The sequence below is a fragment of the Robertkochia aurantiaca genome (genome assembly GCF_020166495.1).
Lineage (GTDB): Bacteria > Bacteroidota > Bacteroidia > Flavobacteriales > Flavobacteriaceae > Robertkochia > Robertkochia aurantiaca.
The window spans coordinates 1-57,671 of record NZ_JAINZS010000008.1; the positions used below are offsets into that span (position 1 = coordinate 1).

Here is a 57,671-nt window from a genome sequence, read left to right on the forward strand (position 1 = left end):
GAACCACTAAGAAATGGTCAAGACCAGTAAGTTGGACTAAGGTCATTAGTATATTATCAATGACTCACAAGGAAAGATTAGGCCTACCCTAAAAATAAAGAATGACACACTTAACTGAACACAACCTGATGAAGTTCAATAACTTACAATCTACAATCTACAATCTACAATCTACAATCTACAATCTACAATCTACCACTCACCACTCACCACTCACCACTCCCCACTCACCACTCCCCACTCCCTATCATCCTCTTTCATATCTTTGCCTTATGATCGATTGTATAGTAGTAGGTAGTGGTCTGGCAGGTATTTCCTTTTGCGAAGAACTGCGTAAGAACGGGAAAACCTTTATGGTTTTCGATAATGATTCACAGGTTTCAACCAACATAGCGGGTGGTCTTTATAATCCGGTTATTTTAAAGCGATTCACCCCTGTATGGAAAGCTGAAGAACAGCTTGATACAGCGCTGCCATTCTATGCTGCACTCGAATCTTTGCTCGGGGAGAAATTCGATCATAAGATTCCTGTTTACCGGCGGTTCACTTCCGTTGAAGAGCAGAACAACTGGTTCGTTGCCGGCGATAAACCGGGGTTGTCACCCTTCATAGAGACTTCAGTGCATCATTTTGAACTTCCCGGGGTTGAGGCTCCATTCGGATATGGAAGGGTGCTGCAAACGGGCAGGGTAGATACCGAAGCTTTGCAAAAGGCTTATGTAAGTTATCTGCAGGATACCGGGTGTTTCAGGCAGGAGAGTTTTCAATACGACCGGCTTCAGGTGATGAATGACAGGGTGATCTATGACGGTATCGAAGCCTCGAGGGTAATATTTTGTGAAGGTTTCGGGATGAAGAAGAACCCGTTTTTCGACTACCTCCCTCTCAACGGAACAAAAGGGGAGTTACTAATTATCGAAGCTCCGGAATTAGAGCTCGATTTTGTTCTGAAATCATCGGTCTTTCTGATTCCACTGGGAGAGCGGCGTTATAAGGTTGGAGCCACCTATAAGTGGAAGGATAAAACCAATATTCCCACAGAAGAAAGCCGCATGGAGTTGTTAACCAAGCTTCAGAGCTTTTTTAAGGGGCCTTATGAAGTCATTGACCATGTAGCCGGAATAAGGCCTACAGTGGCAGACAGAAGGCCTCTGGTGGGGCAGCATCCGGAATTCAGCCGGCTTTATTGTCTCAACGGACTGGGGAGCAGGGGAGTGATGATAGCACCTTTTGCTGCAAAACAGTTATATCAATCAATGTATGGTCAGCAGGAGATAGTGCCTGAAATGGATGTCGAAAGATACCGGTCAAAGTATCAATCTACTGTTTCGGGTTGATCTCGTCTTGTTTGATCCCGGAACCTGCATTGGGGTCGTAGCTCATAAAGAAATTGATCCAGATGTTTCTTGCCAGCCTCATGATTACCGGCATAAACACTATAAGAGTACCCACGATGGCAAAGAAAGAGGTTTTCAGGTCGGTTCCGATGATAAGGAATGAAATTACGAAGGCTGCGACAGCAAAAGCCGTTCCCACGCCATAGCTCACATACATGGCCCCATAAAAAAAGGAAGGTTCTATTTTGTACTTAGTACCGCAGTTGCTGCATTTCTCATTCATTTTCAGGGTTTTCTGCGGGTGATACAGCTGTGAGCTCTCATACATGCTTTCCTCCTGGCACTTCGGGCAAGTTCCTGTTAAAATACTGTAGAGTTTGCTTCCTTTTTTTAACATTTGCAAAAATTTTAAACAAAAATACGGCATCCTGACGGATGCTGGGGTAACAAGGGTCACATTCATGCTAAACGTTCACAATTTATCGGTATCATTTGCGGGAGAATATTTGTTCGACGGAATTTCTTTCCGGCTGAACCCTGGAGACAGGGTTGGTCTGATCGGGAAGAACGGTGCCGGGAAATCAACGCTTTTGAAGCTTCTGGCCGGAGACATGAGCAAAGACACCGGGGATATTGCAACCGATAAGGAAGTAAGTATCGGTTTTCTCAGGCAGGATATCGATTTTGATGAAGGAAAAACAGTTCTCGAGGAAGCCTATACTGCCTTTGAAGAAATCAGGCAGATCGAAAGGAGAATGGATGAGATCAACCGGCAGCTGGCTGAAAGAGAAGATTACGAAAGTGAATCATACAACCAGCTGATGATCGACCTGAGCGATCTTACTCACCGGTATGAAATTCTCGGAGGGTACCACTACCAGGGAGCTACCGAAAAGGTGCTTCAGGGACTGGGGTTCAGACGTGATGATTTTGAAAAACGTACCGAAACTTTTTCAGGAGGTTGGCGTATGCGTATTGAGCTGGCAAAACTGCTCTTGCAAAAACACGATGTGCTTCTGCTTGATGAGCCTACCAACCACCTTGATATAGAATCGATCATCTGGCTCGAAGAGTTCCTCCAGCAATTTGCCGGAGCGGTGGTTATTGTATCACACGATAAGATGTTTCTCGACAACGTAACCAACAGAACCATTCAGATCAGTCTTGGAAAGATATATGATTATAACAAGCCTTACAGCGAGTTTCTGGAATTGCGCGAGGAGCTTCGTGATCTGCAGCTCAACGCTCAGAAGAACCAGCAGAAGGAGATCGAGCATACCGAGAAGCTCATTGAAAAGTTCCGTGCCAAGGCCACTAAGGCTTCCATGGCCCAGTCACTGATCAAAAAGCTCGACCGCATGGAGCGTATCGAGGTCGATGAAGAGGATAACGCTGTTATGAACCTGAGCTTTCCCGTGTCGGTCAGACCCGGTAAGGTGGTGCTGGAGGCAGAAGATCTGTCGAAAAGCTATGGAGAAAAGAAGGTTTTGGAGAATGTTGATCTGTTGGTCGAACGAGGCAGTAAGATCGCTTTTGTCGGGCAGAACGGACAGGGGAAAACCACGCTTGCCAAAATGATTGTTGGTGAAATACCTTTCCAGGGTGAACTGAAGCTTGGCCATAATGTTCAGCTTGGATACTTTGCCCAGAACCAGGCCGAGTATCTCGACGGGGAGAAGACCGTACTGGATATCATGATCGATGCCGCAAATGACGGTAACCGGACTAAGGTGCGCGATATGCTTGGTGCATTTCTTTTCAGGGGAGATGAGGTGGAAAAGAAGGTGAAAGTGCTTTCCGGTGGCGAGCGAAACCGCCTGGCACTTTGTAAAATGCTGCTTGAGCCTTTTAATGTTCTGATCATGGATGAGCCTACCAACCACCTGGATATCCGTTCAAAAAATGTGCTGAAGGAAGCTCTTAAGCGTTTTGAGGGAACACTTATCGTGGTTTCCCACGACCGGGATTTCCTGCAGGGTCTCTCTGAAAGCGTGTACGAGTTCAGAAACCATCAGATTAAGGAATACCTGGGTGATATAAACGATTATCTTGAGGAGCGTAAAGCCGACGATTTCAGGGCTATAGAGAAAAAGGATGAAACGGTTAAGGTTTCTAAGAAGGAGGCGGCGCCAAAACCCAAGATGAGCTATGAAGACCAGAAAAAGCTAAAGTCTCTCAAGAACAGGGTGAGCAAGCTGGAATCACAGATAAACGACCTGGAAAGAAAGATCGAAGCGATGGATAAGGAGTTGCTGGCCAAACCCGAAAAGCTTTCAGAAGACCAGGACTTTTTTAACAGCTATGATTCCCTAAAAAAGGATCTTGAAAAGAAATCAGGTGAGTGGTTTGAACTGAATGAACAACTGGAAGCATAGCTAAGTTGTTAAAAATTATGTATTTGGTCGAAAATAATTGTCTTTAGTCGGATTTATTGCGAATTTGGTCCTCAACAACCTCCAATTAGAATCAAATGAACAAAGCAACCCGACTTATGACGATGGGGTTATGTGTTATTGCCTGTACCCTGTCTTTCGCACAAGAACATTTAAAGCCCGAACTAAAAGAATTCTTCCAGCAAACCGGTGGCGAAAACTGGATTAAAAAATGGGATTTTGAAAAGCCTGTCACTGAATTTCACGGTCTCACCTTCAGACAGGGAGAACTTATAGCGTTAGAATTACCTTCGAATAATGTTTCCGGGGCATTTCCAGAAGTTCTTACCAATTTCACCTCTCTGGAAGTTCTAAATCTCAAGGGAAATGAGCTTTTTGGTGTGCTGCCTGATAAACTGGACAAATTGGATAAACTTGAGGTGTTAGATCTGTCGTTTAACCGTTTGGAAGGGGAGCTGCCAGCCTCGTTGACAAAAATTAAAGAACTGAAGGAGCTCAGGCTGTACATGAATCGTTTCAGCGGACGTCTTCCGCAAGAAATAGGGGAATTGAAAAATCTCAGGTCCCTCGTTCTGTTTAATAACGGCTTTGAGGGAAGTATCCCTGAAAGTATCTGTGACATCGCCTCTCTGGAAGAGCTCATACTGGCCAGTAATCGTTTTTCAGGACATCTTCCGCAGGAAATAGGAAAATTGGCAAACCTGAAAAAGCTGAGCGTTTTTGATAATTACCTTGGGGGTTCATTGCCTTCTTCCCTTTTTGAATTAAGTGTGCTGGAAGAACTGGCGATCGGGCAGAATTACTTTAATACCGAAGTTCCGGATGAGATGATTCGTCTGAAAAATCTGAAAGTACTTGTAATAGATGAAATGAGGCTTATAGAAAAACGCACATCGGTCACAAGGGTGCCTGGTCAATACTGAAAGCTGCGGCTGTTAACTTTCTCTTTAACTGATTTTTAGCTGCATTTGCACGTACTGCCTTCATATTTAAGAAAGTTTTAACCTGTTAAAGACAGGCTTATAGATAGATTTGCAGCACATCAACTAAGTCCTGATATGAGAAAGGTCGTTTTAGCCATCCTGGGTGTGCTGCTCATCGTTCTGGGTGTTTTCGTAGCCCAATATTTAATCAACAGTAAAAAGAGGCCACAATCGCAGGTGCGTAGGGTGGTGAAAACCGTTTTTGTAGATACCGTTCAGAACGGGGAAGTCCCCATTGTAATAAATGCTAACGGAAACCTGATGGCCAAGCGCCGAATCGAGCTTTTCTCAGAGGTGCAGGGGGTGTTTCTGAACAGTGCAAAGCTTTTTAAGGAAGGCCAAAGGTACCGCAAAGGCGAACTCTTACTTCGTATCAACGATGAAGAATTTTATGCCTCGGTACAATCTCAAAAAAGCAACCTGGTAAACCTGATCACAGGGATCATGCCCGATCTTCGACTGGACTATCCTGAAGCTTTTCCGGCCTGGCAGGAGTATATCCAGAACTTCGAAATGAACTCTCTTACCAAACCGCTGCCCGAGCCATCTTCACCGCAAGTAAAGAACTTTTTAACCGGTAGAGGGATCTACACAGCGTATTATAATCTTAAAAACCTGGAGAACCGACTTTCCAAACACAACATTAGAGCTCCTTTCAACGGGATCCTTACAGAGGCTCTTGTCAATGAGGGTACTTTGATCAGGAACGGACAAAAGCTGGGTGAGTTCATCGATCCTGAAGTCTATGAACTGGAGGTGGCTGTTAACAAAAGTTATGCTCCTTACCTGAAGGTGGGTGAAGAAGTGCAGCTGAGTGACCTGGAAAATATAAACACATGGACGGGTACCGTGGCACGGGTAAATGGAAAAATAGACCAGGATACCCAAACCATTACCGCATTTATAGAAGTCAGTGATAGTATGCTCAAAGAGGGAATGTATCTGGAAGCACGTATTCATGCACGGGATGCTGATGATGCATATGAAGTTGACCGTTCGCTCCTGGTTGATCAGTCACAACTCTACGCCGTCAGGGATACCATCCTCGAGCTTGTTGATGTGAATCCGGTATATTTTTCAGAAAAACATGCGATCGTTAAAGGGATACCTGACGGAACCAGGGTTCTGAAACGTTCAGTGCCGGGGGCTTATCCGGGCATGGTAGTTAAAGTGGCAGGTGATGAAGCAGACGTTCAAAAATCTGAGGAAACGCCTAAAACCGCGCTGCAATGAGAAAGATACTTTCGTATTTCATCAAGTATGACGTAGCCGTTAACGTCATTATCCTGGCGTTTCTGATCTTCGGTCTGGTAGGTGCATTTTCACTGCGTTCATCTTTCTTTCCCTTAGTTGAATCAAAGATCATTTCTATCAACGTCACATACCCCGGAGCTGCTCCACAGGAGATAGAGGAGGGTATTATTATAAAAATCGAAGATAACCTGAAAGGAATCGAAGGTATTGACCGGGTGACCTCTACCTCGAGGGAGAACGGTGGAAGTATTACCGTGGAGATTCTTAAAGGTTATGATATAGACTTCATGCTCCTAGAGGTCAAGAATGCGGTCGATCAGGTTCCCAGCTTTCCTGCCGGGATGGAGCCTCTGATCGTAGGGAAGCAGGAAGCTATCAGGGAGACCATCACCTTTACCGTTAGTGGCGAAGGGGTAGCGCTTGCTACGCTTAAAAAGATCGCCAGGGATATCGAAAGGGATCTCAGGCGTATGGAAGGGGTCTCAAAGATCGAGATTACCGGTTTTCCGCGGGAAGAGATCGAGATCGCGGTCAGAGAAAATGACCTCCTCGCATACAACCTGACCTTTCAGGAAGTGGCCCAGGCAGTTTCAGAAACCAACCTGCTTATTACAGGGGGGAATATCAAGACCAGCGAAGAAGATTACCTGATCAGGGCGAATAACCGTTCCTATTATGGCGATGAGCTTAATAATGCGGTCGTAAAAGCACTACCTAATGGTACCAATATCAGGCTGAGAGATGTGGCCGAAGTAAGGGACCGTTTTGAGGAAAACCCGAACGCCAGCTACTTTAACGGGAATCTTGCCGTTAACATACGAGTGAGTAATACCAACAGTGAAGACCTTATACCTACCGCTGAAAAGATAAATGCATACATAGAAGACTTTAACCAAAGTTACAATAATGTACGACTGGATGTGGTTTCTGACCGTTCCATTACATTAAAGCAAAGAACCAAGCTGTTGTTCACCAACGCCTGGCAGGGGATACTGCTCGTGCTTTTCTTTCTTTCGCTTTTCCTGAATTCAAGAATGGCTTTCTGGGTAGCTTTTGGTTTGCCGATATCATTCCTGGGACTATTCGTGTTCGCCGGATTTTTTGATGTCACCATTAATGTGCTTTCCCTTTTTGGGATGATCATCGTGATCGGTATCCTGGTTGATGATGGTATCGTGATCGCAGAGAATATCTATCAGCATTATGAACGGGGAGCATCTCCGGTCAGGGCTGCCATCGATGGAACCATGGAGGTATTGCCTCCGATCATCTCGGCAATTATCACAACGATCCTGGCCTTTTCCACCTTTTTGTTCCTTGACAGTCGTATCGGGGAGTTCTTTGCCGAGGTTTCGACGGTGGTGATCATTACCCTGACGATCTCACTTATAGAAGCTCTGATCATTTTGCCGGCACACATTGCACATTCCAAAGCCTTGTTGAAAGAGGATGATCGCCCTAAGAAAGAAGACATGTCACTGGTTCAGAAGTTCTTTGCAAAAATGCGGAACATCAATACCTACGGAGATCGCATGATGGATTATATGCGTGATAAGCTCTATGCGCCGGTATTAAAGTTCAGCTTAAGGCACCAGATCCTGGCTTTCGGAATTTTCTGCCTGGCCTTGTTATTGACCATCGGAGCCATCGGAGGTGGGATCATCGGGGTTACACTCTTTCCAAGTATTGCCAGTGACCGGGTTTCTGTAGATCTGCTGATGCCTGAAGGTACCTCGCCAAAGGTGACCGATTCGATCATCACCATGATCGAGGAAAACGCATGGAAGGTCAATGAAGAATTCACACAAAAACAAACCGGAAACAAATCGGTAATTGAAAATATCGTCAAGCGGGTGGGTCCCGGAACCAATAAAGCCTCCCTTGATATCAATCTTCTTCCCGGGGAAGAGCGGGATTTCGAATCGTTTTTGATATCGAATGCCTTACGGGATACCACCGGAACGGTATACGGGGTGGAACGACTTACTTTCGGGTCTGGAGGAAACTTCGGGGGAAGCCCGATCTCTGTAGCCCTTCTGAGTAATAATACGGAAGAATTAAAAGGGGCCAAAGACTATTTAAAAGCTCAACTGCAGGATGATCCAAGGCTTAAGGATATTGTTGATACCGACCCGGAAGGTATCAAAGAGATACGTATACAGCTGAAAGATAATGCCTATGCCCTTGGGCTTGACCTTCGTAATGTGATGGGTCAGGTAAGGGCCGGTTTCTTCGGCTTCCAGGCTCAGCGCTTTATGCGCGGAGAAGATGAGATCAGGGTTTGGGTGCGATACGACCTGGAAAACAGGGAATCGATCAACGATCTGGATGAGATGCGACTCATTACCCCTTCAGGTACCCGGGTGCCTTTCAATGAAATTGCCAATTACAGCATTCAGCGTGGGGAAGAATCTATTCAGCACCTTGACGGGGTTCGGGAAATTCGGGTGGAATCTGACCTGGTGAATCCGAATGCCTCAACCACCGATATTCTGGCAGACATACAGAGCAATATCATGCCCGAATTACAATCCCGTTATTCAACGGTTACGGCCTCTTATGAAGGTCAGAACAGAGAAGCCGGTAAGCTAAGCAGTTCTGCCGGGAAAGTGTTCCCCGTGGTCATATTTCTGATATATGCGGTTATCGCATTCACATTCAGGAGTTACGGGCAACCCTTCCTGTTGTTACTGATGATCCCATTCAGTTTGATCGGAGTGGGTTGGGGTCACTACCTGCTGGGTTTCCCTATCAATGTACTTTCTATGTTGGGAATCATCGCACTGATCGGAATTATGGTGAACGATGGTTTGGTGCTTATCGGTAAATTTAACAGCTACCTGAAGGAGGGGAGCAGTTATGGCGAAGCCATCCTGATGGCGGGTAAATCGAGGTTCAGAGCGATCTTTCTGACTTCCCTGACAACGATCGCCGGACTGGCGCCGCTGCTTTTCGAAAAGAGCAGGCAGGCACAATTCCTGAAGCCCATGGCTATATCCATTTCGTTTGGAATTGGAATTGCCACTTTCCTGACCCTGTTAATGCTACCTATTTTGCTTACCATGAGCAACAAGTTTAAAATGGGTACTTACTGGCTCAGAAAGGGTGAAATGCCAAAAGCAAGAGAAGTTGAACGCGCTGTAAAAGAATTAAAGGTAGAAAAGGATGGTATCCATTAAAAATACGTTACTATTTGTTGTGATTTTAGGATTTTCGGGCTCCCTGTGGTCTCAGGATCTGCTCTCAAAGCAGGAGGCAATAGGCTACACCCTTGAAAATAACCTGGGGATCGAGATCGCAGCCAACAACACAGAGATCGCCGAGAATAATGCCGATGTACTGAATTCAGGCTATCTGCCCAGTTTGACCGGAAATGCGGGGGCTACCTTCGACCGGAATAATGCCGAGGGTCAGCTGGCCAATGGAGAAGTGCGATCTGCGGAAGGAGTGGAAACCAGGCGTTATAACGCTTCCCTAAACCTTAACTATACCCTTTTTGACGGATTGGGAAGGTTCTATAATTACAAATCTCTAAAGGAAGAACTCAATCTTACCGAGCTGCAGGCCCGTGAGACCATTGAAACCACCGTGCTACAGTTGTTCACGGTCTATTATGAGGTCGCCAGGCTTACCGAGAATGTGGAGAATCTGAGACAGGCCCTGCAGATATCCAAAGACCGGCTGGAGAGGGCGCAGTACCAGTTCGAGTACGGACAGAATACCGGTCTTGACGTGCTGAATGCCGAAGTTGATGTGAATACCGACAGTATTAACCTGATTCAGACAGAACAGACACTCAGAAACACCAAGAGAGACCTGAACCTGATCATGAATCGTGATCTTTCCAACGACTTTCTGGTAGATACCACAGTAACCTTCGTGCCCGGGCTTTTGATGGAGAACATGCTCAACGAGGCTTCTGAAAATAATGTGACACTTTTACAGGCTCAAAGTGGTATGCTTATCAACGAATACGGTATCAAGTCGGTTCGTGGTAATTTTCTTCCTACCATCGGGCTTTCGGGCTCTTACGGATGGAACCGCAGCAATAATAACAACCCGCTGGCATTCGTGCTTGAGAATACCAGCACAGGGGTCTCTGCAGGAGTGAACCTGACCTGGAACCTCTTCGACGGTGGTACAACCATTACCCAGTTCAAAAATGCGAGGATCGCCTATGAGAACCAGGAAATCACCAAAAGACAGGTGGAGCTGGGTGTGGAACGGGATATAAGAAATGCTTATGAGACCTACCGGAATGCCTTGTATATCTACGAAGCACAGAAAAAGAATGTTCAAACGACCCTGAATAATTTCAACCGAACTGAAGAACGCTATAAACTGGGACGTGCGACATCTCTTGAATTCAGACAGGCCCAGATCAACCTGTTGAACGCCATTCTGGAGAAGAACCGTGCCAAATACACGGCGAAAATAGCTGAGCTGGCTGTTTTACAGGTTAGCGGACAGCTGTTGAACATAGAGTTTTAGAAAGATCCATGTATCTATGTTGGAGCACTTTTTTCAATGTCCGTATTGCTGGGAAACCATTTCAATGCTGCTCGACCCTTCAAGGGATCAGACCTATGTGGAAGATTGTGAAGTGTGTTGTAATCCTATTGAATTAAGTGTTCGCTTTGAAGATGGCGAATTGATTGAGTTCGAGGCCCGTGATCTGGAACAATAGGTTATTTTTTTAAGGCATTAATCTCGTTACGCAATTCCAGGATGCTCTGTTGTATCTGGTCAAGGCTGCTGCCTTCGGGGTTTTTATCTATCTCAACACTGATCTTGCTGCTTACCTGCCAGAGTTCCTGAATTTCATGGCTTCCTATGACTACCGGTGGATACTCGGTGTTCAGTGATATCAAGGATACTTGCTGATGGTCTTCATGCTTTTGCACCTTTTTCACCAAAACACTGTCCTGAAGTACGACGACTGCGATAGTGTTGTTGTCCAGCATTTCAAGACTTTCAACCGCTTTACCGATCACCCATTCACCCGGATGCAGGGAGGGAAGCATACTATCGCCTTCCACCTGGAAACCGCGATAAGTGGCGTTGCGGTATTCGGGTAAGGGAATACTGAAAGCAGGCAGTTCTTCATACCAGTCAACATCACCGATATTATGCGGGTATCCCGCTGCAGCCCGTACATTGACCAGTACGATATTATCGTTGTTTTCTGGATCTACCGTTACCACCCTGGGAGAGGTGTTTACCTGCATATCGAGGTATTTCTGGTTGCTCTTGCCATACAGCCATAAGGGATTGATACGATATTTATCTAGCAGATCGGTTACCATGGTGCCCGATAATTTTGTCTTGCCTCTTTCGATATCAGCCGTTGAATTTTTCAATGACAACTCCTCTGCGAAGGCCTGTTGGGTCAAACCCAGTTCTTCCCGTACCTCTCTGAATCGAATTACCTCGGTGGCTAAAGACTGTTTCATAGTATAAAAATATAAAATAATTGGAATATTTCCTTTAGTTTGGAAAAATTCCTATATTAGCATGTGCTTACGAGGTAAATATAGTATTAAAGCCTTAAGAAATTGTAATATTTTGGAAATATTCCGATTTAATGAATGCAAAAACATCACCAATTATGAAAGCAAAGGTTTTATATGATGGAAGTTTTTCAGGGTTTCTGTCTGCTGTTTATGAAGTTTTTTCCAGGGGTTATAAAGAGGTGGCTATTGTTTCTCCCCGGCATTATGAGCCGGATATCTTCTCTGAAGTCATTCAGGTGCACACGCAGCCTTTACATGCAAAAAAGGTTTGGGAGTCTTTACGATTAAAAACGTCAGCAGAAACGAGAGAGATAATATACTTTGCTTTTTTAAGTGAGCTGAAAGGGTCAGAAGACATGATTCTTAATTTTATCATGGCTGTTTATTGCAATGAATCGGTACTGCAGGAGGCAGAGTCGTATCTCGGGCGCTTGCGTCATGCCTCCAATATGGTGAAACGCGAGGCAGACCGTCTTGCTGAAGATTTTCGCTTTAAGATTCTCGAAAGCGGTTTGTATTCAGGTGTCGTCGATTCAAGATTTAATATTTTGCCTTTACTTACTGAATATCTAAGGGAAAAACATGCAGACCATAATTGGTTGTTGTTTGACAAGAGACGCAAATACAGTTTGTGTTTTGAGAGCGATTCAGGCAAGATACAGCGCTATACAGGCGAACCAGAATATTCTTCACTCTTTGTTCTGGGTGACAAAGGTCCGCTAGCGGGAGAACCCGGGCTTATCTATCACAGCCGTCGTCATTCTTCTCTTTCTGCCTGATCAATATTGTCTGAGTCTTAAAAGGTGCGGATATCCGGAAAATATTTGGCGATCTTTTGACGTTACTTATTCAGTGCCGGAATTTAAGAAACTAATCGAACAGTTTTTTTTAAATTCGCTGCTGTAACTTCAGTCAGATGGATCCCAGGAAGATCAGTTTTTTCATTATTTCATGCCTTGTTCTTTTGCTGCTCCTTACAGCCTTCAGCAGGGAAGGATCAGATGAAGCAGGAAATGAGCAGGAAGGATTCTTCTGGGGCAATACGGGTTTTAAGTATCCCACCTTTCGGAGTTTTTTAGACCCGGAACCTGCCGTCGTTACCCCTGTTGCTCAAATCGACAGTATCGTGGGCAATATAGAGAGCATGATCGTCGAGGAGGCGCTGCCTGAAGCTCAGCCGGTAGTGCCTGATTACAGCAAGATCGATACCTCCAAAATCCGGCGCATAGAATACCCCGGTGATCCCGCCACTTTCGTAAGAACGATACGTACCGCATTTACATCTCCTACCTGCCGTATCATTCATTACGGCGATTCGCAACTGGAAGGAGACCGGATTTCAGCCTATGTGAGGAATCGTTTACAAAGATTGTACGGGGGAGAAGGCCCCGGTTTTATACCTATCAAGCAGGTATATGATGAGGTGAAGGCTCATGTGGAATGCAGTGATGAGTGGTTGCGATTTGCAGCCTTTGATCGCAATCAGCCCATGTTCGAACATGGGATGTACGGTGCCTACGCATCTGTTTCGAGATTTACCCTACCTGCAGATTCCCTCAGAACACTGTATCCTGACAGTATCCCTTTGACTACTGCAGAGTTCACCGTTAGTTTTTCAGATCGGTCTTACAGGAAACTCAGGGATTTCAAGATAGTTGACCTGCATTACGGCAATGTACAGTCACCGGTTTCCATGAATGTGTTCCATCAGGATTCACTGATCATGACAGATACGCTAGAACCGGGCGTCGAGTATCGCAACCTTCGCTTGCAGTTCGAAACGGCTCCCACGGCCTTACGATTTGAATTCACCTCTGAAATCAGTCCCGACTTTTATGGTCTGACCCTGGATGGCAAAAAAGGTATTTTACTGGACAATGTAGCCATGCGGGGCGCTTCAGGAACCATCTTCGCCAAGATGGACGGTCAGAATTACCGTTCGATGATGGGGCATTTGCAACCCAGAATGTTCATATTTCAATACGGCGGAAATGCCGTTCCTTATCTGAAAGACAGCGCAGCCGTTCGACGGTACTCCAAATACATCATGTCTAATCTTAATTGGGTACGAAAGAAGGCTCCGGAGGCCCCTGTTATTTTTATTGGTCCTTCAGACATGTCTACCAGGGTTGACGGCAGGCTGCAGTCTTATGATCTCCTGCCATATGTTAATGAACAGATCAGGGAAAGATGTCTGGAGAACGGAATTGCCTTTTGGAGCATGTATGATGCCATGGGCGGTTCCAATTCGATGCCACACTGGGTAGATCAGAAACTGGCGGCCAGTGATTATACGCATTTCTCACCCAAGGGAACCCGGGTGATCTCTGAATTGTTTTTTACATCCTTGTACCTTGATCTAACCCAGTATGCCCATGAGTAGACCCCTGATCTTTTCCCTGCTCATTTTTATCTGCTGCCCGGTGATTCAGGCGCAGCATTTTGTGCTCGACAGTGTTATCGACAGCCACCCCTATATGATCAATATGGAGGCGAACCGATTCATAGGTGCTGAGGAAAGTGCAGAGTTTAAGAATTTCCTCATCAAAATGGACAGCATCTTTGAAGGTAAGCGGGAGAAGCTGCATATCTTTCATATCGGGGGCTCACATATTCAGGCAGATTTCTATTCAAATAAATTGCGTACCTATCTTCAGAACATGAATGAGGTAAGTACGGCACAACGGGGTTTTGTATTTCCATACCACCTGGCAGATACGAATAACCCTCTTAACTACAGGGTGGAAGCTGATGATGATTCCTGGAAAGGATACCGCTGCTCCCAGGGCCGGGATAGTGTGGCCTGGGGTCTTGCTGGCGTTACAGCTGTATTTGAGGGGAACATCGATACCATCAATATTCGATCTAATTATAAGAATTATAACAGTACCCCTTATTGCTTTGATGGCTTACGGGTCTTTTATAACTCCTGGAATGAGAACTTCGATCTGAATATCGATGAAGAATGGCTGGTGAGTGATACTCTTAACCCGGAAGCGAATTACCGGGAATATCGATTTAAATATCCCATGGATGAAGTGGATCTGGTGGTTTCCAAAAGACCCGGGGTAAATGATAAGGAACCGTTCCTGCTGATGGGTCTCGAATTTATCAATGACCGTTCAGGTATAGAATATACCAGCATAGGAGCTAATGGTGCCAAGTTCGATTCTTATGAACGCTGCGCTCTTTTTGAAAAGCAATTGTCACTTTACAAGCCCGATCTATTTATCATTTCTATCGGTACGAACGATGCCTATACCCGTTATTTTGACGGAGAAAAATACAGGGCTCAGTACGAAGATTTTATCCGGATGATTAAAAATATCAATCCTGAGTGTGCTATCCTGTTAACGGTGCCTAATGATGCATATTTCAGGCAGCGATACCCCAATCCGCATACCGGGACCCAGGAACGTATTATACTGGAGATCGCCGCAAAACATAAACTGCCTGTCTGGGATCTTTACAGGGTAATGGGAGGGCAGGGTTCTTCACAGCATTGGTATGAGGCCGGATTGATGGTCAAAGACCGGGTACATTTTTCCCTGACCGGGTATAGCGTCAAGGCAGATCTCCTGTTACAGGCATTTTTACAGGCCTGGGAGGAGACAACTCAAAGACCCGAAAAGAGCTTATTAACCTATTTTAAATCTATTGGTGAATAGAATAGCAGACATCTTTACCTTTTCTGAAGATTTTCCCCTGATCTTTACCCAGGTCAATTTCTGGATCTTTTTCGCAGTGGTCTACCTGTTTTTCGCTTTACTCTGCAGTAAACGTAAGCCGCGTAATCTGTATCTTTTTCTTGTATCGTTGTTCTTCTATTACAAGACCAGCGGCATGTTTGTAGGCTTATTGATCTTTTCTACCATTGTAGATTTCTTTATCGGTCAGGCGTTGTATAAAAGCCATAGAAGCCGGTGGCGGCTTTTCCTGGTAACTTTGAGCGTGATCATCAACCTCTTCACTCTCAGTTATTTCAAATACGCCTATTTCTTCACCGATTCTTTTAACTACCTGTTCAATACAGACTGGCAGGTAGTGAACTGGTTGGCAGAATGGAGCAACAACTTCACCTCTGTCAATTACTTCACAGCCGATAAGATCATTCTTCCGGTCGGGATCTCCTTTTTTACTTTTCAGACCATTAGCTACAGCGTTGATATATATCGGAATAAGGTGAAACCACTGGATTCTATTTTGGATTTTGGGTTTTATGTAAGTTTCTTTCCCCAGCTTGTGGCCGGTCCGATCGTAAGAGCAGAAAGCTTTGTTCCACAGATCAATGCGCCCACTAAAATTTCGGTAAGTGATTTTAACCGGGGAACTTTTATGATACTCAAGGGGTTGGTGAAGAAGATGATATTCGCAGATTTTATTGCCATGCATTTTCTCGACAAGGTGTTTGACGCTCCGGAAATGTTTTCAGGTTTTGCCAATATCATGGCCATGATCGGTTATTCCCTGCAGATCTACGGTGACTTTTCGGGCTACACCGATATTGCAATCGGCCTTGCGCTTTTGATGGGTTTCCAACTACCGAAAAACTTTAATAGCCCGTACAAGGCTGAGAACTGCGGGAACTTCTGGAAGAGGTGGCATATTTCACTTTCGACCTGGCTCAGGGATTATCTCTATATTCCTCTGGGCGGTAACAGAAAGGGGAGTAAGGCATCCTATATCATCCTGGTGATCATCCTTGCGGGTGTGATGGTCGCATTCAATCATCCCGGTGTTTACATATTGATTCCCGCTGTACTTACCATCGCTGCAATATCGGCTCATTACTTCCCGGAGGTGGAAAGGCAGATCAACACCAATATCAATCTTATGTTGACCATGCTGATTGGTGGGCTCTGGCACGGGGCTTCCTGGAAATTCGTGATCTGGGGAGGTTTGAACGGCCTGGGGATAGTGGTGTATAAATTCTGGCGCAAAGTGAGTCCGTGGGAAGACAAAAGCGGTATGATCGTACACGCCTGGAAGATCCTGGTCACTTTCGTCTTTATCACCTTCACGCGCATATACTTCCGTGGCGAAAGCATGGATCATATCTCAAGGTGGTATCATCAGGTAGCTAACAACATGGACTGGTCAAATGCCTGGAATGTACTGGTTGCTTACCAGGCGGTATTCTGGGTGATGCTTGCAGGTTATATAACTCACTGGCTTCCGCAAGACTTTAAAGACCGTATGGAAGGCTGGTATGGAAAAAGTCCCATGCCCGTTAAAATGGCAGTGGTTGTGGTAGTTGGTGTGGTGTGTTACCAGGCATTTTCTACCGATTTCCAGCCGTTTATCTATTTTCAGTTCTGACAGGCATGACCTTCCACAGGAAAAAGGGCCGACAGATCTTCTGATTTTCAGTTTTCTTCCAAAATGAAATCAACGGCCATTTCTGCATGCAATTCAGTAGTGGGCAGCAAGGGAAGACTGCTTTGTTCATTATCGATGAGCAATGGTAGTTCAGTACACCCCAGTATGATGCCGTCTGCCCCGCGTTCCCTGAGTCTTTCGATCTGCTCGCTGTAAAAACTTCGCGCCTTATCGGTGAACTTACCCTGTGTAAGCTCTTTCCCAACGAAGTAATGCGATTTGTCTATGGTAGCCTCATGTTCAGGAATCAGGGTTTGTAAGCCGAACTCCTTTTCAAGAATTTCGGGGATATAACCGCCGGTCATGGTGGGCTTGTTACCCAATAAGCCAAGGGTTTTCATCGACCGCTTTTGTGCCTCTTTCCCGGTGGCCCTCGCGATGTGCAGGATAGGAATAGTGATCCTGGGTTGCACATAATCATACACCTTATGAGGGGTGTTGGCGCAGATCAGGATACCTTCTGCTCCTGCATTTTCCAGTTTTTGTGCGACTTCGAGGTATTTCCGGTTGATAACATCCCAGTCCTGTTCCCTCATAATGTCGATCCTGATGCTGTACAGGATCATTTCAGGGTTTGTTTGTGCTCCCAGCCTTTCAGCTACTTTTTCATTGATCAGGCGGTAGTACGCTTCGGTTGAATACCAGGATGTTCCTCCTATTAGTCCTAAGATCTTCATGATTTTTACTTTTCAATAGTGATGCTTTACATATCGTAGTTGTAAAGCTTTTTGATGTGCCTTTTTACATACAGGAAACGGGCCAGCCCGATAATAAGCAGTACAGGGCCTACAATGGTCAGGAAGTATCCTATCCATTTTATCTCTTCAAGCAGCTCCAGTTTGATGATGGCAAAACCGGAACTCAGGAATACAATGAAAGATCTGAAATACGCCAGAAAGGTTCGTTCGTTGGCTAATCTTGTGCGGTCCAGAGCCAGAATGTCTCTTAATATCAGTTTTTTGTTCTCCACGATGATGCTCTTTTCCTTAAAGATACATCATTTCGCTGACCACCTAAGCAACCTGGGTTACATGGTGTTTCTTTCAGTGAGGAGATAATTCTCTCTGTTTACCAGTCGAAAAGAAACAGTGGTGGAAGCATCAACAGCATGGCGGCCAGAAACAGGACGGCAAGATAAGGCCATGCCCATTTAAACCATTTGTCATAGGGGATGCCGGCGATACTGAGAACTCCCATAGTCACCCCGCTGGTGGGTACGATCATATTGGTTAAACCGTCACCCATCTGGAAGGCGAGCACCGCTACCTGCCGGCTTACACCCAGCAGATCGCTGAGTGGCGCCATGATCGGCATGGTCAGGGCGGCCTGTCCGGAGCCTGAGGGGATGAAAAAGTTCAGGCAGCATTGAAATACTAACATCATTTCTGCCGACACCCATCCTGGGGCATTTCCAGCCACCACAGCTACTCCGTGAAGCATGGTGTCGATGATTTTTCCGTCCTGGGCGATGATCAGTAGCCCTTTTGAGAGTCCGATCACGATCGCTGCTGTCATCATTTCCCTGGCACCTGAGACAAAATGTTTCACCGCATGGTCGACCGGCATTTTAAAAATGATTGCGCTCACCGCCGCCAGTGCCAGAAATAGCCCCGCGATCTCCTCTATATACCAGCCCAGCGAATTCACGCCGTAGATCAATGTGATAATAGCTGCAGCAAAGACTGCCAGGATAAGTTTACGCGAACGATTCAGGGGTGGCAGTTCGGGGCTGTCTTTCTGCTCTTCATCCCACTTGCCTGAAAGAGAAAATACCGGTGACCGGCTCGGCTGTTTTTCGATCTTTCGGGCGTATCGCTGAAGGCATATGGCCGCTATGAGGGTCAATACCACCCAGACCACGAACCGATAGCCCATTCCACTGAAAAGAGGTACTTCGGCTATGCCCTGAGCGATACCTACCGTAAACGGATTGGTCACGGCTCCGGCAAATCCCACTCCAGTACCTATCACAGGCACCGCGGCCCCCAAAACAGCATCATATCCCAGGGCACGGGATAAGGGGATGGTGATCAAGACAAAAACCAGGATCTCTTCGCTCATGCCAAAGGTTGCTCCGGCGAGCGAGAACAAGATCGTTACTATGGGAATGATGAATTTCTTAAATACGGGTCTCTTTTGACTCAGGCTGATCATGTTGCCGATACCGGCATTCAGCGAACCGGTTGCGTTAATGATAGAAAAAGCACCGCCAACCACAAAGATGAACGCGATGACAAGGGCGGCAGAGGTCAATCCCCTGACCGGAGCCATTAATAAGGCTCCAATACCCTGTGGTTGTGAGGGAACACTTTCATAGGAGCCGGCAATCACCACCTCCGTATTATTGACGATCTGCCGGTCAAATTCTCCGGAAGGAATGATCCAGGTTAGAATAACGAATAAGACACTTATAGCAAGAATGATGCTGATGGTGTCCGGAAATTTTCGGGTTCGGCTCATGATCTGAAAGGATTGATTAAAGACTGATTTTCGTTCCGGGCAATAACACCTTTACCTTCAGGTCATCACCACCAAGTAATCCGTTCTGGGATGATACTTTTCCCTGATTTTTTATATAGATCACCTGAGACTCTCCGGTTACCCTTATGCTGTCATTTTTCACTATGACCGCGGTTGATTCGTCTATGCCCAGGGCGGTTTGTTCCGGATGTTCCATCGCAACACTTAACAAGCGGTTCATGCGCATTCGCCTGATAAAATGCTGATCGACAATGATACGGTCAGTCAGTCCCAATCCGTTTTCAATGATAATATTCTCAGATTCGATGCTCTGAAAATCCCCGGTATATTCAGGGTGTTTGTATTGATCACCGGTGATCATTTTCTCGCTCATAACGGCTGCACCCGCGCTGGTGCCGGCTATGACGCTGCCTTTCTGATAGGCATTTTTTATGGCCTGTTCTATCTGACTGTCTTCAACAATTTCCATAAACCGGTTTTGGTCGCCACCGGTGATATAGATCAAAGCAGCATTTTCTAAAGAATCGAGTTGCTGAGTTGGCATATGTTCTTTTGTGAACTGATATCCTTTGATCTTGTCGGGTGTTATACCCAGGTCGGTGAATTGCTTTCTTCCGTACCAGATGGCCGAATCAGGTTCGGCGCTGGACATTGGCAATATAACAGCGTAATGATTGGCCGACTCCATGGAACTGAGGCTGATCATTTCCCTGACCAGTTCAGGTGGTCGTTTCCCTCCTCCGATAATAAACAGGCTACCTTTTGGTTTAACCGAAGCAACAGGGTTTTGACTATCGCTTTCATGTGCCTTTTCATGAGTGTTCTTTTGGCAGGAGATGAAACTCAGCAGGATCAGAGTGGTTAAGAGACATTTCAAATGTGTGTTCATAATAATAGTTTTAGGCGTGTGCTTCTATTCGGGTTGGTTCCAGATATATACCTTTTTTTCATCGGCTGTGACATAACCCCGGTACATACCTTCTGAATTGTAAGGCATGGTTATTTTACCTTGACTGTCAATGGCGATAAGTCCGCCGTCACCGCCAAGGTCTGCCTGCTTATCAATGGCTTTTTGGGCGGCCTCCTCAAAAGTAAGCCCTCCGTATTCCATCAGGTGGGAAACGGTGGCTGCCACTACGGCACGAATGAAATACTCTCCCGTTCCTGTGCACGAAACGGCGCAGGTCTTGTTATCGGCATAGGTTCCGCATCCTATGAGTGCCGTGTCTCCGATTCGTCCGTCTATTTTGTTGGTCATTCCACCGGTTGAAGTTGCGGCTGCCACCAACCCGTTTTGGTCGATCGCCACGGCACCTACGGTTCCCTTTTTGAAATTGCTGTGATCCAGAAATGTTTGATCGGCTGCATATTTTTTAGCCAGTTCCCATTGTTGTGCCCTGAAGGGTGTGTCGAACCAGTCGTTTTCGACCAGTGGGAGGTTATAATCCTTTGCCATTTGATCAACACCTTCACCATCAAGCATCACAATGTCATTCCTTTCCATCAGGATCTTAGCCATGTCGACCGGATTCTTGATATGCTTACTGTTAGAAAGAGCGCCGGCACGATGTTCTTTACCTTCCATCACCGAAGCTTCCAGGTAATGTTTGCCGCTTCGAGAATAAACAGCACCCTTACCTGCATTAAAATTAGCGCTGTCTTCAAGGCTTCTTACTGCTGCACAAACTGCCTCGATGGCTGAACCGCCGTTTCTTAGAACGGTTTCGCCAGCCTCAAGACTGGCATGTAGGTCTTTTACGATGGCAGATCTTTCGGCTTTTGACAGTTCCTCTTTATCGATCACTCCCGCACCACCATGTATGGCCAGGGAAAACGTGTTTTTTTTACTCATTTTCTTTATAAAATGTACTGTTTGAATAGGTAATTGAAAAGTATGTTCCTGTAAGGATGGTATCTGTATGAGATCGGTTTATCCTGAAGGGCAGTATCAACAATTGAAGATGGGTTGCAAGCCTAAAAGAGTGAAGGGCTTGCAGGCCGGGATGTGAAATAAATGCGGTTGATACTTCATATATGTGGCTAAAAGTAGAAAAAAAATTGAAATTTAAAAGAGGGAGTGTTCCGGGGGAAAAGGTGAGAGAACTTAATATAGAGAATATTCGCGCAGATCACGCAGAAAAGCCCTTGTAAAATAAAAGTAATTAATTGTTTATTTTCAGCTTTTATTATAAGCGGGAAGCCCTTTGTTCATTAAAGCTTCAGAAGAAATCCGGACTGATTTTCAGACGAAATCTGATTATAAACATTATTTTTTTGTCTACTAATACAGTAGTTTTTAGTAATTTGCGCCGTTTTTAAATACGACCACAACCTACTTATTATTAATGAACAAATTCAGCTATTGCTGAAGGAGGAGGATTATTTATGAAAGATTGTTATGGGTTCATTTTTGACAAGTTGCCCCTGGCTTGCCTCTTACTGAAACCCGACAATGGTTCTTTTATCATTGTAGATGCCAACAGGGCTTACTATAAACAACTGAATGTTGAGGCCGAGCTCATAGGTCGCCCGGTTTCTGAAGTTTTTCGTGAAAACTTTGAAGATACTTCTGTTTTATGTGAATCGTTCGATCGCATTCTTAAGACAGGGTATGCAGACATATTTCCGCTTAGTCATAAGCGAGAAGCAGTAACGCCAAAGGAAGGAGAAGTTCTTTTCCAGGTTCGCAATATCCCTATACATGAACCGGAGAGCGGGTCAATTGAGTTCATATTTCACATCCTGCTCGATAGAACCATTGAGTTGCAGGAAGAGGCCCGGCTCATGGAATTGCAACAGGAGTTAAATCAGATGAAGGATGCGTCCCGCTATTTCATTTCCGAAAACAGCGACGGATTGTTTTCACTTGATATGGAAGGAAAGTTTGTCACTGTAAACCGAGGTATAGCTGAAATGGCTCAGATGGACAGGGAGGCACTCTTGGGTTATCCGTTTCTTCCCTTTTGTGCCCCGTATCATAAAAAAAGGATACTGAATCACTTCAGGGGAGCCTTGAAAGGATTAGATGAATCATTTGAGGCAGATTTTATAGATGCATCCAATGAGTTGAAAACACTTGAAGTAACACTTGTTCCCATGCGACTTGATAATCAGATTGCCGGGGTATATGGGATCGCCAAGGATATCACCGATCAAAAACGTATTCAGTTTCTAGTTGAAAAGCAGAGGGAGCAACTCGAGAAGAGCGAAAAGAAGTTTAAGGCTCTCGTTCAAAAAGGGAATGACCTTATCGGGATTCTCGATCAGGATGCGAACTATCTTTTCGTGAGTGACAGTTCTACTGCAGTTTTAGGTATTTGCCCGGAAGAATTTATAGGTAAGAACGCTTTTGACTTCATCCATCCGGATGATCTCACCAGGGTGCGCTCGAAGTTCGGGCAGTTGTTCGAAAGCGGGCAGGTTACGGTTCGTGCCTACCGTTTCAAGGACCATACGGGTTCCTGGCGATGGCTGGAAACAACTGCCACCAATATGAGTGACGACCCGGCGGTAGGGGGTATCGTTGTAAATTCAAAAGATATCACTCAGTCTCATGTCTTGATGGAGCGAATAAAGGAACACTCACATATTCTGGAGGAGATATCCTGGGAACACTCCCACGTGGTCAGAACACCCCTTGCCCGGATGAAAGCAGTCGTTGGCTATTTCAACGAGAATAATAACGATTTGACAAAGGATGATTTCATCGGTGTTTTAGAAGAATCCCTTGAAGAGATAGATCAGGCCATCATTAAAATGGTTGAAAAACTGGAACAAAATGAAAGATAATAGCAGGAGAATTCCATGTCTGGTGGTTGATGATGACCGAATCTTTTTAAAGATACACCAGCATCTGGCCACAAAATGTTTTGGCGGGGAAGTAACCGGTTTTTTAAATGCACGGGAGGCTATCACTTTCTTAAATGAGCCGGGCAATCAGAGGCGACCCTTTTTGATATTACTTGACCTGAATATGCCTGAAATGGATGGATGGGAATTTTTGGAATACCTGAGAATTTCAAAAAGCGACACAGAGATACGGGTGGCGATCGTCACTTCCTCGACTTCGGCCCAGGACAGGCTCAGGGCGAAAAAATACCCGTTCGTGGTAGACTTTATCATCAAACCGATGAAAGAGAAGTCGCTGCAAAAGCTCAGCGACAGGCTGCATGCGCAATTTAATGGCCGTTCACGGTCTGCTTAGATCTATTTTTCACGGGGAAGACTTCTGGGAACCCAGATTTCATAGATCGGGTCTCCCTTGCTGCTCATCCCTGAATGATGCCAGTTCCCGTCGATGATCTCGTATTTAAATTCAAGACTTGCGCCAACCCTTGAATTATCTCTGGAGAAAAATTCGATATTTTCTGTATAAGTGTTATTTTCTGTAGTATAGGTGCCGCCTCCGGTACCCATGAACTCCTTTGTTTCGGTATTATAAGCGATCCATTGAAATCTGGTGTCTGAAAGAATTTTCATGGTCTTTCTTGGTTGATCGACCTCTCTCATTACGATCTCACCGTCCCTTTTCCTGCCGCTGATCAGCCATGCACCGGCAAGATCACTGCCCGAAGCATCATCAATTCTTTTTAGTTCCATGTTGGCCTCAGGTATCTTCATGATATTTTCTGAAAGCTCTATGGTAAAGCTTATCGAATCACCCACCCTTTGGGGTTGGGAACTGTCGAATTCCACCACTTCGGTCATTGTATTGTTTTCAAGCCACCAGCCACCACCGTTAGTGCCGATGAATTCTCCGCCCTCGGCCTTATAATATGCCGCCGACTGATAGCCTTCGGTAAAGATGACCACCATACGAACCTGTTCATTGTCGGGATTGGTGATAATTGTTTCCCATGCACCCAAAATGCTTTGAGCGTAGAGTGAATTGCCGATAATCAGAACCAGTGTAATGTAGCTTATAAGTCTCATTATGATGAATTTATAGCTTAAATGTACTTAAATTAACCATGATTCTGCCTTATGTCAGATACTTTCTATGCTACAAATATCTGTTTACATGGGAAATAAAAAATCCCGATCAACTTTGTTGACCGGGATGATGTGCACATGAGAGGAGTACCTCGCTTCGCTCGGTCGTCCTTAAAGGGGGCGCTTTACTTATCATCCCGGGACTGCTTACGCAGCCCCCGGCATTTTTTGTTTATTCCCTTATGCCAGTAAACTGCCGACGGTACTAAACAAAAAATCCCGATCAACTTTGTTGACCGGGATGATGTGCACATGAGAGGAGTCGAACCTCCACGCCCGAAGGCACTGCCACCTGAAGACAGCGTGTCTACCATTTCACCACATGTGCGTAATGATGGCGCAAAACTAATAAAAAACATGAATTGGATAAAATAATTTTTGAAAATTTATTTCCGGAAAACAAGGGGTCTTTCAGGTCTCATAACTGTAACCGTATTTAGCGTGTTTTTTAATCATTTCCGTATCCTGCATCTCCCGTCTCTCTCTCTCGTTTGGAGTTTGCTTCTTTAGGGAAAAGGAACAAGTCTACTTCGACGAGCTCAGTGTGACATTAATGCAATAGGGATGGAAAAACAACTAAACTGTATGACCGGCTAAGATATCACTGAAATGGTAACTAAAAATGCATGATTCACATTATCAATTGTTATCACGTATAGTGAATAGCTTTTATCTATCAAAAATGAAATAACATAAATAAAAGTTTTGGTAATTTTAAGGGAACGAAGAATAAACCAAAAAGCCATTTGCATTATGGAAAACAAAGAACATGGGTCTAATGGTGCAGGAACCCAAAGCTACAATATGAATAGTGCCAGTAAATGTCCGTTTCTTGGCGGATCTCTCCAACACAGTGCCGGAGGCGGAACCACCAACCGCGATTGGTGGCCCAATCAATTGAATTTGAATATCCTCAGACAGAATTCCAATCTGTCTGATCCTATGGATGAAGACTACAACTACAAGGAAGAATTTAAGAAACTAGATCTCGAGGCTTTAAAAAAGGATCTACATAAGCTGATGACCGACTCCCAGGATTGGTGGCCGGCAGATTACGGGCATTACGGTCCTTTTTTCATTCGGATGGCATGGCACAGTGCCGGTACCTATCGGATACAGGATGGTCGTGGAGGTTCGGGTTCCGGAGCTCAGCGTTTTGCCCCTCTGAACAGCTGGCCCGACAACGCAAACCTGGATAAGGCAAGAATGTTGCTTTGGCCGATCAAGCAGAAGTATGGAAAGAAAATTTCCTGGGGAGACCTGATGATACTCACCGGAAACGTCGCTCTGGAATCAATGGGGTTAAAAACCTTTGGATTTGCGGGAGGCCGTGAAGATGTGTGGGAACCGGAAGAGGATATCTACTGGGGGTCTGAAGGAGAATGGTTAGGTGATAACCGGTATACCGGTGATCGTGATCTTGAAAATCCGCTTGCCGCTGTACAGATGGGTCTCATATACGTAAATCCTGAAGGGCCCAACGGAAATCCTGATCCTATGGCTGCTGCCCGTGATATCAGGGAGACATTCGGAAGAATGGCCATGAACGATTATGAAACCGTAGCCCTGATCGCCGGAGGACATACCTTTGGAAAGACTCACGGGGCTGCAGATCCGGGCAAATATGTAAGTGCAGAACCTGCCGGTGCAGGAATCGCAGAACAAAGCCTTGGGTGGAGGAATACCTTCGGTACGGGAGCAGGACCTGATACTATTACCAGCGGTCTTGAAGGAGCCTGGACAAAGACTCCCACCAAATGGAGCAATGACTATTTCGAACATCTTTTCGGTTATGAATGGGAACTGACCAAGAGTCCGGCAGGAGCTTATCAATGGAAACCCAAAGGAGATGCCGGAGCCGGAACCATTCCTGATGCCCATGATCCCGATAAGAAGAATGCCCCATTTATGCTGACCACTGACCTGTCTTTAAAGGTTGATCCTGAATACAAGAAGATCTCAAAGCATTTTTATGAAAATCCTGATGAATTTGCCGATGCCTTCGCCCGTGCGTGGTATAAACTGACCCATCGTGATATGGGGCCGGTATCCAGATATCTCGGACCCGAAGTACCTGATGAGGTGCTGATCTGGCAGGATCCCATTCCTGATACAGATCATGAGCTGGTCGATAAGAACGATATTGATGAGCTGAAAGGAAAAATATTAGATACAGGATTGAGCGTTTCTGAACTCGTAAGTACTGCCTGGGCTTCTGCAGCTACCTATCGTGACTCAGATAAGCGTGGCGGAGCTAACGGAGCACGTATTCGTCTGGCACCTCAGAAATTCTGGGAAGTGAACAACCCCTCACAGCTTTCGAAAGTACTGGAGACTCTTGAAAAAGTTCAGAAGGAATTTAATGATGCACAAAGTGACGGGAAAAAGATTTCGCTGGCTGACTTGATCGTACTTGGCGGATCAGCCGGACTCGAGAAAGCTGCCCGGAATGCCGGTCATGACATCAAGGTTCCCTTCACTCCGGGAAGAGCAGATGCCACTGAGGAAGATACTGATGTAGAGTCGTTCGCTGCCCTGGAACCCAGTGCAGACGGTTTCAGGAACTATTACAATGCAAAACATAAGACCTCTCCGGAAGAAATGCTGGTTGACAGGTCGCAGTTGCTGAATCTCAGCAAGCCCGAAATGGTAGTCTTATTAGGAGGAATGCGGGTTTTGAAAACCAATTTCGATAATTCTGACCATGGTGTTCTGACCGATCGTCCTGAGGCGTTGACCAATGATTATTTTACCAATCTTTTGGACTTAGGTACCATCTGGAAGGCTACTTCTGAAGATGAGACTGCTTTTGAAGGATTGGACAGGAAAACCGGAGACAGAAAATGGACCGGAACACGGGTTGACCTGATCTGTGGTTCCAATACCGAGCTAAGAGCGGTAGCTGAGGTCTATGCCTTTCAGGATGCAGAAGACAAGTTTATTAAAGATTTTGTCAATGCCTGGGTTAAGGTGATGAATAATGATCGTTTCGATCTGAAAGATTAAGCAGTCAATTTTCGTTTTTGTTTAAATGAGCGGCCCTTTTTTAAGGGCCGCTTTTTTTTACGAAATAATTATAAGAGGAAATTCCGTGAATCCGGAAATTCAGCAGGCTTGAAAGTTTAAAGCATTAAATAGCTAGTAGCCTGTTTATTCTGAAAACTGCGGCTCTTTCCCGGTCATTTCCCATTTTGCCAGGCTCATGGGAATATTTCCGATGGCGTTCAGGGTATCGAAAAACTGTCTTAACTCAAAGGTTTCTCCCTGATCTTCTTTCATTTTGGCCATTTCAGCCAGGGTGTCTTCCAGCAGGTACTTGCCCGTTATGTAGCTGGTACCATAGCCGGGTTGTCTGAGGTAAAGATGCTGCTCAAAGATCAGCAGGTCTTTCTCGGTTTTCATCCAGCCCCTTGGGGTATATTCCATATGGATCTTACCGGCCTCTTCCATAGACATCATGTTCGCGTGGGCATACAGCGACCCAAGTCCGCGGGCAGCCCGCTGGGCGATAAGTATATATACGAGCTCCCTGGCTCTTGGATTCTTTTCGTAAAGTCCGGCCTGCATGAACATTTCTTCCACGGCTGTGGCGGCACCTTCGTTTCGGGAGTCGAAAATATTATAAAGCAGGGCGTCGCTTCTTATGCTGTTGTTGTTTGGTTCCTGATCCATGCGGGCGAGCTCGAACCAGTGGTAAAAGTGAGAGTACAGGGGTTTGGGGTCAAGGTGAGCGGTGATCCAGAAAAAGTTGCGTGTTTCTTCCGGAATGTATTCCCCCAGGTGTTCATCAAGGGCGGGTTTAAAATAGCTTTTTACCGTAACGATGTCTTGCTGATCTAAAAAAGTGATGAGTTCGACGGAAGCTGCCTGTGCGAGGGCATCGTAGGCCTCGGGAGAGTTTGCGGGCGTTAATTCAGGCAAGCCACGATTGCGGTGTTCTTCCAGTTTTAAAGAGCTCCACGCTCTAGCCAGTTCCCGTTTTAACAACATCACCTCATCTTCCCAGGTAAGAGGAACGAGGTGGACGTTTTGCTGATACCAGGTGTAATTGTCCTTTCCGATACCTGAAGGACCTGTTTTTTCAGAAGCTTTTTGGCTAAGCCAGTTGACGAGGTCTTCCGTAGAACGTATGGCAGCGTCAATAGTGGTTATCAGTTCGGTATCTTCGCTGACTCCCTCCCGTTGCTTTATCAGTTCAAGATCAGAAGCCTGGTTTTGTATGTCTCTGATCCCGGCTATCCACAATTCCCTGGCATTTCCTGTAAGATTCTTTTGTGCTTGTTTGTTAAGCGGGGTAATCACTTTTAAAGCATTCAGAAACGATTCCCTTTCTGACCCGGTTAACGGAAAGTCATATTGCCATACATCCAGAACGGCATGATGTGTCGGACCTTCGTGTGCGGGGACATCACTGCGGGCCATCCATACTGTTTTGTAAAAGGCCGGATCCCGCTCCCAGGGTTTTAAAACCCTTTGGTTAAAATCATAACCGTTCATTTCGGCAAGAACAATATGGTAATCTGCTTTTTGAGAGATATTCCAGTTTGTGGTATTAAGGGCGGAAAGTCTCTCTTTTAACCGAAGGAATTCAGTTCGTCGTTTTTCAAAGCTTTCCTTTGTATAGTCAGGAGCACCCTCTTTCAGCGGCGGTTTTTCAAAAGTGCGCCATTCTTTGAATACATCTGTTAGAACGGTATAGCCTTTTGCTACTGATATGGAGTTTTGTGCTGAGGCGGTGAGCGAAACACTTAAAAGAACCAGATAAAAAATTGGTTGGAAAAGGTTCGCAGATCTGTTTAACTGCATAATGATTGGGCTTCATTTTGGTTTCACGATAGTGACAACGATCGATATGTTAAGTGGAAGTTACGATAAAATCGTCATAGTTTCCTGCTGAAGATTTCAGGTCTCATGCATATGCGAACCTGATACAGATATCAGAATGGAGTAATACAGATCTCATTTTTGAAAGGTGTTTTTAGTGACGTAAAGACCCTATAATTTTAATAATCAGTAAATTAGCATTGACAGATCATAAAGAATGAAACGAGCCGCTAAATATATCAGGGATAACAGCAATCATATTATAGAGGTATGGGAGAAAACTGTGAATGCTGAAATGCAAGTATCTGATGATACCCATAACATCGTATTGCGAAATCAGTTACCAAACGTTTTAGAGGATCTTTCAGAGATCATTGAAGAAAATGGAGCATCAGCATCATCTACCTCTCGTAAAGATCTGTTAGATATAGTTGACGATAGCTCAGACCACGGTCGTCACAGGGCTGCTACTTCTAATTATTCGGTCGCAGCCATTCTTAAAGAATATCGCTTATTGCATGAAGTGCTAACAGATTTGTTGCGGGAGAATGATATATATGATGAAGAAACCGGGCTTATTCTCAACAAGGCTATTGAGACAGCCATGGTTAATTCAGCGAAAACCTTCAACCGTTCCTTGAACGATATGAAAGAAAAACTGATGGCTACTTTAGCGCATGATATTCGAAACCCTGTTTCTTCGGCTTTTATGGCTTTAGATATGCTTGATCCGGAAGCTGGTGCAGAGGAGATCACCCATATTAAAGAGGTTATTGAAAACAGTTTAGGATATGCTATCAGGTTGATAGAAGGCTTGCTCGACACCATTACGGTCGAGGCCGGAGAGGGGATCACATTGAATTTTAAAGAACAGGATATTTTAGATGATATAGATTGGGTTGTAAAGGAAGCTTCCATGATATTCCCCAATAAGATCAGTTTAGAGACGAAAGCATCTGAACTCACAGGAGTCTTTGATGGAACCGCCATAAGAAGAATCTTGGAGAACCTGGTTTCCAATGCCGTTAAATATGGTAGCAGGTCGGAACCGGTTCACATTTACGCTGAGGATAAGAAAGATGAAGTTGTGATCAGAGTTCACAATGAAGGGAATCCAATCCCGGATGGACGAAAGAAAGAGATATTTAATTTTCTAAATGGGGAGGAAGCACCGAAAGATGGTTTGAAGAGCTGGGGTATGGGGCTAAGTCTTGTCAAGGCTGTTACCGATGCCCACGGAGGGAAACTGGAGCTGAAAAGCGACAAGGAATTCGGCACGGAATTCAAGATCACTTTAGGGAAATACGACAAGGAACCGGGGAAGACGAAGTCCCGAATTAATTATAAATAGATATCGCTTACAGCTTACTCAAAATTGATTTAAGTCTATCCCTGGCCGGCTAAAGTGCTTTGAAGTATAAGGCTAAGGTTTGGAAAAGTTCTATTTTCTCTGAGCGCTTAGACCAGAGTGGGGGCTTTACCTCCAATATCAGTACTTTACGCAAAACCATTTTTTATGGCTTCTTGACCTTTCAAGTCTTATTCCTCCTGGATAATCCTTATGTATTTTTAATCAAGTGTAATGTAGTGGGTTATAACTTATTTGAGGCTATGAAAGCACTTTCCAGGCTAATTTATAAAGGTGTAGAGAACAGAAGGGAATAGTCAAAAATGTATCATGTGGTATAAATAGATTGTTGTTTTGATTAATGCTAATGACATACTTTTTATTGGCATAGTTCCTTAACAGGCTATTTTCCATTAAACATGACGTATTTATCCCTAAATTGAAGAGGTAACTAAAAACCTTTCTGTCATGATCAGCAAGTATCTTTTGTCGTTATATCTGCTGTTAATCACCTATAATCTTAAGGCACAGCAGGAGGTATATGAATGGCGAACTTACGAACTTGAGTTTTTCCGATCGGCAGAGCTACTGCATACCTACTTTGAAGAGGCATTGATTCCGGCTTTGAACCGACAGGGGATTGATCAAATCGGGGCCTTTGAAGAGGCCGGAGAGGGACTGCCGAAAAAAGTATATTTACTCATAGCTTATAAGGATATTGGGGGTTTTCAGGATAGCAGAGATATGCTGCAAAAGGATGAAGCTTATTTGCAGGCTGCAGAAGGCTATCTTTCGGCGCCGGAAACTGAAATACCTTTCAACGAGTATGCAGCCAACCTAATACGTTCTACCAGTGGTTTTCCGAGCTTGGTGAAGCCGGATCCTTCAGCCGGTCTTTTTGAGCTTCGTATTTACCATAGTCACAATGAAGATGCGCTGCGCAGGAAAGTAAAGATGTTTAACGATGCTGAATTTCCCATTTTTGAAGATGCTGGTTTATCGATGGTGTTCTTCGGAGCTGATATTGCCGGAAATCATTTGCCTTCTTTGACGTATATGTTGGCCGTAACAGATAAAGAGGCACATTCAAAGGGGTGGGATGCGTTCCTGCAGCATCCGGAATGGAAGCGCATTATAAAAATGGAGGAATACGCGAATTCGGTAAATGATATCACCCGGGTGTTTTTAAAAAGACTGCCGTATTCTCAGTTATAGGCGGTTTTTCAGTTTTTTATATCCCCGTAGACTGGGAGGTTTCACTACCACAAATAAGGAGATAGATTTTTCGCTTATTAACCCCTTGCTTTTTGGCTCTTTTCATGATCCGGGAAGGGTTTTATTTGTGGGATGCTGTATTGCCTCCCTGGGGTCGGCGGACCAGAATAGGAGGGCTTTACCACCAAAAACCGGATGCGCCGCCCACAACCGTTTTAAGGTCATTCGCGCCTCGCTGGACCAAGCTTTGATCCTTTTCTCCTTCGCTTCTTTTCTCCTTCGCACCTTTACTATTTTGCATATTTTTCCTCGCTTGAAAAAGCCGGATTATGAAATTCGCTTGGGTCTTTTCCTGATCCGGGAAGGGTTTTATTTGTAGGATGCTGGATTGCCTCCCTTTGGTCGGCGGACCTAGGGGGAAGCTTTACCACCAAAAACCGGAACGGCCTAAGCCGTTCTCGGCTTTTTTATGCCCTTCCGCTTCGCTCAAGTAAGCTTGGCTCGCTTAAGGGCATAAAAAAACCGGTTTCTCTCGAAACCGGTTTTTGGTAGTAGCGGGAGCTGGACTCGAACCAGCGACCTTCGGGTTATGAGCCCGACGAGCTACCTACTGCTCTATCCCGCGATGTTTGGACTGCAAATATACAACCATTTTTAAACTGCACAAGTGCTGAAATGATATTTTTTAATAATTATTGAAGTTCTCCCAAATTGACTATTTTAACCGGCCGTAACCTAAAACTTTACTTTAAACTCACTTACCTATGATCGATTTTTTGGAAGGCCTCACCAGTCAGATGATCGGCATTGCCGAATGGTTTATGTTGATATTCGTGATCGGTGGAGGACTTTTTCTTGTCTTTTATTCGCGATTTAAACCTTACAGATATTTCAAGCACGCCCTGCAGGTCACTGCCGGAAAATATGATGACCATAATGATCCCGGTGATGTGAATCATTACCAGGCGCTGGCGGCAGCTGTGGCTGCCACGGTGGGTCTTGGGAATATCTCAGGTGTGGCTATTGCCATACATAACGGAGGCCCCGGAGTTATCTTCTGGATGTGGGTCACCGCGGTCATAGGAATGTGTATAAAATTCTATTCATGCAGCCTGGCGGTCATGTTTCGTTCTCCCGATGGAGAAGGAGGGGTGCTGGGTGGCCCCATGTATTATATGGTTAACGGACTGGGGAAATACGGAAAACCGCTGGCAGTGGTATTCAGTCTGGCCGGCCTGATAGGAGTGCTTCCGGCATTTACCACCAACCAGCTTACCGAAACACTTATCGCTGTGGTAAAACCGGATGAATCGTTGGCTGCCCTGGGGGAATTCACCTGGAGAGCCATTATCGGGGTTACCCTGGTAATTATCACTTCCCTCGTAATCTTCGGAGGTTTGAAGAACATCGCTAAAGCTTCTGCTTCCCTGGTGCCATGGATGGTCGCTCTGTACCTTTTGGCCGCCATTCTCATTATAGTGGCAAACTATGACAGCATACTACCCTCCTTTGGTCTTATATTCTCTGAGGCGTTTAATATAAATACTGCCGTTCAGGGCGGCCTCTGGGGTATGATACTTCTGGGAATAAGAAGAGCTGTTTTTTCAAGTGAATCAGGGGTCGGGAACGCTCCTATGTATCACGGACAATCGAAAACCAAAGAGCCCACACAGGAAGGTCTTGTTGCCATGCTGGGGCCATTTATCGATACCGTGGTGATCTGTACCATAACCGCACTGATCATCATAGTGAGCGGCGTTTACCAGGAATCTGAAAGCAACGGTATCGCTCTTACCCTCCTGGCTTTTGAACGATCGCTTTTCGGGTGGGGAGCCGAATTTTTAATGATACTGGTCGTGGTGTTCGCAATTTCCACGCTTTTTACCTATTCCTATTACGGTACCAAATGCCTTACCTTCCTGACCAATAAAAAGATAGGAGGTTATTATAACTACGTTTATATAATAAGTATTATTTTTGCAGCAATCGCCTCTTTAGACCTGGTGATCAACATGATAGACCTGGCTTTCGCGGTCATGAGCATTCCGAATATGATCGCCGTGCTGTATCTCTCACCCCATATCAATGCCAATATGAAATCCTATTTCACAAAAGTAGCCTATGAGCGAGCATAAAGCCGGATTTGTAAACATTATCGGAAATCCCAATGTCGGGAAGAGTACCCTTATGAATGCTTTCGTGGGGGAGCGATTGTCTATAATTACCTCCAAAGCCCAGACCACCCGCCATCGTATATTCGGAATCGTAAGCGGAGATGATTTCCAGGTGATCTTTTCAGATACTCCGGGCATTATAAAACCCGCCTATGAATTGCAGAAATCGATGATGGACTTCGTCAAATCTGCTTTCGAAGATGCCGATATTCTTATATACATGGTTGAGCTGGGGGAAAAGGCGTTGAAAGATGAAGATTTTTACAAACGCATCATACACAGCGAGGTACCGGTGCTTCTTTTGCTGAACAAGATCGATAAGTCTGATCAGGAGACCCTGGAAGAGCAGGTAGCGTACTGGAAAGAAAAGGTTCCTAATGCCGAAATATATCCGATTTCAGCCCTGGAAAACTTTAATGTGGCCACTGTCTTTAACCGTATACTCGAACTGTTGCCTGAATCTCCGCCTTTTTATCCTAAAGACCAGCTTACCGACAAGCCTGAGCGCTTCTTCGTGAACGAGGTAGTGCGCGAAAAGATATTGGTGAACTACAAAAAAGAGATACCCTATTCGGTAGAAGTGGAGACTGAGGAATTCCTGGAAGATGAAGAGATCATCAGAATACGATCGGTCATCATGGTCGAGCGTGATTCCCAGAAGGGGATCATAATCGGTCACAAGGGGCAATCGCTTAAAAGAGTAGGTGTGCAAGCCAGAGAGGATCTTGAGAAGTTCTTCGGAAAACAAGTGCACATTGAACTTTACGTCAAAGTGAATAAGAACTGGCGTTCAGATGAACGGCAACTCAGAAGATTTGGGTATAATCAGAAGTAGGTTTTATTTGGCTAAGGGCTAAGGGCTAAGGGCTAAGGGCTAAGGGCTAAGGGCTAAGGGCTAAGGGCTAAGGGTTAAGAGTTAAGGGTTAAGAGTTAAGGGTTAAGAGCTAAGTGTTACTTCCCGGTGAAGGTAATCTGACCAGTTGCTTAAATTCGATTGTCAGCCGCCATATCTGACGGTATGACCCAATACCAACTTTCAGAAATACGAATACAAAAAAAGGCTCCGGACGAATCCGAAGCCTTTTTTAATTAACCAACCAACCAAAAAATCAAAAATCAATGAATGTAAGATCTTGCGTCCTGTTCAAGGGGGGCGAACAGGTTGCTTATCTTAAGTAGGATAAGCGATATATTCTAAGCAATCAGGGTTTTTACCTTTTTGCATCTTCATCATTTCAACGAGGCAAAGATAAGACAGCTGTTCAGCCTTTTCGTTGTATAAAATAAGCAATAACTTGTTGATTATCATGGTGTAACGTTGTAGTTGTAGCAAGGTTGATTACTATGAATACAAACGATTGTTCGTTGCTGTATTGGGCTGATTTACCTTGTAGTAAATAAAAAAACCGACTTCCCTGAAAGAAGCCGGTCTGCATATATGGGTGGTTGGTATGCTACATCTTGTCGAAGGGTTTGTATTTGAATTTTTGTCCTCCAACGGAAGCCTCAGCCATGAGGCCGCCTTTGGTATGCATAAAAACGGCTACTCCTTCTGTGTACCTGGCGTTGAACGATTCTCCTTCTTTTAGTGCCACAGCTGAAAGCCCGGCATTAAAACTGAATTCACTTCCTTTAAATTTCTCGAGTGTTTCAGGAGTCTCAAAAAAAATGGCTTCGATCACTGCCTGCCCCCCTGCCTGCAATCCGATATTCAATTCCTTCAGGTTGGCATAACCTACTTGTTTGCCGTTTTCATACAGTATCCCGGAACCGGCCGCTCCCCCGATTACAAAACCGCCTTTCCCCACGTTGGGAAATATAACGTATCCTGCCGCTGAATCGAAAAATTCCTTTATCTCAGGATTGGCTTCCATAAGAGCCGATTTGGCAGCTTCGGCCTCTTCTTTTAATTCATCGATCTTTTCCTTGCTTTGAGAAAATACGGGAAGCGTAAGGAGTAGAAGGGCAATACTGCAGAAAGCGATTTTCATACTTAACGGTTTGATGATTTGATTTTCAAAATAAAATTAATTCAGGGGTTTATCAACTCATGTTAATGAAAAGTTAATTTTGATATGTAAAAAACTGTTTTTCAAACGATTAACCTGAAATTATTTAACTGGTCTTGAATTGTTTTAACGCGTTTTTCCGGTAATTATGGGGAGTTGTTTATTCTTATCATGCGAAGTATTACCTTTGCGGCAGAATTAGATCATTATGAGTGGAATAGTAGCCATTGTTGGAAGACCCAATGTAGGGAAATCAACCCTTTTTAACCGGCTAATCAAAAGAAGAGAAGCCATCGTTGACGCAGTTAGCGGGGTGACGAGGGACAGGCATTACGGAAAGTCTGACTGGAATGGAGTGGAATTTTCCCTCATAGATACAGGAGGCTATGTTGTTGGAAGTGACGATATTTTTGAAAAGGAGATCGACAAGCAGGTGGAACTGGCCATCGATGAGGCCGATGTGATCGTGTTTGTCGTCGATGTATCCAGCGGAGTGACCGGTATGGATGAAGAGGTGGCTCAGCTATTAAGACAGGTGGATAAACCCGTTTTGCTGGCCGTCAATAAGGTAGATAGTGCCAGCAGACAGGCAGATGCTGTGGAATTCTATTCTCTTGGTCTTGGAGATTACTATACCATCTCCAGTATCAATGGTAGCGGTACCGGCGAACTGCTGGATGCCCTGGTTGAAAAATTACCGGAAAAGGAAGAGGCTCCTGAAGAGGAACTTCCTCGTTTCGCCGTAGTCGGAAGGCCCAATGCAGGAAAGTCTTCATTCATCAATGCCTTGCTGGATGAGGAGCGCTATATCGTTACCGATATAGCAGGAACCACCCGTGATAGTGTCGATACCCGTTATAATCGCTTTGGTTTTGAATTCAACCTGGTCGATACGGCCGGAATTCGCAGAAAGGCCAAGGTTAAGAAAGACCTCGAATTCTATACGGTGATGCGCTCTGTAAGAGCTATCGAACATTGCGATGTCTGTCTGTTGGTGATCGATGCAAGCAGGGGCTTTGAAGGTCAGGACCTGAATATTTTCTGGCTGGCCGAAAGAAACCGTAAAGGGGTGGTGATCCTGGTGAATAAATGGGATGTGGTCGAGAAAGACACCGATTCGACGAAGAAGTTCGAAGCGCATATTCGCAAGCAGATCGAACCATTCACCGATGTGCCTATAGTTTTTATTTCAGCCCTTACCAAGCAACGTATCTACAAGGCTATTGAGACGGCCGTTGAAGTGTATCAGAATAAAACGAAGCGCATCAGTACCTCCAAACTCAATGATACCATGCTTCCGATTATCGAAAACACACCACCGCCGGCCTACAAGGGCAAGTATGTGAAGATCAAGTTTTGCACCCAGCTGCCAACGCCAACGCCGCAATTTGCCTTTTTTGCGAATCTGCCGCAGTACGTGCGGGCTCCTTATAAAAGATTCATTGAGAATCAGCTCAGGGAGCATTTTGACTTTCATGGTGTGCCCGTTCAGGTGTATTTCAGAAAGAAGTAGTTTTTTGGGTAAGTAGGTAAGTGGATTGAGGGTATTAAGAACATACCCGAATTTATGATCCCAAATGTGAGCTGTATATTGTTATCTCCGGTTTGGAGGGCATTTATTGCTTCTGTTTGCCGGTACCTCTTAATTACCGTACAACTAATATCCCTTTCGTTATCGAACATTTCCCCTGTTAAAATTGGGTTAAATGTCGAAAATATTCATAGTGGCGTGCTCGTTTAATTCTATTTTCACCTCCGTTTTTTGTGGGTGATAGCATATTGAGATCTTAAGTGGATTAAAACAATCCCGGTTCTCGATGTTAAGCCTGAATTAATCCCGACTATGACAATGAAACCTATTTGCCTGTTACTGGCCTGCCTCTCATTTTGCTTTACTTTTTCTCAGGAATACATCATTAAAGGACGTGTGATCGAAGATGGCACTGAGACTCCTCTTGAAGCATCTACTATTTATGCCGAGTCACTGACCGATTCAACCCTCGTTTCCTATACGATTTCTGAAAAGGAGGGTGATTTTGAACTCGCGCTTAAAACACGAGAGACCGAATTAAACCTCTTTATGTCGTATAACGGATATAAAACAGTCAGAAAAAAGGTTGCACTTGACAAGCAGGTGATTGAACTCGGGGCTATTGCCATGGAGCTGCAGGCAGAACAGCTTGAAGGAGTGGAGCTGGTAGGGCAGCGGGTTCCCATTCAGATAAAAAAAGACACCCTTGAATTCAATGCCAATTCATTTAAAACGCGGCCTGATGCGACCGTTGAAGATGTGCTTAAAAAGCTTCCGGGGGTGCAGGTTGACAGCGAAGGAAATATTACGGTGAATGGAAAACCGGTTAACCGGGTGCTGGTAAACGGACAGGTCTTTTTCGACAGTGACCCTAAGGTGGCTACCCGAAGCCTTCCGAAGGAAGTAATTGAAAAAATACAGGTGACCGACACCAAAACCAGGGAACAGGAATTTACCGGTGATTCCGGAGATGGAGAGAACAAAACCATTAACCTCACTGTTAAGAAAGACAAGAATAAGGGAATGTTCGGCAGGATCACGGGTGGATACGGAACCGATGAACGCTACCAGGGCAATGGGATCATGAATTATTTTAATGATACCAGAAGGGTTAGTGTACTTGCCAGTTCAAATAACATCAACAGCCCCGGGTTCTCTACAGATGAGGTGTTCCAGGCTGTGGCGGGAAGCGGCCGGAGATCGGTGCGCTTTGATTCAGGCAATAATGGCTTTTCAATCAATGGAGTGAGTTTCGGACAGGGACAGGGAATCACCACCTCTACCACGGTTGGAGGTAGTTATGCAGATGCAAAAAGGGATGTGTACGAGACAGCCGCCAACTATTTTTTCAGCAACAGTGAGTCGTTTAATCAACAACGAACCAGCCGGGAGAATATCTTGCCATCAGGAAATTTCTTTACCGACACCGAAAGTGACTCTGAGTCATCTTCCAACGCCCATTCAGCAACGGCTAATCTTGAATTCGACCTGAGTGAAACCTTCCAGATTAGTGTGCAACCCGAAATGAATGTCAATTCGATCAATACCTTCAGCGAAAGCTTTACCGAATCTTCAGATGAAAACCAGGTGCTGCTTAACCGCAATCGTTCCCTGACGACCGGTGATGGACAAAGCCGTACCTTTAGTAACAGGGTTGATATTTTTAAACGACTGGATACCATCGGTCAGTATTTCAGGCTTACTCTAACCAACCGGAATACAGAAAGACTTAATGAAAACCTCTTTCAGAACCGGAGAGAGGTCTTCGGCGATCAGCCGGAAACCATCCAGCTTAATCAGTTGACAGAAGTCGATAACGCCGAAAACAGTTATGGCATTGAGACCACTTACCGGCTTCCGCTTACCAAGACCCTGAGGCTGGAATTTGAGTACGAATATCAGCATGAAGAACAATCAAACAACCGTAGTGTTTTTGATTTTGATGAAACCACAGGGGCTTATTCTTCCTTCAATGAGTTGCTTAGCTCTGACTTTGAATTTACCAACAGGGTGCAACGGCCGTCGATCGGTTTGAACTGGAATTCAGGAAGGAATTTTTTCAGTTTCGATGCCGTTTATCAGAGAAATGATATTACGAACAGCGATGAGCTTCAACGAAATTCTCTTTCCCGGGATTACGGGAATTTATTATTCACCACCCGCGGACGTATAAGTCTGGGAAAGACCAGCAGTATTTTCTTCGGTTACTTTCCCAATGTAAATATACCCGGCATAACACAGTTGCAACCGGTTCCTGATGTCAGTAATCCGTTGAACATTGTAATAGGAAATCCGGATCTTTCCCCCTCGGTAAATCACCGCATGAACCTTAATTTCAATAATTACGACTGGCGATCAGGACAGGGTGTTTTTGTATATGCCTTCACGAATTATGTCGAAGATGAGGTGGTGGCAGTGACCACGACAGATGAGGATCTTTTAAGAACCACCGAATTTACCAATGTAGATGGAAATCTGACCGCCAACATTGGAATGGGATTCTCAAAACAGATCAAAAAAGATACCCTGTTGACGGTGAGTACAAGAATTGATCCTTCAGTCTCGTACCAGCGAAATATCAGCTTTAACAACGGTTTGAGATTAAGTGCTAAAAGATGGTCTCCCCAATTGAGACTGACCACAACTTTGAACTGGAAAGAATTGGTTGAACTTGAACCGGGGTATAATGTTTCTTACAACGATACCCGCTACAGCCTCGACAATTTTGAAGATATCAACTTTATCGCCCATACAGCAACCCTTGTTACAACCACTTACTGGCCTGAAAACATCGTTTGGGGAAATGATATCAATTATACCTATAACAGCAACGTAGGCCCCGGTTTTGATAAAGATGCACTTCTCTGGAATATGAGTGTCGGGGTAGATCTGTTCAAGAAACGAGCGAGCCTCAAGCTGATCGCCTATGACCTGCTGAATCAGAATATCAACACGCGAAGAACCACAGGCCCAGACTTTATTCAGGATACACAAGGTACCGTGCTTCGTCAGTACTTCATGCTTACCGCCACCTTTAAGTTCGATCAGTTTGGCGGGAAAAGGCCGGGAGATAATAACAGGTTCAGATTTTACAGAAGGTAAAGTATCATGAGTTACAGGGTTATGGGTTAAGAGGTATTTCCGTCCTATCCAGGCAATTTTGAAAAGAAGGGAATTGCCTCCGGGCACTTTCTCCTGATAAGCACTGCAGAATTCTATATAAACCCCAAATACCCGTTAATCATTTGCTTAGGTAGAGGCATGGATTTATTTCAGCCGTCCTTTTAAAAATTCTTTCGGCTCCACGGGCTGTTCATGCAGCTAATTGGCATGATTCGTATTTCAATGGAGAGTGGATAATAGAGAATAGAGAATGGAGAATGGAGTGGATTGGTATTATCATTCATATTACATGAAAAATTCTGAAGAAGAGCTGATCCTGTATCATCAGGAATCAAATCAGGATTATGTTTTCAGGTTTTTATTTTTTGGGAAAATGCCCTGGCCGTTACCCCCTATAACCGTATACCAAAATCTACCAGCTTCCTCCGGCACCACCACCGCTGAAGCCTCCGCCGCCAAAACCGCCACCAAAGCCTCCTCCGAAACCGCCGCCGCCAAAACCACCGCTTCCGCTTCCTCCGAAGCCTCCACTGCTGCGACCCATATTGCTTAAGATGATCAGGTCCCAGATGTCCAGTCCGCCAGAGCGTTTGCCCCGGTTACCACCGCCTCTGTTGTTGCGGTTGTTTCGGGAAAAGATGCTGACCAGGAAAACGAACAGAACGAAAATAAGTACGATGGTTCCGAATGGGATACCGTCCGGTTCTTTTGATCGTTTGGGTTTAGCCTGGTATTTGCCTGCCAGCGCCTGTATTATGGCATCGGTTCCCTTGTCGAGACCGGCATAGTAGTCTCCGCGCTTGAATTCGGGTATGATCACATTACGTGTAAGTTCCCCGGTTATTCCGGCTGTAAGTCGGTCTTCAACTCCGTAACCGGGAGCGATCCAGATGCGCCTTTCAGATTCGGCAAGTAGAATGAATACCCCGTTATCTTCTTCGGCTTGTCCGACTCCCCATTTTTGAGCCCATCGCGGGGCCAGTAACCCGATGTTTTCCCCTTTTATGGTTTCTACGGTTGCAATGACGATCTGGGTGGAGGTGGTGTCGGCGTAATTCAGAAGTTTTGTCTTCAATGCCTGTTCCTCCTGCGGAGCCAAAATATCAGCATAGTCATAAATGCTTGTCTGCTCAGATTCTGCAGGCTTGGGCGGAATATCGAATTGTGCCTGCAGCTTGGAACTCAGGGCTCCCAGGAGTATAAAAAAGAGAATGAAATGGGTGATCGGTTTTAGCTGCATTAAGATCGGGATATATCGTCAGGTAATTCGTTTTTATCTTCATGGTGCCAGGGGAAGTGCTTCTGAAGCTGCTCACCGGCTTTCAGTATTCCCTCGACCAGGCCTTTTTTAAAGCGCTTGTGCCTGAAATGATCCTGCATGATGTCACGGGTACTGTCCCAGAATCCGGGAGGGACAACCCGGTCTATTCCCCGGTCTCCGATAATGGCGAAATGATGTTCATGAACGGCCAGGTAAATGAGCACCCCGTTTTCTTCTTTGGTGTTGTCCATCTTGAGCATGTGAAACACTTCTTTTGCGCGTTCCATAGAGGCTTTCCCGACACCGTATTCGAGATGTACCCTGATCTCTCCCGAGGTCGTTTTCTCGGCTTCCCTGATGGCTTGTATTACTTCGGCCTCATCTTCGCTGCTCAGAAAATCCTCTACTTCAGACATGATCAGGAATTAAAGTCGAATTCAACCTCGACCGGTTCTGAGGCGCCCGGTTCAGCATCGAAATAGGGTTTGCCTTCAAAGCCGAACCATCCGGCCAGGATAGAGTTCGGGAATTTCTTCACATGATTGTTATAGGGTCTGATGCGCTCGTTATAGCGTACCCGTGCTGTTTGGATGGTGTTTTCAGTGCTGGTCAGCTCATCCTGTAGTTTCAGGAAATTCTGGTTAGCTTTTAATTCGGGATATCGCTCTACAGAAACCAACAATCTTCCCAAGGCACTGCTGAGACCTCCCTGAACCTGGTTGAATTCCTGGAGTTGTTCTGCGGAGAGTTGTGTTGGGTCAACGGTCATCTGTGTGGCTTTGGCCCGGGCTTCTATCACCTCGGTCAGGGTTTCTCTTTCGAAATCGGCAGCCCCCTGGACGGTATTCACCAAATTTCCAATCAGGTCATTTCGACGCTGGTAGGCTGTTTGCACGTTACCCCAGGCTTCAGAGACTTGCTCGTTAAGGTCGATGGCGGTATTATTGAATCCTACGGCCCACTGGTAAAGTCCGAAGCCAACAATGAAAATCGCTATCAAAGCGATGATCCACTTTTTCATAAAGCTATTTTTTTTAATGTGTTACAGGTTGTTTTTGATCTTTAAAAGCTCAGCTTTTATAAACTCCAATTTACGAATAATCTCAAAATTGGTGAGGCTTTTATTCTTATGCTCGCGTATGTAGGTTTTTGCCCCTTCAAGCGTAAATCCTCTTTCCTTTACAAGATGGTAGATCAGAGACAGGTTGTCGATGTCTTCTTTACTGAACTGCCGGTTGCCCTTGGCATTCTTTTTAGGTTTGAGAATGTCGAATTCTTTGTCCCAGAACCTGATCAGTGAAGTGTTCACATCGAAGGCCCGGGCTACTTCGCCTATGCTGTAGTATCGTTTGTCGGGCAGATCTGCATGCATTAATCAAGCGATTGGTTTTCCTGAGAGGCTGCTCTGAGCATGGCTTCAAACTCTTCCGATGATAAACTTCCGTAGTAGAAATTGATCGGGTTGATTCGCTTATCGTCTTTCCATACCTCATAATGCAGGTGAGGAGCCTGTGAGCGACCGGTGCTTCCCACGTAGCCGATAATATCGCCACGCTTGACCTTCTGTCCGCGACGAACCTCGTATTTGCTGAGGTGGGCATAAAGGCTGATATAGCCAAAACCATGATCGATCCTGATATGCTCCCCATAGCCGGTAGAACGATTGTCGGCGCGAACCACTTTTCCGTCTCCCGAAGCATATACCGGGGTTCCTCGCGGTGCGGTAAAATCCATTCCGTAATGAAATTTGCGCACTTTGGTGAAGGGGTCTGAACGCCATCCGTAACCTGAGGCCATTCGGGTCAGGTCTTTATTGCTAACCGGTTGAATGGCGGGAATGGCGGCCAGTAGTTTTTCCTTTTCCATGGCCAGTTTGGTGATCTCGTCAAGAGAACGGGATTGCACTACCAGTCTTTTTTGTAACTGTTCAAGTTTCTTGGTAGACGCTATGATAATCTGAGAGTTGTTGTAACCTTCGAGTTCCTTATATCTGTTGATTCCTCCAAAACCGGCGGTACGCTGCTCGTTGGGAATCGGATTGGCTTCAAAATATAATCGGTAGATATTGTTGTCCCGCTCTTCGATATTGGCAAGTACATCTTCGATCTGGGCCATTTTCTTGTTCAGCAACTCAAACTGCAACTCGTAATTCTTGAGTTCCCTGGCTTGCGAAAGCTCTTTTGGGGTATTTACCAGATTGGTGTTTAAAAGTACGATCAGGCTGAGCGTTCCGAAAAAGAAAGAGGCGATGAAAAACAAGCTGATATTGATAAACTTCTTGCCCTTTTTAGGCTCGATCCTGCGATAAGATAAGGTGTCTGAATCGTAATAATATTTTACCTTCGCCATTAGTTTAAATGTGCTATTTTTGCCCTCACCGGGCAGAGCCCGGCAGATAGTCGAACGAACAAATATAGAAATTGTTTTTCAGACACTGCAATTTTTAGAAAATCTTAAGCTTTTATGATGACATCCACAGCGATACGGGAGCAGTTTTTGAAGTTTTTTGAAGAGAGAGAACATAAGATCGTTTCTTCAGCACCAATGGTGATGAAAGATGATCCTACGCTGATGTTTACCAATGCCGGTATGAACCAGTTCAAGGAGTATTTCCTCGGAAACAAGGTGCCTGCAGATACCCGTGTAACCGATACTCAGAAATGTCTGAGGGTAAGCGGAAAGCATAATGACCTGGAGGAAGTGGGGAAAGATACCTACCACCATACCATGTTCGAAATGCTGGGTAACTGGAGTTTTGGTGATTATTTTAAAAAAGAAGCTATTGAATGGGCCTGGGAATTGCTAACCGAGGTTTATAAGATCGATAAAGATCGTTTGTATGTGACCATATTCGAGGGGACACCTGAAGAAGGTCTTGATAAAGACGATGAGGCTTTTGCATTCTGGAAGAAAATCGTTCCTGAATCGCGTATTTTACTGGGTAATAAAAAGGACAATTTCTGGGAAATGGGAGACCAGGGACCCTGCGGTCCCAGCTCAGAGATACATGTTGATATCCGTTCAGACGAAGAGCGTGAGAAGATCGATGGAGCAACTCTGGTGAACCAGGATCATCCTCAGGTGGTTGAGGTCTGGAATCTGGTCTTTATCGAATTCAATCGCAAGGCCGACGGATCACTTGAAAAACTACCTCAAAAGCATGTTGATACCGGAATGGGATTTGAACGTCTTTGCATGGTGCTTCAGGGCAAGCAGAGCAATTATGACACCGATGTGTTCACCCCGATTATCAGGGAAATAGAAACCATTACCGGCGTTGCCTACGGAAAAAAGGAAGATACAGATATCGCCATAAGGGTGATAGCTGACCATCTCAGAGCAGTGAGCTTTGCGATTGCAGACGGGCAACTTCCCGGAAACACCGGAGCAGGTTATGTGATCAGGCGGATACTCAGAAGGGCGATACGTTACGGATTCACCTTCCTGAACCAACAGGAGCCATTTATATTTAAGCTCGTCGAAACGCTCAGTAACCAAATGGAGGGTGCATTTCCTGAGATTAAAACCCAAAGGAATCTTGTTGTGAATGTTATCAGGGAAGAAGAACAGTCTTTTTTACGTACGTTGGAGCAGGGGCTTTTGTTACTCGATAATGTGATCGATTCTTCTAAGGGGAAAGTGATCAGCGGAGAAAAAGCCTTCGAATTGTACGATACCTATGGATTCCCTATAGACCTGACCCGGCTCATCGTGGAAGAACGTGGCCTGGAACTTGACGTTAAAGGATTTGAAAAGGAGCTGCAAAAGCAAAAGGAACGTTCAAGGGCAGCCACAAAGGTGGAGACAGGTGACTGGGTTGTACTGAAAGACGATGCAGATGAGGAGTTTATCGGGTATGACAGCTTGCAGGCGCCGGTAAAGATCACACGCTACCGCAAGGTGGAAAACAAGAAGGAAGGTGAGATGTATCAGCTTGTTTTCAACCTTACCCCATTTTATCCGGAAGGAGGAGGGCAGATAGGTGATAAGGGGTATCTTGAGTCTCCTGATGGCAGTGTGGTATATATCATAGATACCAAGAAGGAGAATAATTTGATCATTCATTTTGTAAAGAACCTGCCCAAAGATCCTGAAGCTCATTTAACGGCAGTTGTGGCCAAAGATAATAGGTTGAGAACGGCTTCTAACCACACTGCTACTCACCTGCTGCATCAGGCGCTGCGTAAGATCCTTGGGGAGCACGTGGAACAGAAAGGGAGTATGGTGCACAGCGGTTATCTGAGATTTGATTTTTCTCATTTCAGCAAGGTGTCACCTGAGGAACTGGAAGAAATAGAAGATTTTGTCAATGCCCGAATCAGGGAACAGCTGCCTTTGAATGAAGAACGGAACATCCCTTATGAAGAAGCCATTGAAAAGGGTGCTATCGCACTTTTTGGAGAAAAATACGGCGATACCGTACGTGCTGTGCGTTTCGGTGAAAGCATGGAGCTTTGCGGGGGCACACACGTTGAAAATACAGCGCAGATCTGGCATTTTGTGATCACTTCAGAGAGTGCCGTTGCCTCAGGTATTAGGCGTATAGAGGCCATTACCGGTGACGCAGCTAAAGATTACTTTACTTCGCGTTCTGAAACCCTCGACAGGATACAAAAGGCGGTAAAAAACACCCAGGAACCTCTGAAGGCTATCGAAAACATCCAACAGGAGAATAACGACCTGAAAAAGCAGGTGGAGTCCTTGCTGAAGGAAAAGGCTAAAGGTCTTAAGAAAGAACTCAGATCTCAGGTAGAGCAGGTGAACGGAATAGATTTTCTTACAGCAAGAGTTGATCTGGATCAGGGGGCTATAAAAGATCTGGCCTTCGAGTTAGGTAACGAGCTGAACCAACCTTTCCTGGTCTTCGGAACCACTGCCAATGAAAAGGCCATGATAACCTGTTATATAGGCAAGGACCTGGCAAAGGAAAAGGATCTTAATGCCGGAAAGATCGTAAGGGAACTCGGTAAGTATATTCAGGGAGGCGGAGGCGGACAGCCGTTCTTTGCCACTGCAGGAGGCCGTAACCCTGAAGGTATAGATCAGGCTCTGAAAGAAGTGAGATCGTTCATAGAATAATATAAGATTCCCGCCCGACAGCGGGAATCGTCATTTTTTGATATCTTCAGGTATATGAAATTACAGACTAAAGTACCGTTGAACCCTGCCGGGAAGAAGATATCCTACGAAAGCGACATATTGCTCTTGGGTTCTTGTTTTGTTGAAAATATTGGTGAGCGTCTTGAGCATTTCAAATTTCGGTCAGTGCTGAATCCCTTTGGCATCATATACAATACCACATCAATAACCCGGTTGATCGATCGTGCTGTGAGATCAGAGCTCTTTACAGCTGATGATGTTTTCGAACACCGATCGCTCTACCATAGCTATGAAGCACATTCTCAGCTAAGCGCTTCCTCTGTGGAAGCAGCTGTTGATAAACTGAACGGAGCACTTGATGTTCTGAAAGAAAGTGTAAACAACAGTACTCATATTTTTATCACCCTGGGAACAGCCTGGGTGTATGTGGAGAATAATTCCGGGCAAACTGTAGCCAACTGCCATAAGGTTCCGCAGGAAGAATTTGAGAGGAAATTGCAGGACGTAGAGACCATAAGAGATGAGATACTCAAGATACATTCCCTGATCTCATCTGTGAATCCTGAAGCTCAAATTGTTTTCACCGTTTCTCCGGTGCGGCATTTAAAAGACGGCTTTACCGGAAACCAGGTGAGTAAGGCCCACCTGGTCGCCGGATTAAATGCTGCCATGCAATCTGAGGAACAGCTCTCTTATTTTCCTTCCTATGAAGTAGTGATGGATGAATTGCGGGATTATCGCTTTTATGCCACAGACTTGTTGCACCTGAATGAAATGGGTATCACCTATGTTTGGGAGTGTTTTTCAAAGGTATATTTTTCTGAACCTGTCAGGGAGGCTATGAAAAAGGTAGACAACTTGCAAAAAGGACTCCGGCACCGGGTGTTCAATGCTGAAAGTGAAGAATACTTCAAATTCAGGGAAAAGCTGGAGCGGCAGAAAAAGGATCTTATGACCAGGTTTCCACATATGAAATTCGAGGGCTATGCGTAATTTTCTTCTTGGAGTATTGATCACCGTACTTGGATTTATGCTTTTATGGCAGAGCGGACTGTTTACGAATGGCGGGGCTGATAAAGCTGAGGTGATGATTCTTGAAGAGCAGATAAAAAATACCGCGAAACTGGTGGTTACCGAAAGTACCTTTTCTGAAGTGTTTAACTATAATGAAACTGAAAAGCTTTTCGGTAGCTGGTTGACAACACAGAAAAAGGCACTGGTGCTGGTGAAGGCCGAAGTCAGTATTTCTTACGACCTCAGGAATCTGAATGTTCAGCTGGATCCGGAAAATCGTCAGGTGTTGATCTACGATCTCCCTATGCCTGAACTTAAAATAGCATCTCAACTGGAGTTCTATGACGTACAGGGGGATTATCTGAATCCTTTTAATGCTGAAGATTATAACCAGGTGAGAAGAAAAGTGAATAACCGTATCAGGCAGCAAGCTGAGAACTCCGGTTTGATGGCCAATGCCGAGAACCGGATCATTAGTGAATTATCCGGGCTTTTTTTGCTGACCAGATCCATGGGATGGGAGCTGGTATACGAAAAAGAGGTTTTACGTTCGGCAGACGATCTTGAAAAAGTCTTACCCGGTCAGTCTGTATTTAACTGAGCTTTGACCCAGTTCAGAAAATCATTCTTCAATGAAGCCATCTGCCAATCCCCCGGTGCATCGATTCCGAATTCTTTTTCAGTGACCTTGCTGCGAACTGTTTTCTGGTAATTAACCTTCAGGTTCCCCGGTGAGCCGGAGGTCCAGAAATTGGTTTTTGATTCAGGATTTCCTGTTTTATCGATTTTAACCAGGCTGGCGCTGAAGCCTCCGTTTGCGGTAACGGCGCTGTAAAGCAGTCTTCGGTGCTCCGGAATGCTGATGATTCCCGCCTCTGTGATCGCAGTTCCGTCGAATGCGGTGTCACGGGAGAAATCACCCTTTTGCTTGTTGTACAGATACACTTCATAGCGGGGGTTTCCTGCCAGGTCTGAACCGGCTCTCAGAACCAGGTCGGGATGTCCGTCGAAATTCAGGTCCTTTGACAGTCCGTGATTTTCGCTTCCCACTATTTCAGCGATATCAACCTGTTTCGGAAGATAGGTTTCAGGCATGCTGAATACCAGCTTTCCTCCCCCTTTCATCAATTGCTTCTTCAGTACCCGCACCCTGACAGGGTTGGGTGAAGGATCTTCTTTTTGCAGGTAGCGCAACTGATAGCGCCAGATCATTTCATTGCCGTCGGTAGCGACGGGGTTCGTTTCAAATATGAATATCGAATCTTTGAGGTCCTGATAAAAGTGATAGTAGTTCTTTTTTAATTTGAAGCTATCGCTTTTAACCAGGCTTATGTCGAAGTCTTTGTTGTAAAGAAATCGCTGAGATATGGAATCGGTGTGGTAAATTGTTAGATGTTTGTTGTCGATACCCGGCCATTCGAAGGTTGTTTGACGTGCAAGGGTGTTGTCGTCGATGAATTCGCTGCGGGTGATTTTTAAAGTATCTCCGGTTTTTTTCTTTTCAGCCAGCTGAAACCAGGTGTCAACTGTATCGGCAGAATGAACGGCCAGAACTTCAGAAATGTGCTCCCTCCCCTTTACAAGATAGGTCTGTATGGGTAGGGGGGTGGGTCTTTCAAAAAAGGGTTCCGGGGTTTTGTAAAGACTTTGGGTGCTGTCAATCAGTTCAAGTAAAAGGGAATCTGACGATATTTTCAAAGATTTATGCAGGATGAAATATTTTTCAGGATAGGGGATATCGATACTGAATTGCCGGTTAGCCATCAGATCGAAATAAAAATTCGGACTATTGGCTACCTCGGTGATCTCTAACCGGTCGTTGTTTGTGACCGCTGAATAAGCCCTGGGCAGGTTTCTGGTATTGTCGTAGGTAAAAAAGAACAAGCTATCAGCTGCTGTAGCGTCAATTCTGAAAAGGTGTCCCGGCAGCAGGGAGCTGACCTTCTCATCAGACCTGAAAATGAGGGTGTTCTCAAAGTAGCTGAGACGGCCTTTTCTTGAGGTTTTCCCATATAAGTTTACCCCTTTTATCTCCGGTTTTACCGAATTGATTACCTCTGCCTTATAGAACAGGGAATCGTTCCTGTCGAATGCCGTATTTCCTAACCTGATGGCTTTGGAAGCCAGTTCTTCATCGCTGAGGGGAGCCGGGGCTTTTTTGACCAATTCTTCAGGCAGGTCGCTGCTTTTTGATTCCGGAGTTTCTTTCCTGCAGAACACCATAGTGAGTGCTGCAAGGGTAATAAGGGCTATTCTTTTCAATATTGACAGGGGTTAGCTAAGCGGTTTTATTCGGTCATTACCTCGGCAGATGCCAAAGCGATTCCGTCGTCTATCAGGTGGCCTACCTTCGGGCGTTCCTGTTTGATGGTTTCCAGGTGTTCGAGTATTTCTTCCATGAAATTTTCCTCCCGGGTCTCTTTAGCCAGTTCATACAGTTCGACGGGCAGTAGCCAGTCTTCAGGATGGTTTTCTTTCAATTGCTCAAAAACCTTATGCCTGGAGATGGTTTTATTCTTCCCTTCCCTGAATTCGCGAACCTGTTTATAGAGTTGTTCCAGTTCGAGGGTTTTCGGGTGTTTTTTGGGTTTGATCGTTTTCTCTGAAGGGACATGGGTGATCAGGTCGAAGCTTTTGGCATCTGCCGGTCCGCTAAAGGCGGAGGTTACCTGTTTTCCTATTGCCATGTGGTAAATACCGTCTTCAGGCGTGAAAAGTACCTCGTCTTTGTATTTGACCAGGCAATTGTCAAGGGTGATCATGATGATCTTTCCTCTGAGATTTCTTGTGCCGGTTATGATGGTTCCCTCGACTTTCAAATCTCCTTCAAACTCCAGAGACACCTTTTCGCCTTCATAGATGTTATATGCTTTCAGGTCTCTGGGGCTCATATCTTCTATCGCCAGGTTGATTCCCTTTAATTTTCCTACCGGGCTGCTGAATCCGTGGGGATGGTTAATGGTGCCATGGCCTACCAGTTCCTTTTCATGATAGCTCAGGGCTGTTTTTCCCTTGGTTTGAAAAAACACCGGTTTGCCTTCGTGTTCGATCATTCTGGTAAATACACCAGATATTTGTACTCCGGTACTCAATTCTATCGTACCTAATGCTTCACTTTTAATGAGTTTTTGCAAACCGCTCAGTCCGCCTTTGCGAAGTCCCATTTTGTTGGCAAACTCTTCAAGTACCAGGCTGAGGTGCGCGAAGTCAGGGGTTACGAAAAGCTGTGGCTGAGGCTTGGTAATGTCGAAGTCCTGATAGGCAGCCTCGATGGTATAAGGGATCTTTTTTACTTTATCGGTCATGCACCAGGTGCTTTCCCCTATTGATGAAAGCAGTCCGGCTCCGTAAATCCTGGGATTTTCAGGGGTTCCGATCAGCCCGTATTCGACCGTCCACCAGTGGAGGTTCCTGATCAGGGACATTTCGCTGGGCTCGCCCATATTTTGCTGAATTTCATCAACTCTGCGTTCAGCTTCTTCGATGTCTTTCTCAGGGGTACCTTCAGCTTCTTTTATGATGGAAAGATGGCGAATGGCTTCATATTGTTCGTAATCCTTTGCGCTTGAGATGGCTTTACAGCCGATCTCACCAAAGCGTCTCAGATATTCGGCATATTCCGGATTGGCGATAATGGGAGCATGACCGGCGCCCTCGTGTATGATATCGGGGGCGGGGGTGTATTCTATGTTCTCAAGCTGTCTGATATCAGAAGCGATAACCAGAACATTGTAAGCCTGAAATTCCATAAAGGCATTTGGAGGAATAAACCCGTCTACTGCCACGGCTGCCCAGCCGATGTCTTTAAGAATCCGGTTCATGCCGTACATGCTGGGAATGTGATCGATTGATATTCCTGTCTTTTTCAGCCCTTCTGTGTAGGAGTTATGGGCTACCTTGCTCAGGTAGTCAACATTTTTGCGCATTACATATCTCCATACGGCCTGATTAATGGGGGTGTAATCCTCATAATCCTGCGGTTTGATGAATTGTTTCAGATGCGCCGGTAATCGGTCCAGCAACGGATTGCTTTCGTATTCCCCTTTCATAATCCTTTGGTTTTGCCTATAAATGTACAAAATGAGCGGTTAACTAAGAAAATTCCCGCCTAAGCCATCGGCATAAAAAAACCGCTCTTTGCGGAGCGGTGTTAGTCTTGTTATCTGCTGGTGAGTTTGGTGTTCATATTCGCGCCTTCAGGTGGGAACGCAGAAAGTATTTCCCTGACGAATTCAGCGATACGTTCTTCTTTCTTAGCCACATCGCCATCGGTGACCAGATCTCCGGTTCCTTTCCCTTGCCAAACGAGCTCTCTTCTCTTAGCATCGATCAGATCGATATACAGGGAGCCTTCGGTGTTGGTGGAAACCGAGGTCATTCCGGCGCCACCCCACCAAGGGTTCCAGCCCCAGCCCCAACCCCAGCCCCAGCCGGCGTTGTTGTAGACATTAATGCGGTCTTTTTCTTTGGTGAATATGCTGATCAGGATATCAGGATCCTGAGATTTCTGCCATCCCTTAGCAACCAGTTCATTTTGTATGGCTCTCAGAATTCGTTTCTTATCGAGATCTGAGATGTCGGCCTGATCAATACCTGGTTTATAAAAGGCAAAGGTTCTGTATTGCGAGAAGTCAGCACTGCGATCGTAATCGGTTGCGACACTCACCGTGCTGCAGGAAGCCAAAACAAATACGGCGAGCAACGGCATGACAAGTAATTTGATCTTTTTCATAATTGTTTGAATTTGTAATATATAAGTTCTGCTTCTTGGGATACCGGTCACATAGCAGTCCTTTAAAATTACGAAAAAAGTGAATTCAATAACTGGTCGTCAACCTTTTTCGGCAAGGTCACGTGTAAACCCGGCTCCTGTTCCATGGCCCGCTGAATGGCAAATTCAGCTCCATGGTTCCTTGCCCAACTTCTGCGGGCTATTCCGTTATTTACATCCCAGAAAAGCATCGACTGAAGATTAGACAGGGCATTATTACTACCATCAAGAACCATGCCGAAGCCTCCATTGATAACCTCTCCCCAGCCGACTCCGCCTCCATTGTGAATACTGACCCAGGTAGCTCCCCTGAAACTGTCTCCGATCACATTTTGTATGGCCATATCGGCCGTGTACCTTGAGCCGTCATAGATGTTAGATGTTTCTCTGAATGGTGAATCTGTACCGCTTACGTCGTGATGATCCCTGCCCAGTACCACATAACCGATTTCACCTTTTGCGATGGCTTCATTAAATGCCTTGGCGATTTCGATACGTCCTACACTGTCTGCATATAAGATGCGCGCTTGTGAGCCTACTACCAGTTTGTTCTCTCTGGCGCCTTTTATCCATTGAATGTTATCGGCCATTTGTTGCTGTATCTCTTCAGGGGCCTCCTTCATCAGACGCTGCAGCACCTCGCTGGCGATAGCATCAGTCTTTTCAAGATCCTCCGGGTTTCCACTGGCACATACCCAGCGGAAGGGGCCGAACCCATAATCAAAACACATGGGTCCCATTATGTCCTGTACATAGCTTGGATAAATGAACTCATCTGTTTTGTTTCCCTGTGGATCGCGTTTGACGATATCGGCGCCTGCCCTGGAAGCTTCCAGTAGAAATGCGTTGCCGTAATCGAAGAAATAAGTGCCCCTTCCGGTATGCTTTTTAATAGCTGCAACTTGTCTTCTGAGTGACTCTTTTACCTTGTCACGGAAACCATCGGGATCATCGGCCATCATTTCATTCGCTTCTTCAAAGCTCAGTCCGGCGGGATAATAGCCTCCTGACCAGGGGTTGTGGAGCGAGGTCTGATCAGATCCCAGGTCGATCTGAATATTTTCTTCGGCCAGCTTTTCCCATACATCTACAACGTTACCATGGTAGGCGATCGATACGGTTTCTTCAGCTTTCCGGGCCTTCCTGATCCTTCGGGTTAATTCTTCGGTGTCGTCGATAACTTCATCAACCCAACCTTGTGAATGTCGCGTTTGTATCGCTTTCGGATTAACTTCAGCACACACTGTGATACAACCGGCTATGTTTCCTGCTTTCGGTTGCGCTCCGCTCATCCCACCCAGTCCGGAGGTAACGAAAAGATTGCCCTTTGGTTTTTTTCCGATTTTTCTGAAACCATTCAGGACAGTAATGGTAGTGCCGTGTACAATCCCCTGAGGGCCTATATACATATAGCTCCCGGCGGTCATTTGTCCGTACTGGGTGACACCCAGGGCATTGAATCGTTCCCAGTCATCGGGTTTGGAATAATTTGGAATCATCATACCGTTTGTGACCACGACTCTCGGGGCTCTCTGATGTGAGGGAAAAAGGCCCATGGGATGGCCGCTGTACATGACGAGGGTTTGCTCGTCGGTCATTTCTGCCAGGTACTTCATGGTGAGAAGGTATTGGGCCCAATTCTGAAAAACAGCACCGTTACCACCATAAGTGATCAGTTCATGAGGGTGCTGTGCAACAGCCGGGTCTAAATTGTTCTGTATCATGAGCATGATGGCTTTTGCCTGCTCCGATTTGCCGGGGTATACGGCTATGTCCCGGGCATACATTTCGTAGTCGGGCCGAAAGCGATACATATAAATGCGACCGTATTGCTCCAGTTCTTCTTTGAACTCCGGAAGCAGCGTCGAGTGGTGTTTTTCGTCGAAGTAGCGGAGGGCGTTACGCAGTGCCAGTTTTTTTTCTTCGGGGTTGAGAATGTCTTTTCGCCTGGGGGCATGATTGGCGTTCGGGTCATATGGTTTTTTTGAAGGCAGGGTTTCCGGAATACCTTGTAATATTTGTTCTTGAAAGGTCATGAGTTAATAGAATTACGGTTGTGTTTAAGTGTCACAGAAAAGCGGGTTCTCTATGCTAAATATGAAAAAAGGGGCGAACAGGTGGCTTAACCGATAAGCCGTGAGAGTGTGAAGGTCTAGGGGTATCGAATATCAGCCCGGTGGAAATGACATCGGATAAGCTTTTTGTAATACATGTTTCCGAGATCCATAAAGGGCGATTAGTTTTTGTTAAATCCGTAGGGGCAATGTCTGCAGCCACTCTGGCAACAGTATCCGCGTTTTAACAGGTATTGGGCGGTAAAGACCCGGTAACCGTCTGAAGTCCAGTAATAATCTCCTTCCTCAAGAGGAATTATTTTTTTCATATTATTGTCTGCAAAGTATTACCGTTATCTTTGCAAATATAAGATGGCCCGAAAAATCAGGTCTGGAAATGGTGTTAATTTTTAAATATTTCTTTCCGGGTAAGTACGTCGGACTCACTCTTTGGCCCGTGATTATCTTAAAGCATGCCGCCTTAAAGTCTGATAAAGTACTGCTCAACCACGAGCGCATTCATCTGCGGCAGCAGCTGGAACTGCTGATCGTTCCTTTCTACCTGATTTACTTTACCGAATGGCTTATAGGTCTTGTTCGCTTTCGAAACAGTTACGAGGCCTATCGCAATATCAGCTTCGAAAAAGAAGCTTACCTGCACGAGGCTGAGCTTGATTATTTGTCTGGCCGGCAATTATGGGCCTTCAGCAGATACTACAGGTCATGAATCCAGATACTTCCCGGGTAATTACACAGGAATTTCAACTTGCGGAAGCTGCAGAAGCCGCTTGCCGGTTATTTATCAGAAGGGAAGATTTGATACACCCTGTTATTTCAGGAAATAAATACAGGAAGTTGAAATATAACCTCGAAGCCGCCAGGCTGAAGGGGTGTGATACCTTATTGACCTATGGGGGGGCATTTTCCAATCATATAGCAGCTACTGCCTGTGCAGCCAGAGCGAACGGGTTTTCAAGCATCGGAGTGATCAGAGGGGAAGAGTTGTGTGATAAAGTAGACCAGAACCCCACCTTGCGCTATGCCAGGGAGCAGGGCATGCGACTGTTTTTTGTGAGTCGTTCTGAGTTCAGGGAAATGAGGACTGGAGATCAGGGAGATCTTAGGGGTCTTTTTGGGGAGTTTTATGAATTGCCGGAGGGCGGAACCAATGAATTGGCGGTAAAGGGGTGTGAAGAAATTTTAGCTGACGATGACCAGAAGTATGATTATGTTACCTCTGCAGTAGGCACTGGTGGTACCCTTTCAGGCTTGATAAGGGCAAGTTGTGACGGGCAAATGGTTCTGGGTTTTCCGGCACTGAAGGAGAACTTCCTTCACGATGATATCGCATTACATACCACGAGAAAGAACTGGAGTCTGATCAGAGATTATCACTTCGGAGGTTATGCCAGGATAACCGAAGAGCTGGTGCATTTTATCAACAGGGTAAAGATCACCCATGACATATTATTGGATCCCGTCTACACCGGAAAAATGGTATATGGGCTCGCAGATATGCTTAAAAAAGGATATTTTCGCAAAGGCAGTGAGATCCTGGTCATTCATACCGGGGGCTTGCAGGGAGTGGAAGGGATGAACAGGCTGCTTAAAAAGAAACAATTACCTCAAATACTATGCTGATCAAAAACACCTGTTACGTTATTTTAATGATTTTCCTGGTAGGTTGCGGAAGCAGCAAAAGGGTTAAACGTGAGAAGCCGTCGGGAAGAACTGAACCAAAGGTTGTGACTTCAGAGGAATCATCAAAGGAAACTCTCGAGTCGACATCGACCACTACGGTTTATAAGGATGTGGTGAAAAACTATATTGCTACCTACCAGGGTATTGCCAGAAGGCAAATGCAAGCCCATGGTATACCTGCCAGTATTATCCTGGCACAAGGCATACTTGAAAGCGGTGCGGGCAGGGGAGAACTTACCCGTAAGGCAAATAATCATTTTGGGATCAAATGTCATTCAGACTGGACCGGTCCAGGAGTGTTTCATGATGATGACCGTAAAGGGGAGTGCTTCAGAAAATATGATCACCCGGAGTCTTCATTTAACGATCATTCACTCTTTCTCACCGGCCGCAGCCGATATGCTTTCCTGTTTGACCTTAAGAAGAATGATTATAAGGGGTGGGCACACGGATTAAAGAAAGCGGGTTATGCCACCGACCCCCGGTACCCGGCCAAGCTGATCAGCATAATAGAAAGATACCGTTTGTACGAGTATGACGCTGAGGTGCTGGGTAGCCCCGCTCCTGTTTATGAAGACACTTATTCCTATGTGGTCCAAAAGGGAGATACCTTATACTCGATCTCCAAAAAATATAACCTTTCTGTTGAAACGATCATGCAGCAGAACGGATTAAAAGACAGTACGATTAAAATAGGGCAGGAGCTCTATTTGAAACGATAATAAACCGATAGATATGCTGTATAAAAGAAGTAGTGCATTATTTGCAGAAGCAGAGAAAGTGATTCCCGGTGGTGTGAATTCTCCGGTGAGGGCATTTAAAGCCGTGGGAGGGACTCCCATTTTTGTCAAAAAGGCCAAGGGAACCTATCTCTATGATGAAGATGATAACAGACTGATCGATTATATCGCTTCCTGGGGTCCCATGATCCTGGGGCATGCTTACGAACCGGTCGTGAAGGCGGTCAAGGAAAGGGCTGAGTCGGGTACCTCCTTCGGAATTCCTACCGCACTGGAAACCGAGATCGCTAAGCTGGCGGTTCAGATGGTTCCGGGTATTGATAAGATTCGTTTTGTGAATAGCGGTACAGAGGCTTGTATGAGCGCTGTTCGACTGGCTCGTGGCTATACAGGTAAGGAGAAGATCATTAAGTTTTCAGGATGCTACCACGGACATTCAGACGCATTTCTGATACAGGCAGGAAGTGGAGCTGT

At 45.4% G+C, this 57,671-nt stretch carries 47 protein-coding genes and 2 tRNA genes (1 of these 49 running past the window's edge); 27 read left to right on the forward strand and 22 right to left on the reverse strand.

Annotated features, from left to right (window positions below; all coding sequences use genetic code 11):
* Positions 1-272: 272 nt before the first annotated feature.
* Positions 273-1,337 carry an NAD(P)/FAD-dependent oxidoreductase gene (locus K7R10_RS14555; protein WP_224485466.1) on the forward strand — a complete coding sequence of 355 codons (1,065 nt, stop codon included), beginning with the start codon at positions 273-275 and terminating at the stop codon, positions 1,335-1,337.
* Here K7R10_RS14555 and K7R10_RS14560 read toward each other — a convergent pair.
* Positions 1,321-1,734, reverse strand: coding sequence for a DUF983 domain-containing protein (locus K7R10_RS14560; protein ID WP_224485467.1), 414 nt, complete (start codon positions 1,732-1,734; stop codon positions 1,321-1,323). The two genes, K7R10_RS14555 and K7R10_RS14560, sit on opposite strands and share 17 nt — an antisense overlap.
* A 64-nt stretch (positions 1,735-1,798) precedes the next feature.
* Between K7R10_RS14560 and K7R10_RS14565 the strand changes: the two genes are divergently transcribed.
* From K7R10_RS14565 to K7R10_RS14590, 6 genes are all read left to right on the forward strand, one after another.
* A complete protein-coding gene (locus K7R10_RS14565) occupies positions 1,799-3,712 on the forward strand; it encodes an ABC-F family ATP-binding cassette domain-containing protein (protein WP_224485468.1) in 1,914 nt (637 codons plus the stop codon).
* A 95-nt stretch (positions 3,713-3,807) separates the two neighbouring features.
* A complete protein-coding gene (locus tag K7R10_RS14570; protein WP_224485469.1) occupies positions 3,808-4,653 on the forward strand; it encodes a leucine-rich repeat domain-containing protein in 846 nt (281 codons plus the stop codon).
* A 135-nt stretch (positions 4,654-4,788) separates the two neighbouring features.
* Complete coding sequence (locus K7R10_RS14575; RefSeq protein ID WP_224485470.1) at positions 4,789-5,946, forward strand: efflux RND transporter periplasmic adaptor subunit; 1,158 nt, start codon at positions 4,789-4,791, stop codon at positions 5,944-5,946.
* Complete coding sequence (locus K7R10_RS14580) at positions 5,943-9,146, forward strand: efflux RND transporter permease subunit (protein WP_224485471.1); 3,204 nt, start codon at positions 5,943-5,945, stop codon at positions 9,144-9,146. Before K7R10_RS14575 ends, K7R10_RS14580 begins: the two co-directional genes overlap by 4 nt.
* Positions 9,147-9,165: 19 nt before the next feature.
* On the forward strand, positions 9,166-10,458 hold the full coding sequence (locus K7R10_RS14585; protein ID WP_224485472.1) for a TolC family protein: 1,293 nt from the start codon (positions 9,166-9,168) through the stop codon (positions 10,456-10,458).
* Positions 10,459-10,474: 16 nt separating this feature from the next.
* On the forward strand, positions 10,475-10,654 hold the full coding sequence (locus K7R10_RS14590) for a CPXCG motif-containing cysteine-rich protein (protein ID WP_224485473.1): 180 nt from the start codon (positions 10,475-10,477) through the stop codon (positions 10,652-10,654).
* A 1-nt stretch (position 10,655) separates the two neighbouring features.
* Here K7R10_RS14590 and K7R10_RS14595 read toward each other — a convergent pair whose 3' ends face one another.
* Positions 10,656-11,420: a LexA family transcriptional regulator gene (locus tag K7R10_RS14595; RefSeq protein WP_224485474.1), complete on the reverse strand. Its 765-nt coding sequence runs from the start codon at positions 11,418-11,420 to the stop codon at positions 10,656-10,658.
* Between the two features lie 155 nt (positions 11,421-11,575).
* Here K7R10_RS14595 and K7R10_RS14600 point away from each other — a divergent pair, with 155 nt between their 5' ends.
* From K7R10_RS14600 to K7R10_RS14615, 4 genes are all read left to right on the forward strand, one after another.
* Positions 11,576-12,259 (forward strand): TIGR03915 family putative DNA repair protein, encoded by a 684-nt coding sequence (locus tag K7R10_RS14600; protein WP_224485475.1) that lies wholly within the window; start codon positions 11,576-11,578, stop codon positions 12,257-12,259.
* A gap of 137 nt (positions 12,260-12,396) precedes the next feature.
* Positions 12,397-13,863, forward strand: a complete 1,467-nt coding sequence (locus tag K7R10_RS14605; RefSeq protein WP_224485476.1) for an SGNH/GDSL hydrolase family protein — start codon at positions 12,397-12,399, stop codon at positions 13,861-13,863.
* Positions 13,856-15,148, forward strand: a complete 1,293-nt coding sequence (locus K7R10_RS14610) for a GDSL-type esterase/lipase family protein (RefSeq protein WP_224485477.1) — start codon at positions 13,856-13,858, stop codon at positions 15,146-15,148. Before K7R10_RS14605 ends, K7R10_RS14610 begins: the two co-directional genes overlap by 8 nt.
* Positions 15,138-16,799 carry an MBOAT family O-acyltransferase gene (locus K7R10_RS14615; RefSeq protein ID WP_255610546.1) on the forward strand — a complete coding sequence of 554 codons (1,662 nt, stop codon included), beginning with the start codon at positions 15,138-15,140 and terminating at the stop codon, positions 16,797-16,799. The genes K7R10_RS14610 and K7R10_RS14615 overlap by 11 nt, the downstream gene beginning before the upstream one ends.
* A gap of 47 nt (positions 16,800-16,846) precedes the next feature.
* Here K7R10_RS14615 and K7R10_RS14620 read toward each other — a convergent pair whose 3' ends face one another.
* The 5 genes from K7R10_RS14620 to K7R10_RS14640 all read right to left on the reverse strand — a co-directional run bounded on the left by K7R10_RS14620 (position 16,847) and on the right by K7R10_RS14640 (position 21,192).
* Positions 16,847-17,536 (reverse strand): aspartate/glutamate racemase family protein, encoded by a 690-nt coding sequence (locus K7R10_RS14620; RefSeq protein WP_224485479.1) that lies wholly within the window; start codon positions 17,534-17,536, stop codon positions 16,847-16,849.
* Between the two features lie 26 nt (positions 17,537-17,562).
* Complete coding sequence (locus K7R10_RS14625; RefSeq protein ID WP_224485480.1) at positions 17,563-17,829, reverse strand: DUF202 domain-containing protein; 267 nt, start codon at positions 17,827-17,829, stop codon at positions 17,563-17,565.
* A 98-nt stretch (positions 17,830-17,927) separates the two neighbouring features.
* Positions 17,928-19,319 carry a YfcC family protein gene (locus K7R10_RS14630; protein ID WP_224485481.1) on the reverse strand — a complete coding sequence of 464 codons (1,392 nt, stop codon included), beginning with the start codon at positions 19,317-19,319 and terminating at the stop codon, positions 17,928-17,930.
* A 16-nt stretch (positions 19,320-19,335) separates the two neighbouring features.
* Complete coding sequence (locus tag K7R10_RS14635) at positions 19,336-20,229, reverse strand: cyanophycinase (protein WP_224485482.1); 894 nt, start codon at positions 20,227-20,229, stop codon at positions 19,336-19,338.
* A gap of 24 nt (positions 20,230-20,253) precedes the next feature.
* On the reverse strand, positions 20,254-21,192 hold the full coding sequence (locus K7R10_RS14640) for an isoaspartyl peptidase/L-asparaginase family protein (RefSeq protein WP_224485483.1): 939 nt from the start codon (positions 21,190-21,192) through the stop codon (positions 20,254-20,256).
* Between the two features lie 533 nt (positions 21,193-21,725).
* On the opposite strand from K7R10_RS14640, the gene K7R10_RS14645 reads away from it, so the two are divergent.
* The gene (locus K7R10_RS14645) at positions 21,726-23,129 is read left to right on the forward strand and encodes a PAS domain-containing protein (protein ID WP_224485484.1); all 1,404 of its coding nucleotides are present in this window, start codon (positions 21,726-21,728) and stop codon (positions 23,127-23,129) included.
* On the forward strand, positions 23,119-23,544 hold the full coding sequence (locus K7R10_RS14650) for a response regulator (RefSeq protein WP_224485485.1): 426 nt from the start codon (positions 23,119-23,121) through the stop codon (positions 23,542-23,544). Before K7R10_RS14645 ends, K7R10_RS14650 begins: the two co-directional genes overlap by 11 nt.
* Before the next feature lie 2 nt (positions 23,545-23,546).
* Here the strand turns inward: K7R10_RS14650 and K7R10_RS14655 are convergent, their stop codons facing one another.
* Positions 23,547-24,272 (reverse strand): DUF4488 domain-containing protein, encoded by a 726-nt coding sequence (locus K7R10_RS14655; protein WP_224485486.1) that lies wholly within the window; start codon positions 24,270-24,272, stop codon positions 23,547-23,549.
* A 307-nt stretch (positions 24,273-24,579) separates the two neighbouring features.
* Positions 24,580-24,660 (reverse strand) — tRNA-Leu (locus K7R10_RS14660).
* Positions 24,661-25,085: 425 nt separating this feature from the next.
* Between K7R10_RS14660 and katG the strand changes: the two genes are divergently transcribed.
* On the forward strand, positions 25,086-27,338 hold the full coding sequence (katG, locus tag K7R10_RS14665; RefSeq protein WP_224485487.1) for a catalase/peroxidase HPI: 2,253 nt from the start codon (positions 25,086-25,088) through the stop codon (positions 27,336-27,338).
* A 144-nt stretch (positions 27,339-27,482) separates the two neighbouring features.
* On the opposite strand, the gene K7R10_RS14670 is transcribed toward katG, so the two are convergent.
* Positions 27,483-29,138 (reverse strand): hypothetical protein, encoded by a 1,656-nt coding sequence (locus K7R10_RS14670; RefSeq protein ID WP_224485488.1) that lies wholly within the window; start codon positions 29,136-29,138, stop codon positions 27,483-27,485.
* Positions 29,139-29,373: 235 nt separating this feature from the next.
* Between K7R10_RS14670 and K7R10_RS14675 the strand changes: the two genes are divergently transcribed.
* Together K7R10_RS14675 and K7R10_RS14680 are read left to right on the forward strand one after the other, a co-directional pair.
* Entirely contained in the window at positions 29,374-30,507 is a 1,134-nt protein-coding gene (locus K7R10_RS14675; protein WP_224485489.1) for a sensor histidine kinase, read from the forward strand.
* 465 nt (positions 30,508-30,972) lie between these two features.
* Entirely contained in the window at positions 30,973-31,719 is a 747-nt protein-coding gene (locus tag K7R10_RS14680) for an NIPSNAP family protein (protein WP_224485490.1), read from the forward strand.
* Positions 31,720-32,271: 552 nt separating this feature from the next.
* On the opposite strand, the gene K7R10_RS14685 is transcribed toward K7R10_RS14680, so the two are convergent.
* Positions 32,272-32,344 (reverse strand) — tRNA-Met (locus tag K7R10_RS14685).
* A 142-nt stretch (positions 32,345-32,486) separates the two neighbouring features.
* Here K7R10_RS14685 and K7R10_RS14690 point away from each other — a divergent pair.
* Together K7R10_RS14690 and era are read left to right on the forward strand one after the other, a co-directional pair.
* Positions 32,487-33,854, forward strand: a complete 1,368-nt coding sequence (locus K7R10_RS14690; RefSeq protein WP_370631323.1) for an alanine/glycine:cation symporter family protein — start codon at positions 32,487-32,489, stop codon at positions 33,852-33,854.
* Positions 33,841-34,728 carry a GTPase Era gene (gene era, locus K7R10_RS14695; protein ID WP_224485492.1) on the forward strand — a complete coding sequence of 296 codons (888 nt, stop codon included), beginning with the start codon at positions 33,841-33,843 and terminating at the stop codon, positions 34,726-34,728. The genes K7R10_RS14690 and era overlap by 14 nt, the downstream gene beginning before the upstream one ends.
* A gap of 619 nt (positions 34,729-35,347) precedes the next feature.
* Here the strand turns inward: era and K7R10_RS14700 are convergent.
* Complete coding sequence (locus K7R10_RS14700) at positions 35,348-35,884, reverse strand: lipid-binding SYLF domain-containing protein (RefSeq protein WP_224485493.1); 537 nt, start codon at positions 35,882-35,884, stop codon at positions 35,348-35,350.
* Between the two features lie 226 nt (positions 35,885-36,110).
* Between K7R10_RS14700 and der the strand changes: the two genes are divergently transcribed.
* Together der and K7R10_RS14710 are read left to right on the forward strand one after the other, a co-directional pair.
* Complete coding sequence (der, locus tag K7R10_RS14705) at positions 36,111-37,415, forward strand: ribosome biogenesis GTPase Der (protein WP_224485494.1); 1,305 nt, start codon at positions 36,111-36,113, stop codon at positions 37,413-37,415.
* A 336-nt stretch (positions 37,416-37,751) separates the two neighbouring features.
* Positions 37,752-40,535: an outer membrane beta-barrel protein gene (locus K7R10_RS14710; RefSeq protein WP_224485495.1), complete on the forward strand. Its 2,784-nt coding sequence runs from the start codon at positions 37,752-37,754 to the stop codon at positions 40,533-40,535.
* Positions 40,536-40,968: 433 nt separating this feature from the next.
* Here the strand turns inward: K7R10_RS14710 and K7R10_RS14715 are convergent, their stop codons facing one another.
* From K7R10_RS14715 to K7R10_RS14735, 5 genes are read right to left on the reverse strand one after another with little or no spacing between them, the layout of a single operon-like run.
* Positions 40,969-41,796: a TPM domain-containing protein gene (locus K7R10_RS14715; RefSeq protein WP_224485496.1), complete on the reverse strand. Its 828-nt coding sequence runs from the start codon at positions 41,794-41,796 to the stop codon at positions 40,969-40,971.
* A complete protein-coding gene (locus K7R10_RS14720) occupies positions 41,796-42,233 on the reverse strand; it encodes a TPM domain-containing protein (protein WP_224485497.1) in 438 nt (145 codons plus the stop codon). Before K7R10_RS14720 ends, K7R10_RS14715 begins: the two co-directional genes overlap by 1 nt.
* A 2-nt stretch (positions 42,234-42,235) precedes the next feature.
* Positions 42,236-42,838: a LemA family protein gene (locus tag K7R10_RS14725; protein ID WP_224485498.1), complete on the reverse strand. Its 603-nt coding sequence runs from the start codon at positions 42,836-42,838 to the stop codon at positions 42,236-42,238.
* Between the two features lie 21 nt (positions 42,839-42,859).
* Positions 42,860-43,189 carry a MerR family transcriptional regulator gene (locus K7R10_RS14730; protein WP_224485499.1) on the reverse strand — a complete coding sequence of 110 codons (330 nt, stop codon included), beginning with the start codon at positions 43,187-43,189 and terminating at the stop codon, positions 42,860-42,862.
* Positions 43,189-44,166 carry a M23 family metallopeptidase gene (locus tag K7R10_RS14735; protein ID WP_224485500.1) on the reverse strand — a complete coding sequence of 326 codons (978 nt, stop codon included), beginning with the start codon at positions 44,164-44,166 and terminating at the stop codon, positions 43,189-43,191. Before K7R10_RS14735 ends, K7R10_RS14730 begins: the two co-directional genes overlap by 1 nt.
* A 117-nt stretch (positions 44,167-44,283) precedes the next feature.
* Between K7R10_RS14735 and alaS the strand changes: the two genes are divergently transcribed.
* Genes alaS through K7R10_RS14750 form a run of 3 tightly spaced genes read left to right on the forward strand, consistent with a single transcriptional unit; the run spans position 44,284 to position 48,532 of the window.
* On the forward strand, positions 44,284-46,896 hold the full coding sequence (gene alaS, locus K7R10_RS14740; RefSeq protein WP_224485525.1) for an alanine--tRNA ligase: 2,613 nt from the start codon (positions 44,284-44,286) through the stop codon (positions 46,894-46,896).
* Between the two features lie 54 nt (positions 46,897-46,950).
* Positions 46,951-47,910: a GSCFA domain-containing protein gene (locus K7R10_RS14745; RefSeq protein ID WP_224485501.1), complete on the forward strand. Its 960-nt coding sequence runs from the start codon at positions 46,951-46,953 to the stop codon at positions 47,908-47,910.
* A complete protein-coding gene (locus K7R10_RS14750; protein WP_224485502.1) occupies positions 47,903-48,532 on the forward strand; it encodes a DUF4230 domain-containing protein in 630 nt (209 codons plus the stop codon). The genes K7R10_RS14745 and K7R10_RS14750 overlap by 8 nt, the downstream gene beginning before the upstream one ends.
* Here the strand turns inward: K7R10_RS14750 and K7R10_RS14755 are convergent.
* From K7R10_RS14755 to K7R10_RS14775, 5 genes are all read right to left on the reverse strand, one after another.
* A complete protein-coding gene (locus K7R10_RS14755) occupies positions 48,514-50,193 on the reverse strand; it encodes an XAC2610-related protein (protein ID WP_224485503.1) in 1,680 nt (559 codons plus the stop codon). The two genes, K7R10_RS14750 and K7R10_RS14755, sit on opposite strands and share 19 nt — an antisense overlap.
* A 26-nt stretch (positions 50,194-50,219) precedes the next feature.
* Positions 50,220-51,980 carry an aromatic amino acid hydroxylase gene (locus tag K7R10_RS14760; RefSeq protein ID WP_224485504.1) on the reverse strand — a complete coding sequence of 587 codons (1,761 nt, stop codon included), beginning with the start codon at positions 51,978-51,980 and terminating at the stop codon, positions 50,220-50,222.
* Between the two features lie 110 nt (positions 51,981-52,090).
* The gene (locus K7R10_RS14765; RefSeq protein WP_224485505.1) at positions 52,091-52,663 is read right to left on the reverse strand and encodes a DUF4136 domain-containing protein; all 573 of its coding nucleotides are present in this window, start codon (positions 52,661-52,663) and stop codon (positions 52,091-52,093) included.
* A 68-nt stretch (positions 52,664-52,731) separates the two neighbouring features.
* The gene (gene hutU / locus K7R10_RS14770) at positions 52,732-54,738 is read right to left on the reverse strand and encodes a urocanate hydratase (protein WP_224485506.1); all 2,007 of its coding nucleotides are present in this window, start codon (positions 54,736-54,738) and stop codon (positions 52,732-52,734) included.
* 200 nt (positions 54,739-54,938) lie between these two features.
* Positions 54,939-55,085 (reverse strand): C1orf53 family protein, encoded by a 147-nt coding sequence (locus tag K7R10_RS14775; RefSeq protein ID WP_224485507.1) that lies wholly within the window; start codon positions 55,083-55,085, stop codon positions 54,939-54,941.
* A gap of 68 nt (positions 55,086-55,153) precedes the next feature.
* Between K7R10_RS14775 and K7R10_RS14780 the strand changes: the two genes are divergently transcribed.
* The 4 genes in view from K7R10_RS14780 to hemL are tightly spaced (at most 13 nt apart) and all read left to right on the forward strand, a layout consistent with a single transcriptional unit that may run on beyond the window.
* Positions 55,154-55,483, forward strand: a complete 330-nt coding sequence (locus K7R10_RS14780; protein ID WP_224485508.1) for a hypothetical protein — start codon at positions 55,154-55,156, stop codon at positions 55,481-55,483.
* Positions 55,480-56,397, forward strand: coding sequence for a 1-aminocyclopropane-1-carboxylate deaminase/D-cysteine desulfhydrase (locus K7R10_RS14785; RefSeq protein ID WP_224485509.1), 918 nt, complete (start codon positions 55,480-55,482; stop codon positions 56,395-56,397). Before K7R10_RS14780 ends, K7R10_RS14785 begins: the two co-directional genes overlap by 4 nt.
* A complete protein-coding gene (locus K7R10_RS14790) occupies positions 56,391-57,179 on the forward strand; it encodes a glucosaminidase domain-containing protein (protein ID WP_224485510.1) in 789 nt (262 codons plus the stop codon). Before K7R10_RS14785 ends, K7R10_RS14790 begins: the two co-directional genes overlap by 7 nt.
* Before the next feature lie 13 nt (positions 57,180-57,192).
* Positions 57,193-57,671, forward strand: the 5' end (the start) of a protein-coding gene (gene hemL / locus K7R10_RS14795; RefSeq protein ID WP_224485511.1) for a glutamate-1-semialdehyde 2,1-aminomutase. 805 nt of this gene lie beyond the right edge of the window; the window shows 479 of its 1,284 coding nt (coding positions 1-479); its start codon is at positions 57,193-57,195; the stop codon falls past the right edge of the window.

Bases quoted from the DNA above. Each gene is read 5' to 3' on its own strand.
- K7R10_RS14630 (WP_224485481.1), bottom strand. From the start codon at position 19,319: ATGAGCCGAACCCGAAAATTTCCGGACACCATCAGCATCATTCTTGCT.
- K7R10_RS14580 (WP_224485471.1), top strand. From the start codon at position 5,943: ATGAGAAAGATACTTTCGTATTTCATCAAGTATGACGTAGCCGTTAAC.
- K7R10_RS14570 (WP_224485469.1), top strand. From the start codon at position 3,808: ATGAACAAAGCAACCCGACTTATGACGATGGGGTTATGTGTTATTGCC.
- K7R10_RS14655 (WP_224485486.1), bottom strand. From the start codon at position 24,272: ATGAGACTTATAAGCTACATTACACTGGTTCTGATTATCGGCAATTCA.
- K7R10_RS14710 (WP_224485495.1), top strand. From the start codon at position 37,752: ATGAAACCTATTTGCCTGTTACTGGCCTGCCTCTCATTTTGCTTTACT.
- K7R10_RS14600 (WP_224485475.1), top strand. From the start codon at position 11,576: ATGAAAGCAAAGGTTTTATATGATGGAAGTTTTTCAGGGTTTCTGTCT.
- K7R10_RS14780 (WP_224485508.1), top strand. From the start codon at position 55,154: ATGGTGTTAATTTTTAAATATTTCTTTCCGGGTAAGTACGTCGGACTC.
- K7R10_RS14785 (WP_224485509.1), top strand. From the start codon at position 55,480: ATGAATCCAGATACTTCCCGGGTAATTACACAGGAATTTCAACTTGCG.
- K7R10_RS14715 (WP_224485496.1), bottom strand. From the start codon at position 41,796: ATGCAGCTAAAACCGATCACCCATTTCATTCTCTTTTTTATACTCCTG.
- era (WP_224485492.1), top strand. From the start codon at position 33,841: ATGAGCGAGCATAAAGCCGGATTTGTAAACATTATCGGAAATCCCAAT.
- K7R10_RS14775 (WP_224485507.1), bottom strand. From the start codon at position 55,085: ATGAAAAAAATAATTCCTCTTGAGGAAGGAGATTATTACTGGACTTCA.
- K7R10_RS14575 (WP_224485470.1), top strand. From the start codon at position 4,789: ATGAGAAAGGTCGTTTTAGCCATCCTGGGTGTGCTGCTCATCGTTCTG.
- K7R10_RS14720 (WP_224485497.1), bottom strand. From the start codon at position 42,233: ATGTCTGAAGTAGAGGATTTTCTGAGCAGCGAAGATGAGGCCGAAGTA.
- K7R10_RS14635 (WP_224485482.1), bottom strand. From the start codon at position 20,229: ATGAACACACATTTGAAATGTCTCTTAACCACTCTGATCCTGCTGAGT.
- katG (WP_224485487.1), top strand. From the start codon at position 25,086: ATGGAAAACAAAGAACATGGGTCTAATGGTGCAGGAACCCAAAGCTAC.
- K7R10_RS14605 (WP_224485476.1), top strand. From the start codon at position 12,397: ATGGATCCCAGGAAGATCAGTTTTTTCATTATTTCATGCCTTGTTCTT.
- alaS (WP_224485525.1), top strand. From the start codon at position 44,284: ATGACATCCACAGCGATACGGGAGCAGTTTTTGAAGTTTTTTGAAGAG.
- hutU (WP_224485506.1), bottom strand. From the start codon at position 54,738: ATGACCTTTCAAGAACAAATATTACAAGGTATTCCGGAAACCCTGCCT.
- K7R10_RS14675 (WP_224485489.1), top strand. From the start codon at position 29,374: ATGAAACGAGCCGCTAAATATATCAGGGATAACAGCAATCATATTATA.
- K7R10_RS14610 (WP_224485477.1), top strand. From the start codon at position 13,856: ATGAGTAGACCCCTGATCTTTTCCCTGCTCATTTTTATCTGCTGCCCG.
- K7R10_RS14680 (WP_224485490.1), top strand. From the start codon at position 30,973: ATGATCAGCAAGTATCTTTTGTCGTTATATCTGCTGTTAATCACCTAT.
- K7R10_RS14620 (WP_224485479.1), bottom strand. From the start codon at position 17,536: ATGAAGATCTTAGGACTAATAGGAGGAACATCCTGGTATTCAACCGAA.
- K7R10_RS14735 (WP_224485500.1), bottom strand. From the start codon at position 44,166: ATGGCGAAGGTAAAATATTATTACGATTCAGACACCTTATCTTATCGC.
- K7R10_RS14760 (WP_224485504.1), bottom strand. From the start codon at position 51,980: ATGAAAGGGGAATACGAAAGCAATCCGTTGCTGGACCGATTACCGGCG.
- K7R10_RS14555 (WP_224485466.1), top strand. From the start codon at position 273: ATGATCGATTGTATAGTAGTAGGTAGTGGTCTGGCAGGTATTTCCTTT.
- K7R10_RS14565 (WP_224485468.1), top strand. From the start codon at position 1,799: ATGCTAAACGTTCACAATTTATCGGTATCATTTGCGGGAGAATATTTG.
- K7R10_RS14595 (WP_224485474.1), bottom strand. From the start codon at position 11,420: ATGAAACAGTCTTTAGCCACCGAGGTAATTCGATTCAGAGAGGTACGG.
- K7R10_RS14700 (WP_224485493.1), bottom strand. From the start codon at position 35,884: ATGAAAATCGCTTTCTGCAGTATTGCCCTTCTACTCCTTACGCTTCCC.
- K7R10_RS14640 (WP_224485483.1), bottom strand. From the start codon at position 21,192: ATGAGTAAAAAAAACACGTTTTCCCTGGCCATACATGGTGGTGCGGGA.
- K7R10_RS14765 (WP_224485505.1), bottom strand. From the start codon at position 52,663: ATGAAAAAGATCAAATTACTTGTCATGCCGTTGCTCGCCGTATTTGTT.
- K7R10_RS14730 (WP_224485499.1), bottom strand. From the start codon at position 43,189: ATGCATGCAGATCTGCCCGACAAACGATACTACAGCATAGGCGAAGTA.
- K7R10_RS14670 (WP_224485488.1), bottom strand. From the start codon at position 29,138: ATGCAGTTAAACAGATCTGCGAACCTTTTCCAACCAATTTTTTATCTG.
- K7R10_RS14645 (WP_224485484.1), top strand. From the start codon at position 21,726: ATGAAAGATTGTTATGGGTTCATTTTTGACAAGTTGCCCCTGGCTTGC.
- der (WP_224485494.1), top strand. From the start codon at position 36,111: ATGAGTGGAATAGTAGCCATTGTTGGAAGACCCAATGTAGGGAAATCA.
- K7R10_RS14790 (WP_224485510.1), top strand. From the start codon at position 56,391: ATGCTGATCAAAAACACCTGTTACGTTATTTTAATGATTTTCCTGGTA.
- K7R10_RS14725 (WP_224485498.1), bottom strand. From the start codon at position 42,838: ATGAAAAAGTGGATCATCGCTTTGATAGCGATTTTCATTGTTGGCTTC.
- K7R10_RS14650 (WP_224485485.1), top strand. From the start codon at position 23,119: ATGAAAGATAATAGCAGGAGAATTCCATGTCTGGTGGTTGATGATGAC.
- K7R10_RS14560 (WP_224485467.1), bottom strand. From the start codon at position 1,734: ATGTTAAAAAAAGGAAGCAAACTCTACAGTATTTTAACAGGAACTTGC.
- K7R10_RS14750 (WP_224485502.1), top strand. From the start codon at position 47,903: ATGCGTAATTTTCTTCTTGGAGTATTGATCACCGTACTTGGATTTATG.
- K7R10_RS14590 (WP_224485473.1), top strand. From the start codon at position 10,475: ATGTTGGAGCACTTTTTTCAATGTCCGTATTGCTGGGAAACCATTTCA.
- K7R10_RS14745 (WP_224485501.1), top strand. From the start codon at position 46,951: ATGAAATTACAGACTAAAGTACCGTTGAACCCTGCCGGGAAGAAGATA.